Genomic DNA, 48,570 nt, shown 5'->3' on the forward strand with positions numbered 1-48,570 from the left:
TCCTCAGCAACCTGACGTGCCTCAATGTCATCTTCAACTTCGTCAGGGGTTGGCATTTCAGCTGCGTTTTCTGCGGCAGCTGGCGCCTCTTCCTCAATTACCGTTTCATCATCCGCCACCTCAGAATTTTCATCTGGTGTCACGGTTGGATCTTCCTGAGTGTCTCCACAGGCACTCAACAGTAGCGCCATAGCCGCTAGAGCAGGTATCCACACGCGATTTGCCATTTGAGTCGTCTCCTAAACTACATTAAAGATTGCGGTCAAAACTATTAAGGCTGGCGACTTGATGACAGCAAAGGACAGTCTTCTGGTATCAGTACGCGCAGCGCGAGAGGCACTACTTCAGCACAGTAGTGGTTGTAGCAGTGCGCTTCGCCATCTAACGTGAGCGGCCATGGCGGATCTTCCGCTTGCGTTGTCACCGTTAGCTGACTGGTAGTGAAGTAGCGAACAAATCGCCCATCGGCAGGAAAACTTTGCAGCTCACTGATTAGTTTAGTCAGTTCCATCACCGACTTAAAGTCTTTCACTAGCAGCACATCCAGGCGACCATCATCTAGCTTAGCGCGCGGTGCGAGCACTTGCCCACCACCGGACTGGCGACCATTACCGAGTGCCAATAATAGCAGCGACGACCGCTCCTCTTTGCCATCCCAGTGCAGCGTGCCGCGATAGCTGCAATGACGCCAAGCCTTAAGGGCCCCCATTAATGAATAAGCCCCCCCTCCTAACATTCGCTTTAAGGTTTTCGGCGTGGAGGAGGTAATTTCAGCACCAAACCCACCCGTGGTCATATTCATATAATAGCTGGTCGTTGACTCGCCACTGGCACCCGCGGTGATACGCACCACATCAATGGGATGTGAACTTAGCGACAGTGCCGCCGCCAAGGCAGGGCCAGGGTCCAGAGGCAAGCCTACTGATGTGGCAAAATCATTAGCGCTGCCCAGCGGGACAATACCTAACGCTGGACGCTGATCATGGGGTAACCGCATTAAGCCATTCATTACTTCGCTTACCGTGCCGTCCCCACCACAGGCGATCACATGGGTGATCCCCATTGAGGCAGACTGCTCAGCGATATCAGCGGCGTCTCCTCCTTCCCACGTAGCACGAACAGTAATCAGCATCCCTGCTTGGCGTTGTTCATTGACTGCTTCGCGCAATTCCAGATTTCCGGCGGATTTACCATTGATAATGAGTAAATAGTGCTGCTGTGAGTCTGTCACCGTTGTTATTCCTTTCCATGGTTATCCGCGGTTATTTACTGCTATACCAAATCCTGTCTCAAGTGCTGTTTCAAGTGCTGTTTCAAGTGCTGTTTCAAATGCTATGCCAATGCCTTTTCCACCACCTCGAATACATTTGAGGATAGCGGTTCCTGCTTAATACGCTCAAGTTGAGACCGCATTAATGCTTGGCGGGTTTCATCAAAGCGCTGCCAGCGGGTTAACGGTGTGACTAAACGAGCAGCAATTTCCGGATTGAGCCGGTTGAGCTTGATCACAACATCCGCCAGCAATTGATAGCCCTGCCCATCTAAGCGGTGGAAATTGATTCGGTTCTGGGCAAAGGCTCCGATCAGCGCGCGTACCTTATTGGGGTTTTTAAGGGAGAATGCTGGGTGCTGCATCAAGTAGTTTACCCGCTCAAGCACATCTGGTTGAGGACGCGACACTTGAATAGTAAACCACTGATCCATCACCAAAGGATCATGTGCCCATTTTTCACCGAATGCCTTCAATGCTGGTGATGCAAGATCATCGCGGTCACTGTGTACCAGCAATGTTAGCGCCTGCCGAACATCGGTCATATTGTGATCGGCAGCGAATTGCGCTTCGCAAAAAGCCAAACCTTGCTCATCTTCAATCGATAGCAAATAAGAGAGGGCGATATTTTTCAGGCTACGCTGGGCGATTTGCTCCGGGGTTGGCGCGTAGGACTCTTCTGTTACATTCGCTTGGTAAATAGCAATAAACTCATTGCGTAACGCCATCGCCAGCGATTGGCGAACAAATTCGCGTGCCGCGTGAATAGCATCGACATCGACAATCGGCTGCTGCTCGGCAATGTAAGCTTCTGAAGGCAGCGTCAGCATCTCTGCCAGTACCGCCTTGTCGTTCATTGGCCCGTTAAGCAGAACTTTAAAGGCATCAATAACGCGCGTATCCATGACTTTTTCAACGCCGTTGCGATGAGCAGCAATTAAGTCATCTAAGGCCAATAACGCCAGCCGCTGGCCTGCATCCCAGCGATTAAAGCCGTCGCTATCATGGGTCAATAAAAAGGCGAGATCTTCCCGCGAATAGGGAAAGTGCAATTTCACTGGTGCAGAGAACTCGCGCAGCAAAGAGGGTACCGGCGCTTCTGCCACATCGGTAAATACAAAGGTATGCTCGTCTTCACGCAGATGAATAACGGCGTCCTTACCTAGCTTTTCGCCCGCTAAGGTAAGAGTGAGATCTTGGCCTGACTTACTGCCTACTAGCCCCATGCGCACAGGAATATGTAGCGGCTGCTTATCCGGCTGCCCTGGAGTTGCTGGCGTGCGCTGACGCAGTGTCAGTCGATATTCGCCATGGACGTAGTCGTATTCACCGTGGGCATCAATGTCCGGCGTTCCCGCCTGGGAATACCAGCGCATAAATTGGCTAAAATCCTCACCAGATACTTCAGCCATGCAGCCCACGAAGTCTTCAATGGTCACCGCTTGCCCATCGAAACGCTCAAAGTAAAGATCTGAGCCGCGCCGGAAATCCTCCTCCCCTACTAAATTGCGCAGCATGCGTACGACTTCCGCCCCTTTCTCATAAATCGTCAGGGTGTAGAAGTTGGTAATTTCAATAAAGTGGTCGGGGCGAATCGGATGCGCGGTGGGGCCGGCATCTTCGGCAAACTGTGCGGTACGGAAAAAAGAGACGTCTTGAATACGTTTAACAGGCGCTGAGTTGGTATCTGCTGAAAAGCATTGATCACGGAAAACCGTAAAGCCCTCTTTGAGCGAGAGCTGGAACCAGTCGCGACAGGTAACCCGGTTGCCAGACCAGTTGTGGAAATATTCGTGGGCGACAATTCCTTCCACATTTTGAAAAGTAGCATCAGTGGCAGTTTTGGGGTGGGTTAATACCGCGGCCGAGTTAAAAATATTGAGGCCTTTATTTTCCATCGCCCCCATATTGAAGTCATTAACGGCCACGATCATAAACAGATCCAGGTCGTACTCACGACCATAGGCCTGCTCGTCCCACAGCATGGCACGTTTCAACGAGGCCATAGCATGCTCTGTCTTATCCAGGTTCTCTTTTTCAACCCAAATCTGTAGCGCCACCTCTCGCCCACTCATGGTAGTAAAGTGGTCTTCAACACTATGCAGATTACCCGCGACTAAAGCGAACAGGTAGCAAGGTTTCGGATGCGGATCTTCCCAAGTGACAAAATGACGGCCGCCCTCGAGTTCGCCGCGCTCTAGCGGGTTACCGTTAGCCAGTAAAATTGGCTCACGTTGCTGATCGCCGATCACGGTGACCTTGAAGGTTGCCATGACATCAGGACGGTCAGGGTAATAGGTAATCCGCCGAAAGCCTTCCGCCTCACATTGAGTGCAGTACATGCCGTTAGATTGGTACAGGCCTTCCAAGGCAGTATTGTCTTTGGGGGCGATTTCAACCTCGCTTTCCAACACAAACCGTTCGGGCACCTGGCTAATACGCAGGCCCTCTTCATCTACTTGATAAGTCGTTTCATCCAACGGCGCTTTATCAATGACCAGAGAGATCAGCTTCAGGTGCTCACCGTTTAATACCAGCGGCGCGTCAGCGTTAGCTTCGGCGTGACGCTCCATCATCAGTCGCGCTTTCACACGGGTCGCAGCGGGGTCAAGATCAAACGTCAGCTCGGCATGAGTTACCCGATAAGCGGGTGGCTGGTAATCGCTTAAGTAAACCGGCTGCGGATCAGACATAGTGCGTGACTCCTGTATAAAACGAATACTACATAATTAAAAATTCTCGACAGCTGAACACCGCTGTCTAGTCGCGGAAGTTATCAAACTGAAGCGGCAAATCCGGCCCCTCCTCGCCGCGCAGCAGTGCCATTACTGCCTGTAAGTCGTCACGCTTTTTACCCGTAACACGCACCTTCTCACCTTGAATTTGCGCCTGTACTTTTAGCTTGCTGGCTTTGATGAGTTTGACCACCTCTTTGGCTTCGGCCGCGTCGAGTCCTTGTTTTAAGGCGACCTCTTGCCGTGCTTTTACACCAGAGAGCATCGGGTCTTGAACATCCATGCAGCGAGCATCAATACCACGAGCGATTAACCGGGCACGCAGTACATCAAGCATTTGCTTGAGCTGAAAATCGACATCGGCCTCTAGCTGCACTTTGTCACCTTCAAGCGCGAAGCTGGCATTGACGCCTTTAAAGTCAAAACGCGCCTGTACTTCACGATTCGCCTGATCAACGGCGTTAGCACCTTCGTGCTTATCAAACTCTGACACAATATCAAATGAGGGCATGATTCTGTTCCTAACAAGACATGACCCACCATTCTAGAGCAGGCAGGCCCCTACCGGCCAATTCTGTTGTTTTTTCTATGGGTTTTTAGCACATATTACCGATACAGCCCTTAATCAAAAATCGAAATTATTTGTACAAAAATTATTTTCACGTGGCTACATAAAAAAGTACCAATAGCTTAGGCTAGCGCATAGTTAGGTTTTCCAGGCTTCTTAACTTGTCTACCAGGAGACTACCATGAGTGACCGCGACACCCGCCACAAGGCATCCATGCAAAAACTTAAAGCGCGCGTAGACGAAAAAGTTGCCAAAGCCAGTGAGCAGCGCGGCCTAATCATCGTCAATACAGGCAACGGTAAAGGCAAAACCACGGCGGCCTGGGGCACGGTCACCCGTGCGCTGGGCTACGGCTATAAAGTGGGCGTCGTACAATTTATCAAAGGTCTTTGGGAGTGCGGGGAACGCAACCGTTTGGAGGGGGATCCCCATTTAGAAGTCGCCATCATGGCCACCGGCTTTACCTGGGATACTCAGAATCGCCAAGCAGACACCGAGGCCTGCCAAGCCGTCTGGAAAGATGCTGAGCGCATGTTAGCGGATCCTGAGACTTATCTGGTGGTGCTGGATGAGATCACCTATATGCTTAAATTTGGCTATCTGGAGATTGAAACGGTTAAGCACGCGCTGGAAAACCGCCCCACCGAGCAGACGGTGATTATTACCGGGCGCAACGCTCACCGCGAATTAGTCGCCATGGCCGATACGGTCACCGAAATGCAGGAAGTGCGGCATGCCTTTAATAACGGCCTACAGGCGCGCAGGGGCATTGATTTTTAAACCAAAAAAGGGGCAAATCAAATTTGCCCCTTTTTAGTGCTCAGCGTAAAGCGTATTAACTATCGAACGGGTTACGCAGGATGATCGTTTCCATGCGGTCTGGGCCGGTGGAAATGATATCAATAGTGGTGCCCACTTTCGCTTCGAGATAGCTGATGTAAGCGCGAGCATTGGCGGGCAAATCTTCTACCCGTTTAGCGCCTAAGGTCGACTCTTTCCAGCCTGGCAAATCTTCATAAAGCGGTTCGATGGCTTCGAAGCCTTCCGAATCCACAGGATTTTCCAGCACCTCACCATCTTTACTACGATAGCCAACGCATACACGGATATTTTCCAGTCCGTCTAATACATCAAGCTTGGTCAAACAGATACCAGATACTGAATTGATTTGCACGGCGTGACGCAGCGCCACCGCATCAAACCAACCGCAGCGACGCGCACGTCCAGTGGTTGCGCCAAACTCATGGCCACGCTCGGCCAGGTGGCGGCCGTCAACGTCGAACAGCTCCGTAGGAAACGGACCTGAACCAACGCGGGTTGTGTATGCCTTGGTAATGCCTAGTACGTAATCCAAATAGAGCGGACCAACGCCAGAGCCGGTAGCGACACCGCCAGCGGTGGTATTCGAGCTGGTCACGTAGGGGTAGGTACCGTGGTCAATATCTAGCAGTGAGCCTTGCGCACCTTCAAACAGGATGTTCTCACCGGCTTTGCGCAGGTCGTGCACCATGCTGACGGTATCACATACCATCGGACGCAGCTCTTCAGCCATTTGCATCGCCGTGTCGAGTACTTCCTGGAAATCGACCGCTGGCTCACCGTGGTAATTGACCAACACAAAGTTGTGGTAGTCGAGGACTTCGCCCAGCTTAGAAGCGAAGCGCTCGCGATGTAGCATATCGCCTAAACGCAGGCCACGGCGTGCTACTTTATCTTCGTAGGCAGGACCAATACCCCGGCCAGTTGTGCCTATTTTAGCGACGCCACGCGCCTTCTCACGGGCCTGATCCAGACGCACATGGTAGGGCAAAATCAGCGGACAGGCCGGTGAAAGACGCAGACGCTCACGTACCGGCACACCTTTGGCTTCCAGCTCACGAATCTCTTTGATCAGCGCTTCCGGTGACAGCACCACGCCATTGCCAATCACACAGGTTGTGCCTGGGCGCAGGACACCTGAAGGAATCAGGTGGAGGACGGTTTTTTCACCGTCGATGACCAGCGTATGGCCCGCATTATGGCCTCCCTGGTAACGCACCACAGCGGATGCTGACTCAGTGAGCAGGTCAACGATCTTACCTTTGCCTTCGTCACCCCATTGGGTTCCCAGCACTACGACATTCTTACCCATTATGATGCACTCGTCTCTTGTGTCAGGGTCGTTGGCTGCCAACGACCATTGATAAACTCAAGACGGCGGTCACAGTCGTGCTCCGCCGGCCCAGTACGCTGCCCTGGCAGCGCTTGAATCACGCGTTCCCCCTGCTCACGCAGCGCGACAACAGCAGCGTTGAGCGACTCATCCTGCATGGCTGGCGACCAAATGGCACCGCGGCTAGGCGATGCCAGCGCCAACGACGCCAATTGCTTCAAGTCCATTGAGAAGCCGGTGGCCGGACGTGCACGACCAAAGGCACGCCCAGTGTCATCATAGCGTCCACCTTTGGCGAGCGCATGCCCATAACCCGGCACATAGGCAGCAAACATCATACCGGTGTGGTACTGATAGCCACGCAGCTCTGCCAGATCAAAGTATAGCGACACGTTAAAGCGTGCCAATACTCCTTGGTAAAGCGCATCCAATTGATCTAATGCCGCCATGACAGATGCTGGTGCCCCGGCAAATCGATCCCGCGCTTCAGCTAAAATATCTGCTCCGCCGTGAAGTTCACCAAGCGCTAACATCATTTCAGCTAACGCAGGATCACTAACACAGGCACCTACCTGCTCGGCTAGCTGGCTAGGGGATTTGAGCGCCAGCGCTTCAAACAGCGCACTCTCTTGCTCATCACTAAGCGCTGCCGCTTCTACAAGGCTGCGGTAAATCCCGATATGCCCAAGTGCCAAGTGAATCTCTTGAGCACCCGCGGCCTTCAAACTGGCCAGGGCTAGATGGATTATTTCACTATCAGCGTCTAAACCGGCATGACCAAATAGCTCAACGCCAACTTGGACAGGGCTGCGCCCGCCTTGATGCTGATCTGCCTTGGCACGCAGTACGTTAGTGCAGTAGCACAGCCGTACCGGCCCCTGGCGTTTTAGCGAATGAGCATCCATACGCGCCACTTGCGGCGTTACGTCCGCCGAAGCGCCCATCATACGACCGGTTAATTGGTCGGTCAGCTTAAACGTCTGGAGATCCAGGTCTGTACCGGTACCGGTTAGCAAGGAGTCAAGAAACTCCACCGGAGGCGGCATTACCTGGTCATAGCCCCAGCAATGGTAAAGATCGAGCAGCGCACGGCGCAGCTCTTCCATGCGGCTTGCCTGAGGCGGGAGCACCTCATCCATGCCGTCGGGCAATAGCCAGCGGTCAGCGATGGTCATGTAAACAATCCTGCAAGACGATGAAGGCCCAATAAATTCAAACAGTAACGACGCTAGGCCATTGACTGCATTAGCGTTAAACGAGGGCCACAAAAAAACCGGGCGACGCCCGGTTAACAAATTCTATCACGTTTATTGGCCGGATGAACCCCGCCTGGTCGTAGACCAACCATGGCGGGAGCAGCCGGCCAAAAGCGATTTACTCGCCGTCGTCTTCGCCACCTTCCGGCATCGCGCTACGCAAATAGCGGAAGAAATCGCTATCCGGCTCCAACACCATCAGGTTGTTATCGCCTGCGAAGCTCTCACGATAAGCATTCAGACTGCGCCAGAAAGCAAAGAACTCCTGATCTTGCCCGTATGCTTCAGAGAAGATCGAGGCAGCTTGAGCATCACCTTCACCACGAAGCGTTTCTGAGCGCTCGTTAGCCTGAGCGAGCAGAACCTGGCGGCGGCGATCCGCGTTAGCGCGAATACGCTCAGCCTCTTCCTGACCCTGAGCACGCCACTCGCGAGCTTCACGCTCACGCTCGGAACGCATACGTTCGAAAACAGCCGCAGAAACGTCCTCGGGAAGATCAATTCGCTTGATACGGATATCACGAATGGCGACACCCAGCTCTTCGCGCATTAGCTCGTCAAGTTCTGAGGTGGGGCCGGTCATTAAATCATCGCGACGTTCAGCAATAATTTCCTGAAGGTTTAAGCGACCAAATTCATTACGCAGGCTTTCATCCACCCGCGGTTGAATCAAACGCACAGCCATCAACTCATCACCCGCCGTTGCCTCATAGTAACGGGTGGGGTTCACCACCTGCCACTTAACGTAGGAGTCAACGATTACCGCTTTCTGCTCAAGCGTCAGGTAACGGCTGGTATCGGTATCCAGGGTCAGCAAACGAGTGTCAAACTTACGAATCGTTTGCGCAATCGGCACCTTGGCATGTAGACCAGGCTGGATATTTTCTTCAATGACTTCACCAAAGCGCAGCTTAACGGCACGTTCGGTTTCATCTACTACGTAGAGTGTGTTGCTTGCCAGCCACGCAACAGCGGCTAAACTACCAACAATCAGCAGGGATCGATTATTAATCATTTACCGGCCCTCCCTGCGGATGGAGCTACTATTGGTATTTCCTGAAGAGCCACTCTGCGTCGTGCGTAAACGGTCAATCACACTGGGGTCTAACTGCTCATCACTGCTATTAGCACTATCACTATTCGACGACGAACTGCTGCGACTGCCACTGCTACCGCCGCGCATTTGATCCAGCGGCAGATACATTAATGGAGCGTTTTCGCTGACATCTAGCAACACCTTCGGCGTATTACCAAACACCTCTTCGATGGCGTCTAGGTACATACGTTCGCGCATGATCTCGGGCGAATTACGGTACTCACCGAGTAGCGAATTGAAGCGGTTAGCCTGACCTTGCGCTTCCGCTACGACTGACTCGCGGTAACCTTGGCCTTGTTCAACCACACGTTGCGCCTGACCTTGGGCCGCCGGAATAATCGCATTGGCGTAGGCCATGCCTTCGTTGATGGTCCGCTGACGATCTTCACGAGCACGAATAACATCATCAAAAGCGTCAATCACTGGCGCGGGCGCAGACGTTGACTCAATGTTGATAGTTTGTAGACGGATACCGGCACCATAGGTGTCAAGGTAAGACTGCAGGCGGCTTGCGACCGAGCTACCTAGAATTTCCCGCCCTGAGGTAAGGATATCGATCATATCGGTACCACCCACCACGTGACGCAGTGCAGAATCCAATGCATTTTCAATTGAAATAGCAGGTTCACGCACGTTGAGTACGAAATCTCTTGGATTAGCGACTTGATACTGAGCAGAGATTTCTACTTCAACAATATTTTCATCGCGGGTCAGCATGGACTGCGTTTGGGTCAGTGAGCGCACTCGCGTCACGTTAACCATCCGCACCTCGTCAATCAACGGAGGATTCCACTGCAAACCTGGCTCAACGATGCCCTGGAATTCGCCAAAGCGTAATACAACGCCACGCTCCGACTGGTCGACCAGATAAAAGCCCATAGCAGCCCAGATAGCTAATGCAACGATCAGTATCAGGCCTGGTAACGCGAAAGGGTTGCGGCTCTTATCACTACCGCCGCCGCCACCGCTTTTCTTGCCACCGCCTTTTTTACCGCCGCCTAGCATACTGTTCAGCTTGTCTTGAAACTTTTTCAGCGCTTCATCTAGGTCTGGAGGGCCTTGATTATTGCCCCCTTTATTACCATTATTGCCGCCCCCATTGTTACCGCCGTCGTTGCCACCACGGTTTCCATCACCGTCGTTTCCACCGCGTCGGCCACCGCTACTCCAAGGGTCGTGCTGGTTGCCACCACCAGGCTCATTCCAGGCCATACTTCTTCTCCACTAAGGTATTCGCTCACGCTTTTAGCTTCGTTAAGCAAACGAAGCCACGGCGTTTTGATATTATTGCTATATAAATCTTGTACTGTATTTATACGAAACGGGGAGCTGACAGCGTACTAGACATCAAACAGAGAGGCTACCAATCTTCAGTTTCGCGTAACGCTTCAGGCAAATAGGTGTTAGCACGCTCACCTAACTGAGCCATCAATTGATTAAAATCACGTCGCGGCAATCGAACGTCTAGCACCGAATGCCCTTGCTCATCAAACGCTTCTTCACGAACGGCATTGAGTTCATGTAAGCCAGCACGCAGCTTACCTTGCTCGGGGCTAAGTGTCAGTGAAAAGCCAATAACGTCATTTGCTAGGCGCTCAGTCAGCGCTTCATGTAGCAGTTCAAGCCCCTGGCCCTGCTGAGCAGAGAGCCAAACCACATCTGGCACACCATGACCGTCGCGCTCGATGCGGGGCGCGCTATCCAGTTTATCAATTTTATTCATGACCTTGAGTACTGGCACGTCGTCTGCGCCGATCTCTTTTAGCACTAGCTCGACCTGCTCGACATTTAACTCGCGGTCAGGGTCTGCTGCATCAATCACATGAACCAGCAGCGATGCCTCCGAAGCTTCCTGAAGCGTCGCCTGAAATGCTTCCACCAGTTTATGAGGCAAGTGGCGGATAAAGCCAACGGTATCGGCCATCACTACGGGGCCAACATCCTCAATCTCCAGCCGACGTAGCGTTGGATCCAAGGTAGCGAACAACTGATCAGCGGCATACACATCTGCGTTGGTAAGCGCATTAAACAGCGTAGACTTACCGGCGTTAGTGTAGCCTACCAATGAAACGCTATGGATTTCAGCGCGCGCACGCGAACGACGATTCTGATCGCGCTGACTACGCACTTTATCTAATCGTTTGTGAATTGACTTAATCCGGCCACGCAGCAAACGACGGTCAGTTTCAAGCTGCGTTTCACCTGGCCCACGCAAACCAATCCCGCCTTTTTGGCGCTCAAGGTGCGTCCAACCGCGCACGAGGCGGGTCGACATATATTCAAGCTGGGCAAGCTCTACTTGAAGCTTACCTTCATGGGTTCTGGCCCGCTGCGCAAAAATGTCGAGGATAAGACCGGTACGGTCAAGCACCCGGCATTTGAGCTCTTGCTCAACATTGCGCTCTTGGGAAGGACTTAAACTGTGGTTGAAGATCACCAATTCAGCCGAGTGAGCCGCGAGCAAGGCCCGCAACTCCTCCAACTTACCTGACCCAATAAAGGTGCGCGAATCAGGACGGTGTCGGCTAGCGGTGAGTAGAGTCGCAGGCTCTGCACCAGCAGAGCGCACGAGCTCTAAAAACTCACCCGGGTCTTCACGTTTTTGTTCATCATGGAAATCAACGTGAACAAGAACTGCCGTTTCACCGGCGTCTGGGCGTTCAAAAAACAATCAATACCTCGTGGACTCTCATGCCTATCCAGCGGTGTTAAATCTCTGCATCCTGCTCTGCCGGGTCTTGCGCAGGCAATCGCACGTTACGAGATGGCACAACCGTGGAAATAGCGTGTTTATAAACCATCTGACTTACGGTATTACGCAACAAGATCACAAACTGGTCAAACGATTCGATCTGGCCCTGCAACTTAATGCCGTTGACCAAAAAGATGGAGACCGGAATGCGCTCCTTGCGCAAAATATTCAAGTACGGGTCTTGAAGGGACTGCCCTTTGGACATGTTGCTCTCCCTAAAACTGTCGTTGGGGTTAATTATCAAATGGCGTGCCCTACTGGTGCTACGCCGCACTATTATTTACTGCCCGAAAGGCCAACTAATGCCCAAAGAGCCTAGTGTTGCCCGAAAGGCTCAGTTATTCAGCCATTCGAAAACACACGTTTACCAAATAACTATCTTGAAGGACTATCTTACGCTAAGCACCGCTTTCACGCACGAATTTCAGCACCTTATCCAAAGCGTCAGAGCGCTGAGAATCTACCCATTCAAGTTCTGGCCAGCTTCTCAACCACGTTAGTTGACGCTTTGCGAGCTGACGCGTTGCAATTATCCCGCGCTCAACGAGCGTGGCGTAATCATACTCACCTTCAAGGTAGTCCCACACTTGGCGATATCCAACGCTCTTCATCGCCGGAAGACCTAAATGTAAGTCATTACGCTTTTTGAGGGCGGCTACTTCATTTATCAAGCCCTCGCCAAGCATTACTTCAAAACGCTTAGCAATACGCTGATGCAAAAAAGCACGATCACTTGGCACTAACGCTATCGACAACACCCGCCATGGAAAGGTTTCCGGCTGCTGTTCCGCCCATAACTCGCTCATCGGGCGGCCACTGGCGTAATACACTTCTAACGCGCGCATTAAGCGCTGAGGATCATTGGGGTGGATACGCTGTGCGGAAACTGGATCCACTTCTGACAGTCGCTTATGCAGTGAGGCCAGCCCTTCAGATTGCCACTGCGCCTCAAGCTGCTGACGTATAGCAGGATCCGCTGAAGGCAAATTCGCCACACCTTCCAACAACCGCTTGTAGTAAAGCATGGTCCCCCCAACTAATAGTGGCACCTTGCCAGCCGCGCTAATTTGTCGCATATGTGCCAGCGCATCTTCGCGAAAATCAGCCGCGGAGTATGGCTCAGAAGGGTCTCGGATATCAATTAAGCGATGCGGTGCACGGGCAAGCTCAGCAGCGCTAGGCTTTGCACTGCCAATATCCATGCTGCAATAGACCATAGCCGAATCAACGCTAATCAGCTCATGACCCAGGCGCTCATGGAGCGCTATCGCGGTATCCGTTTTACCGGCGGCGGTAGGACCCATTAAAAAAATCGCCCAAGGGCGCGTATCAGCCATGCGCAGTAAAACTCCCATCAGTAAGGGATTGTCGATTAGAGAGGTTTTATTGGCCGCGCAGGAACAACCGATCTAGCGCTTTGAGGCCCATTTGAGTCCATGTAGGGCGACCATGGTTGCACTGGTCGCTGCGCTCAGTGCGCTCCATATCGCGCAGTAAGGCGTTCATTTCATCAATGGTAAGGCGTCGATTAGCCCGCACGCTACCGTGACACGCCATGGTAGAGAGCAGCTCGTGAAGACGCGCCTCAACCTGATGAGTACGCCCGAAGCGTGCTAGCTCTTCCAGCATTTGACGCACCAAGGCTTCCGGGTCAGCCTGGGCCAGCAAAGCGGGCAACTGGCGCACGAGTAGTGTCTCTGGCCCCGCAATATCTAATTCAATGCCCAGCTTTGCGATAGCTTCTTGCTCACTTTCGGCTGTTGCTACCTCCGCCCGGCTAGCAGCAATAGAAACCGGCACTAGCAGCGGCTGGGCGTCGAGTCCTTTAGCGGCGGCCAGCTGAGTTTTCATCCGCTCGTAAACAATCCGCTCATGGGCAGCGTGCATGTCCACCAGTACTAAACCCTGGGCGTTCTGCGCGACAATATAGATACCGTGCAACTGACCCAACGCGAACCCCAACGGCGGCGGTGCAGTGGGGTCATCATCGGGCATCATCTGTGGCACTTCACGCACTTCGCTGGCGGTTTCTCTACCAGCCCATTCACTTGAGGTACTCGCCTGGGGCGCTAACAGCGTCTCTTCATGATTGGGGTGTAATGCCTGATAACCTTGCATAAAGCGTCGGACGCGCTCAGCACCGGGATGACGGTCTGGCGAATGGGTCAGTGCAATACCCTGCTGCTGCCAGCGGGGCTGCTCGGCGCCTTCTTCCAAGCCCTGTTCAGCGCTCTCTCTAGCATGCTCTTTCTGTACTGGCGAAAGAACATCTTCCTGGGACTGAGTAGCTAGCTCATCCGCGCCTTGTTCATCACTCTCAGCGGGTTTAGAGGACGCTAAGCAGTGGTGCAAACTTGAATAGAGGAAATCATGCACCATGCGCCCATCACGAAAGCGTACTTCATGCTTGGTCGGGTGAACATTCACGTCAACGACATCTGGGTCTAGTTCCAGATAAAGCACAAACACTGGATGACGACCGTTAAACAGCACATCGCGATAGGCTTGGCGCACCGCATGGGCAACCAAACGGTCGCGCACCACGCGGCCATTAACAAAAAAGTACTGTTGATCCGCCTGGGAACGCGAATGCGTCGGCAGCCCCACCCAGCCACTTAACCGCAATCCACCGGCTTCGCGTTCGATATAGCGCGCATGCTCGATGAAGTTTTTGCCTAGCAGTGATGCAATCCGACGCTCACGAGCTGCCACCGAGTGCCCAGGAGGAAGCTGATGAACTACTTTCTGATTGTGGCGTAATACCCAGGCGATGTCATAGCGCGATAGCGCTTGGCGGCGAAAAGCCTCTTCAACATGCGCAAATTCGGTCTTCTCGGTGCGCAGAAACTTTCGCCGCGCCGGGGTATTAAAAAACAGATCGCGCACGCCCACACTAGTACCCCGTGGGTGCGGCGCAGGGGTTACCCGGGCTTCCATTCCGCGCCCTTCCGCTACGACTCGCCAACCCTGGCGAGGGTCTTCGTCAGCATTGGAGATCAGCTCCAGTCGAGAAACCGAGCTAATGGATGCCAGCGCCTCGCCCCGAAAACCCAGTGAGCTGACACCCTCTAGATCCTCAAGACTGCCGATTTTGCTGGTCGCGTGGCGAGCCAGCGCCAGCGGCAAATCCTCTTCGCCAATACCAATGCCGTCGTCACGCACTTTGATTAGCCGTGTCCCACCCTGCTCGATTTCCACCTCGATTCGCTGACTGCCCGCATCGATGGCATTTTCGATCAGCTCTTTGGTCACCGATGCAGGACGCTCGACCACCTCCCCGGCGGCAATCTGGTTAGCCAGCCGAGGATCAAGCACATGGATACGCGGTGCATTAGAGGACATATCAGTCAACAAAACCTCACGAGCTGGGAATGCGTAATACTTGGCCAACGCGAATCACGTCACCGCTTAAATCGTTCGCCTGCCGAAGCTGGTTTACCGGAACACCATGACGAACCGCAATCGCTGACAGGGTATCGCCAGTCTGAATACGATATTCGTTCCCCGACGGACGACGATGATTGTCGCGCTGCCAAGCGAGCAAACTAGCAGGTGGCGGGTAGCGCTCGAAATGCTCACGCAAGCCACCGAAAATGGCTTGGGAAAGGCCAGCCTGATGCACCGGGTCACGCAAACGGCGCTCTTCATCAGGGTTGGAAATAAAGCCCACCTCAATCAACAGAGAAGGAATATCAGGGGATTTCAGCACCATGAATCCAGCCTGCTCCACCCGTGATTTATGCAAACGGTTAACCCGCCCCAACTGTTCTAAGACCTGTCCACCAACCGAGAGCGAGTCATTGAGCGTAGCGGTCATAGTCAAATCCAGCAGCACACCGCGTAGTACTTGATCTCTATCGCGCAGCGAGAGGCTGCCATCAACGCCACCAATCAAGTCAGAACGATTCTCGCTATCCGCTAACCACTGGGCCGTTTCTGATGTCGCACCGCGCTGGGAAAGTGCATATACCGAACTACCCTGAGGACGTGGACTGGTAAAGGCATCGGCGTGAATTGAAACAAAGAAGTCGGCTTTTTGCTCGCGAGCTAACGCTGTACGTTGACGCAAACCAAGGTAGTAATCGCCATCACGCACCAGCACGGCTTTGAAACCGTCGGTATTATTCACTTGAGACGCTAAGCGGCGGGAAATTTCCAGCACGACATCTTTTTCCCGCGTACCCGCTGGCCCGATGGCACCCGGATCCTCACCGCCATGACCGGCATCAATGGCGATAATGATATCTCTGCGCGGGTGAGGTCTGGCTTCCTGCACTTCAATGGGCTCTTGTTGCGCTTGAGTAGAAGGCGCTGCACTGCCAGGCACTTGCTCTTGGGCAACCGGACGCTGAGATTGAATTTCCTGCTCGCGAATCATCGCTTCAATAGGATCAATGGGGTTTTCAACGGCGCTTTCGCCTGGATATTCCAAATCAACCACCAAGCGATGACCATATTGATCATTGGGTGGCAGCGAAAAGTGGCGTGGCTCAATCTCGCGATTGAGTTCAAGCACCACCCGCAAGCCCCCTCCATCACGCAGCCCTGAGCGCACAGAGGTAATAGCACTGTCATGCAGCGGCAATGTGCTAGGATCGGTATCCATTTGCGTATCATCTAAATCAATCACCAACCGCGCCGGATTATCCAGTGAAAACACATTGGCGTTGGCAGCGCTCGACAAATCAAACACTAACCGCGCATGATCGGGCGCCGCCCAAAGGCGCATACTTTCAACGCTAGACGCTTGAGCAGAACTGGCCACCAGGGCAAAAAAACTAACGGCTAATAGGCGATATATATTCGCCACTGTGCCCTTCATTTCCATTGAATCACACCGTTCTCCAACTGATCGGAACTTATCTTGCTCTGCAGTCGCTCAAGCACATCCTCGCCTTTACTACTGCAAGCCATTAATGAAGCCAAACGCCCTTGCACAGCCACTTCTAAAACTAAGCGAAGATCCGGCGCTGGCAACCACCCCTCTCCCCGACTAGGCCATTCAACAAAGATGAGGGCATCGTCGTCCAACACATCACGACCGCCGATAAACTCAAGCTCTTCAGGGTCTGAGAGCCGGTATAAATCCAAATGATAAATACGCTGGGAACCCAGTTCATAGGGCTCAACCAATGTGTAAGTAGGGCTTTTAACGGCACCTTGATAGCCGTAGGCACGCAGCATGCCACGGGTCAAGGTGGTTTTACCGGCCCCCAGCTCACCCTCTAAATAAACTAACCCACGTCCCTGCAAAACTTGCCCTAGTGCTTCACCAAACGCGACCTGGGCCTTTTCATTGTCTAATTGCACCTGCATGTGGGCTGCCTTCAAGGATTAATCAATTTTCGCGCATAGGATGCCAGATCGCTGGCCAGCAGGCCACGCTCTCCCTCTATCTCGGCGGCGCGATCAGCGGCCAATGCATGCACCATGGTAGCCAGCCAGGCACTAAACTCCACATCACCGCGTTGAGCAACTAATGCGCCCAGCATACCGCTAAGCACATCGCCCATTCCGCCACTGGCCATTCCTGGATTGCCGTAGGGGCAAACGACTAATCCACTGGGGCCCGCAATGAGGCTTCCTGCACCCTTTAAAATCACTACGCCACCACGCGCACGCTGCAGCGCCTGAACAGCTGCAGGTCGATCTGCTTGGATATCCGCCACGGAACAACCCAGCAAACGTGCGGCTTCACCGGGGTGGGGCGTCAATATCCAGTTATCGCGCCGAGCATCTGGCCACTGACGCGCCAAAAGATTCAATCCATCGGCATCAACCACTAACGGAGCGCCTGACTGCAAAGCACTTTGCAGAACTGCCTGCCCCCAGGCAGCCTGCCCAAGACCCGGCCCTACTACCACTACATCGGCGTTTTGGGGTAGCTCACTCGCCTCAGCACCACCGCGTACCGCATGAGCCATCACCTCAGGGCAGCGTACCAAACTGGCAGTGATATGTTCAGGTGCCGTTGCCAAGCTTACTTTACCAGCGCCCAACCGGGCAGCCGCTTGGCACGCCAATAGGGCCGCACCGCCGAAACCAGGGGCGCCCCCCATCACCAATACATGCCCCATTGTGCCTTTATGGCTGGTACGTAGGCGTGGTGTAAATGCCTCTGCCAACAGTGAATCATCCAGCCGCCAGGCGGAAGCTGGAATATCGAAATAGGCTTGTGCTTTCACACCCAGCGGACGAAAATCGATCTCGCCGGTATAGGCGGGTGCATCACCGGTATGCAAACCAATTTTATCGCCGATAAAGGTCACCGTGCAGGCGGCCTGAACGGCAATATCGGGTACCGCTCCTGTGTCAGCAACGAGCCCGGAAGGAATATCAATCGACAGCACCGGCCGATGAGCGGCGTTAATCATTTCAATGGCGCGACGGAATCGCCCTGTCACCTCACCTGTTAAACCGGTGCCCAGCAGCGCATCGATGATGACTTCGCCACTAAATTCTGTGCCTGCATGCCACTCTTCACAGCCCACTCCCGCCGATGTTGCGAGCTGGGCGGCCCGTTCTGCATCACCGCTTAACGCTGTTAAAGGCTTCAAGGTAATCCGCTGTACTTTGAGACCGGACTGCATCGCCAGCGCAGCGAGCACGTGCCCATCGCCACCGTTATTACCACTACCACATATTACCGTTACGCTACGGACTTGCGGCCAGCGTGAGCGGAAACTATGCCAAGCACTTGAAGCGGCACGCTGCATTAACGCAAAACCATCAATACCACCGGCAATTGTACGCCGATCTAGTTCGCGCACCTGGGCGGCTTTGTATAGCGGACGTAGCATGGAAGTATTCGGGACCGTCACGATCGCTCCTTTCACATGTTTTGATGGCTGCCAATGCGTTAGCATAGCGCGCTTAACGTCTTGCTGTTGATTGACTACCTATTTGACTGACTTGTTTGAATAACCATGCCGAATTCCACTGCCTTTACACATTCTAACCAAGCATTAACGGATGAAGCGCTTGTTCGTCTTGCTGACCTAATTAAAATCTGGGGCCGCGAGCTAGGCTTTCAGCAGGTGGGCATCACCGATACTGAACTGTCGGTTCATGAGGCCCACCTCGACGCATGGCTGGAAAAAGGCTACCACGGCGAAATGGGCTTTATGGCGAAACATGGCACCAAGCGCACCCGCCCAGCGGAACTGGAGCCCGGCACTCAACGCATTATCGGTGTGCGCATGGATTACCTGCCAGCAGAGGTGGCGAGTGCTAAGGTACTTGGCCAGCCCTCGCGCGCCTATGTATCCCGCTACGCCCTGGGACGCGATTATCACAAGCTAATTCGCAAACGGTTAGCCCTATTAGCAAAAAAAATTGAGCAGGAGGTCGGCGGCTTTGGTTACCGCGCCTTTGTTGACTCCGCGCCGGTGATGGAGCGTGCTCTTGCGCAAAAGGCAGGGCTTGGTTGGTTTGGCAAAAACGCCATGCTACTCAATCCCAAAGCGGGTTCGCTGTTTTTCCTTGGCGAACTCTACACCGACCTGCCGCTACCCATTGACGCACCCTTTGAGCATGAACATTGCGGCAGTTGTAGTGCGTGCAAAACCGCCTGCCCGACGGGTGCCATTGTTGATGACAAGGTAGTCGACTCGCGAAAGTGCATTTCCTATCTCACCATTGAGCTACATGGCGCCATTCCTGTGGAGTTTCGCCGTGCGATGGGTAACCGGATCTATGGCTGCGATGACTGCCAGCTCGTGTGCCCTTTTACTCGCTTTAGCCGCACTACCCAAGAAGATGACTTTGCGCCGCGCCATGATCTAGATCGCGCATCGCTTCTAAGCCTATTTTCTTGGGGCGAGGAGGAATTTCTGGATAAAACCGCCGGCAGCCCCATCCGGCGCATTGGCTACGAGCGATGGCTGCGCAATATCGCCATTGGCCTCGGTAACGCGCCCTGGAGCAAGGCCGTAGAAGCTGCATTATTCGCACGTAGAGCCTACCCAAGCGCGCTGGTGCGTGAACACGTGGCCTGGGCGCTTGAGGAGCAGCGCCTCAAGCGCGGTGAGCGTATCGCCACTGACGCGTCTTAAATATCTACTCCTCTTCGTCGCTGCTCTGATCAACGCGCAAAAACGTATTGCGGTAGTGAGCCAGTTCAGCAATCGACTCTTTAATATCGTCCATCGCCAGATGCATATTCTGCTTGCTAAACCCCGCTAGTGCACCGGGGTTCCAGCGTTTAGCCACCTCTTTTAAAGTCGATACGTCGAGGTTACGGTAGTGGAAAAAGTTAAGCAGCGCAGGCATCTCACGCTCTAGAAATCGACGATCCTGGTGGATACTGTTTCCGCACATGGGCGACGAGCCCGCCACCGCGTAATGCTGCAAAAAGGCCAGGGTCTGCTGCTCGGCTTCCGCCGTTTCCACCTGGCTGGCTTTCACTCGGGCAACCAAGCCCGACTCGCCGTGGGTCTTCTGATTCCAGTCATCCATCTGCGCCAGCAGACTATCAGGCTGCTTCACCGCAATCGCAGGCCCCTCAGCGATGACGTTCAAATCTGCATCGGTAATCAGTGTGGCGACTTCAATAATGCGCTCTTTATTGGGATCTAATCCGGTCATTTCCAAATCAATCCAGACCAACAGATCATCCCGTGGTGCCGTTTTACTTTTCGCTGCATCCGCCGTTTCGTTATTCATTAACGTCATCCCTTTGCCGAATATGGCTATTACATCGTGCCACGGTGCCCTAAAAACAGACAGAGTAGCACCTTAAAAACAGACTGAGTCGTGCCTTCAAAAAGAATAATGCCTTAAATAGCCCTGCTAAGCAGTGCCATGCAGGACAGCTCGCCTACTAGGTAGGTACAATGGTTTCTATTGTACCTAGCATCGGGTAGACATGAGCAAACGTAAATTAAGTCGCCAGCAGCAGTGGCGAGTCGAGAAAGTCCAGGTGGAACGTGCTCAGCGCGCTGAAAAGCGCGATGTCCAAGACGCTGAAAAACTCGCCGCTGGCGAATACGGCGCCGAACAGCCAGGGCGCGTTGTTGCTCACTTTGGACGTACCCTAGAGGTACGCAATAGCGATAATGAACCTGTGCGCTGCCATTTACGTGCCAATCTGGACGGTCTGGTCACCGGCGATCGGGTAATATGGCGTGCAGGTCAGGAAGGCTCCGGTGTGGTAGTGGCCCGTGAAGAGCGTGATAGCGTACTCAAGCGCCCTGACGCTCGAGGCCTACTCAAACCAGTGGCCGCCAATATTGATCAGTTGTTGATCGTATTTGCGGTTGAACCCGCACCTCACGCCAATCTTATTGACCGTTATCTGGTCGCCGCTGAAGCTACCGGGATTGCGCCGGTGTTGGTGCTCAATAAAACCGACCTACTGCCGGAAGATGGCGGCGAGTTAGGTAAACTACTGGAGCGCTACCGCGACTTAGGCTACCCCGTGGTGCGTACCACCACCGCCACGGAAACGGGGCTAGATGAGCTGCGCAGCCAACTTGAAGGTCGCACGTCTGTGTTTGTCGGCCAAAGCGGCGTGGGTAAATCATCGCTAATCGACCTACTGTTACCCGATGAGACCCTGCGTATTGGCGCGCTCTCGGAAGATTCACGCAAAGGCACTCACACCACGACCACAGCACGCCTCTATACCATGAGTCGTGAAGAAGTAGCCGATGGAGATCTCATCGACTCACCGGGTATCCGCGAGTTTGGCTTGGTGCACCTCAATGAGCAGGAAGTCACCGACGGCTTTATTGAATTTCACGACTATATTGGCCACTGCCGTTTTCGCGACTGCCGCCACCGTAATGAGCCCGGCTGCGCTTTACTCGCTGCGGTCGATGCAGGCAAGATTCATCCAGCACGCTTTGCCAGCTATCGCCGTATTCTTGATAGTTTGGATGGCTAACGTTGACAGGAGTTACCCATGAGTATTGAGCGCCAATCGTCGGAATCTAACCTGCTGCCGCTGATCGTTGAACCTGAACAGCTGCAAGAGCACCTGGATAACCCACAGCTGCTGATTATTGATGTGCCGGTTAACGGCGACAGCTATCGCCAAGGCCATGTACCGGGCGCTATTTTTCTCGATTTTCGCTATTTGATGCGCGGTGAAGGGCCAGTACCTAGCGATGTTCCCAGTGTAGAAGCGCTTTCGCGCTTGTTTAGCGCATTAGGGCTGACTCGCGATACCCATGTGGTCGCTTACGATGATGAAGGCGGCGGCTGGGCAGCTCGGCTGCTATGGACGCTAGATCTCATCGGCCACACCCGCTACTCCTACTTAAACGGCGGTATTCACGCATGGCGTGATGTAGGCCTTAAAGAGAGCACCGAGTCTTCCGCCCCTACAGCAAGCGACTACCACGCTGAGATTCTTAATCCTCAAACGCTGATCACCTGCGATGAGATCAAAGAGAAGCTCGACGATAGGCAATTCGCGGTATGGGATGCCCGCTCCAAAGATGAGTACGATGGCGTACGCGGTAACAATAAGCACATGGGCCATATCCCTGGCGCAGTTAATATGGATTGGCTGCACGCCATGGATCGCAGCCGTGCGCTGCGGATTCGCGATTACGCCGAACTCATTACTGAGCTAGGTGCCTTGGGCCTAACACCGGATATGGAAATTGCCACCCATTGTCAAAGCCACCACCGCAGCAGCTTTACCTGGCTGGTCGGCAAAGCGCTGGGCTTTAATATGCGTGGCTACGCGGGATCCTGGGGTGAATGGGGCAACCGCGACGACACACCGATTGAGAAGTAATTCTCGACAGTTTGCGCCCAAGCGCCAGGAATACGTATAAGCAGACCGTCTTTTTCAGGGATGAAAAAGCCGAGCGCCCAGGGATGGGTTTACAGCGTGTCTGCGTTACGTATTGCTGGGTTAGCCAGGGCTGCTATGTCAGCTCATTCAGGCTTTTAGCCACTGCTACGAAGATATTATTGTGACCCTTTCCCAAAAAGCCTTTTCGCTTCTCCAGTATCCATTGCCGCACCACGCGCTTTCGCGCCTGACAGGCAAGTTCGCCCAGTGCGATAACCCCTGGGTGAAAAACACCCTCATTAAAGCATTTATCAAACAGTTTAATGTGGATATGAGTGAAGCGCTGGAGCCCGATCCCACCGCTTACGCAACGTTTAACGACTTCTTTACCCGTGCGCTTAAAGCCGATGCGCGCCCCTTTGGCGCAGGCATACTAAGCCCCGCCGATGGCACATTATCCCAATATGGGCGCTTGCAGGCAGGGCAACTGGTGCAGGCCAAAGGCCACACCTACTCCGCCCAAACCCTACTCGGTGGCGATAGTATCCTGGCTGAAGAGTTTTTAAAGGGCAGCTTTGCCACAGTCTACCTCTCCCCCAGCGATTACCACCGCGTCCATATGCCAGTAACCGGCACCCTGCGCGAAATGATCTACGTACCAGGTCGGCTGTTCTCAGTGAATCAGGCTACTGCTGCTTATGTGCCAGGTCTTTTTGCCCGCAATGAACGCTTGGTATGTATTTTTGATACAGAGCACGGGCCAATGGCAATGGTATTGGTGGGAGCCATGATTGTCGCCGCCATCGAAACCGTCTGGTCTGGTCAGGTAACACCGCTTTCGGGCCACCCCCAGCGCATGCAGTTTGGGCAACCCATTGTATTGGAAAAAGGCGCGGAGATGGGTCGCTTCAAGCTCGGCTCTACCGTGGTAATGTGCTTCGCTAAGCCGGTGGATTTTGCTGATTTTAAACCTGAAATCAAAGTGCAAATGGGACAATCACTTGGTCACATTGATACCCCTATCCTCCTATAGTGGACGCCTGCTAAAGCGACGTTGGGCTAGCAACGAGGCGTAGCAAACGAGAGCACGTCTTCCAGGCGTGCTTTGCCTAGCGCCAACTGAATGAGACGGTCAATCCCCAACGCCACTCCGGCCCCCTCGGGCATGCCGTGCTCAAGGGCGGCCAGTAGACGCTCATCCATATCCACTTCTGGTAAACCTAAACGGCGTCGCTCAGCGTTATCTGCCGTAAAACGGGCGCGCTGCTCTTCGGCATCAGTTAATTCGTGATAACCATTCGCCAGCTCAATACCGTTTAGGTATAGCTCAAAGCGTGAAGCAACCCACTCGCCGTCTGCATCCTGGTGGCGACGAGCCAGTGCCGCCTGACTGGTTGGATAATCGGTCACCACACTTAGCTCAGATTGCCCGAGCTGCGGCTCAATCACCACGCTCATCAGTAGGTCAAGACAAGTGTCCCGGCCTTCCTCGGCCAATGTTTTGGCAGCCATCTGCGCCCGCTCGGCGGCCAGCATCCGCAGTTTTTCCAGTGAGGTGGTAAAAGGGTCTACTTCCAGGTGGGTATGAAACAGCTCGCGGTAACGGTAGTACGCCACAGGACCAGGAAAAGATGGCAACAATGACATCACCAATGTTGCGGTCTCATCAATCAGTTTAGCTAGGGTAAACTGCGGTCGATACCACTCAAGCATCGTGAACTCAATATTGTGACGGCTACCCACTTCACCGTCACGAAAGCTTTTGGCGAGTTGAAAAATAGGCCCGCTACCGGCTGCTAACAGCCGCTTCATATGAAATTCGGGAGAGGTTTGTAGCCATAGCCTGCGCTGGCCTCTACCGGTACGCGCCAAGGTATGTAGCGACACCAAATGCACATCCGTACTGCCCCTCTGGCCCAGTACAGGCGTTTCCACTTCCAACACGTCACGCTTAGCAAAAAAGGCGCGTACGTTAGCAATAAGTCGCGCACGCTCACGCAGCGTCTCGATAGACGCGGAAGGCTGCCAATCAATGGCCATCACTACTCCTTAGACATACTAGGGCTTGGACATACTAGGGCTTGGACAAACTAGAGCTTGGAAAATCTAATACTTGGTAAAACTGGCACTTGGCAAAACTGGCACTTGGCAAAAAATGACCACGCTATATGCGTGGTCATAATGACTATCAACGTAAAAGCTATTAAGCGCGTGAGACGTAGTCCCCACTGCGCGTATCGACTTTCAGCACTTCACCCTGATTAATGAACAGCGGCACACGTACCACAGCGCCAGAAGACAACGTCGCAGGCTTAGAACCACCCTGTGCGGTATCTCCTTTCAAGCCGGGGTCTGTTTCCACGACTTCCAACTCGATAAAGTTAGGCGGCGTCACGGAAATGGCCTTATCATTCCAAAGCGTAATGATATAGGGCACCTGCTCTTTCAGCCACTTGACGGTATCGCCTAGCGCTTTTTTCTCTACTGCATACTGCTCAAACGAGCCATCGGTCTTCATGAAGTGCCACATATCACCATCAGTGTAGAGGTACTCCATCTCCAAATCCATGACGTCAGCGCCTTCCAGCGAATCACCAGATTTGAAAGTCTTCTCGCCCACACGGCCGGTCATCAGGTTGCGTAGCTTAACGCGGTTAAACGCCTGGCCCTTGCCCGGCTTGACCAACTCATTCTCAACGATCGAACAGGGGTCGCCGTCGAGCATTACTTTCAAACCTGCTTTGAATTCATTGGTAGAATAGTTCGCCATAATGCCTCTCAATTATCCATTTCAGTTATTTGTTTCAGCAAATACAACACGAAGCCATACTTCGCCTTTGCTAGCGTCGTTGTAAAATAACGCCGCTGTAAAATAGCGCCACCGCAATTAGCGCCGTTATATAAGTGGGCGCATGATAACCCGAAGGAGGGCTTTTTTGCAGGAGAACATCATTATCGCCGCTAAGCAGGCATCTGCCCAGGTATCTCTCTCATGGCAGCAGCAGCTTTCCCAGGCGATCCGTGACCCTATTACCCTCTGTCAGCGACTCGGTTTAAGCGATCGCTGGGTGCCGGGTGCTCGCACCGGGCATCAACTGTTTGAGGTCTGCGTGCCCGAGGCATATCTGGCACGTATTGCACCTAACACCCCTGATGACCCGCTGCTACGACAAGTGTTGCCACTCGACAAGGAAGCTTTAACGCCCTTGGGGTACGTATTAGACCCCTTGGAAGAAGCGGAACATCGGCCAGCCAAAGGACTCATTCATAAGTACGCGGGACGAGTACTGCTGATCGCCAGCCCCAACTGCGCAATTAACTGCCGCTACTGCTTTAGGCGCCACTTTCCCTATAGTGACAATTCTCCGTCCAGAACACAGTGGCAGGAAGCGCTGGATTACCTGCGCGCCGACCCCACTATTCATGAGGCTATTTTGTCTGGCGGTGACCCACTGGCCGCAAACGACCGCCAACTGGCATGGCTGGTGAAACAGCTAGAAAGCATCTCTCATCTTAAGCGGCTACGCATTCATACCCGGCTGCCAGTGGTGATTCCCGACCGGGTTGATGACGCCCTACTTGGCTGGCTAGCATCAACTCGTTTACAAAAAGTTGTGGTGCTGCACATCAACCACGCCAACGAAATTGATCAATCAGTCGTCGACGCCTGTGTACGCCTCAAACAAGCTGGGGCAACGCTACTTAATCAAAGCGTATTACTGCGCGGCGTAAACGACGAGGTAGCAACATTAACGTCACTGTCAGAAAGGCTATTTGAAGCCGGCATACTGCCCTACTACCTGCATGTGCTAGATCCCGTGCAGGGGGCAGCACACTTTGATGTTTTGGATAATGAAGCCCGCGAGCTGGTGGCTCAATTGCGCAATCATTTACCAGGATTCTTAATGCCTCGCTTGGTGAGAGAAATTCCAGGTAAAGAGAGTAAAACGCCGCTATAGAAAAGCAACTATCGAAAGCCACGTGAAGCCCTCTAAAGGCTGGCGCTGATAGTCATAAAAAGCCCCACAACAGTGCATCATAATAATTATCCGCACTATCACGATGCACTTAATACTTAACAAGCATGCTACTTGCGAGGGTTTAGATTCAGCAAACAGCTATCAATAAACGTATTTTCTAATTCGGGCCACTATTTTGCTCTATGGATAAGTGTTACACACGGGGTATCGGCGGCTTACGCTGCCAAACAATTTAGTTTCCAATAGATCGCTAGGGTTCCGACACCATCAACGTATAACCCCTGATGGCTGTGGCTGGTCCGAGAGCAATCGACCTGACGCTTAGGCAGCAGGTTACACGGCGGGATAAAAGCCCGGGAGGATAAGGTGCAGTGATGCGCCGATGCCCCCGAGTTTACTCTTAGCCGCTGGAGGCTGCCATGACCCGTTGCAACCGTATCTCCCTTAAACGTTTCTCCCTCGCCCCCCTCTCTGCCGCGCTACTTGCATCCACACTTGCTATCACACCCGCCCAGGCCCAAGAACGCGATGAGTTTAGCGTCTGCTGGTCGATTTATGCTGGCTGGATGCCCTGGGCCTATGCCGATGTTGAAGGTATCGTCGACAAATGGGCCGACGAATACGGCATCAGCATCGATGTGGTGCAGGTAAACGACTACGTCGAGTCGATCAACCAGTTCACCTCAGGCAACGTTGACGGCTGCGCCATGACCAATATGGACGCCCTTACGATTCCCGCTGCCAGTGGCGTCGACTCCACCGCTCTGATTATCAACGACTACTCAGACGGCAATGACGGCATCGTACTCAAAGGCAGTGATGATCTTGCCGATATTGCTGGCCGCCAGATCAATCTAGTCCAGTTTAGCGTCTCCCACTACTTTCTCGCTCGTGCACTTGAAAGCGTTGGCTTAACCGAACGCGACATCGAAACGGTGAACACCTCCGATGCGGATATCGTCGGCCTGTTTTCCAGCAGCACAACCGAAGCCGTGGCGGCTTGGAACCCCCAGCTAAGCGCTATTGCTGACATGCCGGATGCCAACGTGGTGTATACCTCTGCGGAAATCCCCGGCGAAATCCTCGACATGATGGTGGTCAACACCCAAACCCTGGCCGACAACCCTGCCCTTGGCCACGCCTTGGTCGGCGCCTGGTACGAAGTGATGGGTTTAGTCGAAGCAGATGATGACAATGCCCTGACCATTATGGCGGATGCCGCAGGCACCAACCTGGAAGGCTACCGCGCCCAGCTAGAGGCCACTTACCTCTACACCGACCCTGCTGAAGCCGTAGCGTTAATGGAAAGTCCCGAGCTGCTCGAAACCATGGAACGAGTTGCCGAGTTCAGCTTTGAGCACGGACTGCTCGGTGATATGGCGCCCAATGCAGGTGTGGTGGGCATTGAAACGCCAAGCGGCGTATTTGGCGATGAGAGCAACGTACAGCTGCGCTTCGACCCAAGCTTTACCCAAGCTTACCTCGACGCCCAGTAACACGTTGAATGGGAGCGGCGACTGGCCGCTCCCCCACTCTTATCTGTGGACACCGCCATGAAGCGATTAATCAACCTCACGCCCTCGCGGGGCGGCCGCTGGCTCTTAGGACTGCTGCCCTTCTTGCTACTGGCGATGCTCTATATGAGCCTCTCCAACGCAAGGCTGGCGGAAAACCCCAACGACCGCCTGCTGCCCCCCCCCTTCTACCATGGCAAGCTCCTTTTACCATTTGGCCACCGCCGAAAACGTGCGCACCGGGCAAATTGTGCTGTGGACAGACACCTTTGCAAGCCTAGAGCGTATCGTTATCGGTGTGAGCATTAGTGCCTTGATTGGCTTGGTGGTGGGCATTTTAACCGGCGGGTTACCCATCCTGCGCGCTAAACTATCGCCCTTGGTCACCGTCGCCTCATTAATACCCCCCATGGCGATACTGCCGATTCTGTTTATTGCTTTCGGCACCGGTGAAGCCGCCAAAATTGCCCTGATCGTTATCGGGGTAACGCCCTTTCTTATTCGCGACCTGCAAAGCCACGCTCTGCGCTTACCCGACGAGCAGTTGATCAAAGCGCAAACCCTGGGTGCCAGCTCCTGGCAGGTACTGCTTAGGGTTCTGCTACCACAGCTTACTCCTCGATTACTAAATGCGACCCGCTTGGCCTTGGGCACTGCTTGGCTATTTTTGATCGCCGCCGAAGCCATTGCCGCCCAGGAAGGGCTTGGCTATCGCATTTTTTTGGTGCGCCGCTACCTCTCCATGGACGTGATACTGCCCTATGTGGCCTGGATCACTCTGCTGGCTTTTCTGCTTGACCAGCTGTTGGCTTGGGTATCACGGCTGGCATTCCCTTGGTATCACGCTGGCGAAGGAGATAACTCATGAGCCTGCTAGCGGCCAAACGGTTAGAGAAGCGCTACGGCAATCACGTGGTGCTCGAAAACCTTAATTTTAGCGTTGAGCCTGGGGAGTTTGTCACCTTAGTGGGCGCCTCAGGCTGCGGTAAAACCACCTTCCTCAAAATGCTGCTGGGCACCGAACCCACCTCGCGGGGCAGCCTCACGCTGGATGATCATCCCATTCCCAGTGAGCCGGGGCCTGATCGCGGCGTGGTGTTCCAGAAGTACTCCGTATTCCCCCACCTGACGGTGCTGGGCAACGTGATGATTGCCGATGAGCTGCACAGCGCCAAGTTGCTGGGCAAATGTTTCGGAGCCGCCAAGCGCCGTGTGATAGAAAAGGCCCGCGTCCGCATTGACGAAGTGGGACTGAGCCATGCGCTCAACAAGTACCCCCACGAGCTCTCCGGCGGCATGCAGCAGCGCTTAGCCATCGCTCAGGCGCTGATGATGCGACCGCGTATTTTGCTCCTCGATGAGCCTTTTGGCGCGCTAGACCCAGGCATTCGCCAGGACATGCATGTGCTGATTAATCGTCTGTGGCAAGAGCAGCAGCTGACGATCTTTATGATCACCCACGATCTGAAAGAAGCCTTTGAGCTGGGCACGCGGCTATGGGTATTCGATAAAACCCGCCACGACCCACAGGCACCGGAAGCTTTCGGCGCAACGATCACCTACGACCTACCTATATCAAGAGACCGTCCCTCTGCCGAATTAAAAGAGGCGCTTAACCAGGGCGGCCTGAAAACACAACCCCAGGAGACGCTGCTATGAACAGCGAGCCAAGCTACACCACCCATTTACCCGGCGGGCATCACTGGTCACTGCGCCTGCGCAGAGGCACCACGCTCACGTTGACCGCCAAAGAAGCGGATAGCAACGTGGGGATGCTCTTCTACAACCCGGAAAATCTGCTGGAGCGCTTGAACCTGCCGGACACCTTAAAGTGCCAGCACACCTTTAAGCTCACCCAGGGCCACTGTCTCTACTCGGATATGGGGCGTATTTTTGCCTCTATCACCCACGATGACATGGGTTGGCACGATAGCGTCGGCGGCAACTTGATGCCCCACCATCTATTGAAGAAAGGTTGGCAGCCGGTCAGCTATCAGCAGGCCCATAACGACTGGACCCGCACCGGCTTCGACGCCTTTTTAGTGGAGCTTGCCAAGTACGGCCTGGGCCGTAGGGATATGGCCGCCAATCTCAATCTTTTCTCCCGGGTAGAGAGCGACGATGAGGGCAAGCTGCGCTATGTCAGTGGCCACTGCAAACCGGGCAATAGCGTGACGCTGCGCTTTGAGATGGACACACTGGTGCTGCTTCACACCTGCCCCCACCCCCTCGACCCAAGCGCAGAGTACCCTCGCCGAGGTGTAGACATCGCCCTCGGGACCGCCGAGCCAATGGCGGAAGACGACCCCTGCTACCTTTCGCGGCCAGAAAACGCTCGTGGCTTCGCCAACAATCGCCTTTACCACCTCGGCCTATAAGGGGGAACGAACACCATGATTATTGAAAGCACTTTACGCCCCGAAAACGCTTTGAGCCGCACCACGGTCAACGCGGGCGATCATTACATTGGCACCGTCAAACGCGGCCAAACCCTGCGTATTCTCGATTTAGAGGGTAATCAAGCCGCCGATACGCTGTTCTTCAGCGCCGACGATACCGCCGAGCGCTATAGCGCTATGGACACGGTACGCGAGCAAGGCGCGGTTTATCTCACCGCAGGCACCACGCTGATGTCTAGCGAAGGCCGCGCCATGCTAACGATTACCGCCGACACCTGCGGCCGCCACGACACCCTGGGCGGCGCGTGCGCAAGCGAGAGCAACACCGTGCGCTACGACCTTGAAAAGCGTCATATGCACTCCTGTCGGGATAACTGGATGCAAGCGATTGCCAACTTTCCAGAGTTCGGTCTGACCAAGCGCGATATCACCCACAACATCAACTTCTTTATGAACGTGCCGGTCACTGCTGATGGCGGGCTGACCTTTGAGGATGGCATCTCAGCGCCAGGCAAGTATGTGGAGATGGTCGCCGAGATGGATGTGATCGTGCTGGTCTCTAACTGCCCTCAGCTCAACAACCCCTGCAACGGCTACAACCCAACGCCTATCGAGCTGTTGGTTTGGGACTGATATGAGAATAGGCGCTGATCAAGTCAGGAGAGTAAGCGAAACGTCTTTTTCAGGGCCGGAAAGAGCTCCATGCAATTCCGGCATTCCCGCCATCCATGGCGGTCAGATGAAAAAGCCGAGCGCCCATGGATGGGTTCACAGCGTTTTCGCGTCTCTTCTGACTTGGCCACAGCACTAAAGCCCTGGAGACGACTCCGGAAGGCCTATTATTCTGCGGGACGACCCGCCTTTGTTTGCAGGCAGTGCCATGTCCATCAATAAAACGTTTAGCAAAGTACTGATTGCCAATCGCGGTGCTATTGCCGCCCGCATCTTACGCACGCTTAAAGCGCTGGGTGTAGGCAGTGTGGTGATTTATGCCGATGCGGATCGCGATGCGCCTTATGTTCACCAAGCCGATGAGGCCTATCCGCTAGGTGAAGGCGGTGCCAGCGATACTTATCTCAATATCGATAAGCTCATCACCATTGCCAAACAAAGCGGCGCCCAGGCGGTCCATCCCGGCTACGGCTTCTTGTCTGAAAATACCCGCTTTATCGCTGCCTGCGATGCAGCCGGATTAACCTTTTTAGGCCCCGCCGTCGAACAGATTCAGCAGTTTGGTCTGAAGCATGAAGCACGCACGCTCGCCAAGCAAGCCGGGGTACCACTAGTGCCCGGCTCCGAGCTTCTTGCCAGCGTTGATGAAGCCCACAAAAGCGCCGAGCAGATCGGCTACCCGGTCATGCTCAAATCCACCGCAGGCGGCGGCGGTATCGGCATGCAGGTATGTCAAACGCCCGCTGAGCTTGAGCGTGCCTTTGACTCGGTAAAAGGCCTGGGTGAGCGCAACTTCGGCGATGGCGGCGTGTTTCTGGAAGCCTATATCGCCCGCGCCCGCCACTTGGAAGTGCAACTGTTTGGCGACGGCCAGGGCAACGTGGTGGCGCTCGGCGAGCGTGACTGCTCCACCCAACGCCGCCACCAAAAAGTGCTCGAAGAGTGCCCTGCCCCTAACCTTCCAGAACACGTTCGCCAGGCACTCCACGCCACCGCTGTTCAGTTGGGAAAAGCGGTCAACTATCGCAGCGCCGGTACCGTCGAGTTTATTTATGATAACGAACGTGAGGCGTTCTATTTTCTCGAAGTGAATACACGCCTTCAGGTCGAGCACGGCGTCACTGAGATGGTGTATGGGATTGATATCGTTGAATGGATGGTAAAGCTGGGTGCGGGTGAACTGCCCAGTCTTGAGTCACTCACCAAAGATCTCGCCCCCAGCGGCTATGCGGTTCAGGCGCGTTTATATGCTGAAGATCCCGCCCACGATTTTCGCCCCAGCGCAGGCCTACTGACGGAGGTCGATTTCCCCCAAGCTGACGGCCTACGTATCGACCACGCCATTGAAGCCGGGCTTGAAATCTCAGCCCTCTTCGACCCCATGCTGGCCAAAGTGATTGTTCATGCCGACAGCCGAGGCGCAGCGATAGAACAGTTAGCAGATACCCTGGATAACGCCAGCGTTTACGGCATTACCACCAACCGCACTTGGCTTGCCCATGTGCTGCGTGCAGAACGATTTCGCGACGCTGATTTAGACATTCACTGGCTAACTACGTTGGTGTGGGCACCGCCTGCCATTGAGGTGATCGCCCCCGGCACGATGACAACGATCCAAGATGTTCCCGGCCGCCAGGGCCACTGGGATGTGGGTGTGCCGCCCTCGGGGCCGTTTGATGACTGGTCGTTTCGCCTAGGTAATCGTCTGCTCAATAACACCGCCGATGCCGCTGGACTTGAGATCACCCTGACAGGCCCTACGCTGCGCTTTCACCGCGCCACGCAAATTGTACTGGCGGGAGCCGAACTGCCCGCCACGCTGGATGGCAAAGCGGTGCCCTTCTGGCGGGTGCTGGATATACCGGCGGGCGCAACCTTGACCCTAGGCAAAGCCACAGCGGGTGCTCGCGCTTATCTATTGATCCGTGGTGGTATCGAATGCCCGCGCTATCTGGGTTCCCGCAGCACCTTCACCCTGGGCCAGTTTGGCGGCCACGGCGGACGTGCACTTAGAAGCGGTGACATGCTCGATTTACCCGCGCTTGCTGCCACCTCCCAAGCGCAGTTGGAGGAAGCTTTAATACCCACCTTCGGCCATCAAGACAGAGGCAAGAACTGGCACGTGGCCGTGCTTTACGGCCCTCACGGCGCGCCAGACTTTTTCACCGATGACGATATTGAGCGCTTTTTTGATCACGAATGGGAAGTCCACTACAACTCCAGCCGCACCGGCGTAAGGCTGATCGGCCCCCGCCCCGAGTGGGCGCGTGCCGACGGTGGCGAAGCGGGTCTGCACCCCTCCAATATTCATGACAACGCCTACGCCTTCGGCACTATCGACTTTACCGGCGATATGCCGGTGATCCTCGGCCCCGATGGGCCTTCACTGGGCGGCTTTGTCTGCCCAGCCACCGTGGTGCGCGCCGAACGCTGGAAGCTGGGGCAACTTGCTGCGGGCGATAAAGTGCGTTTTGTGCCAGTCAGCCTTACCACCGCTCGCACACTTGAAGAGCGTCAGTTAGATCAACTGGCATCTCTCACAGCACTGCCCGTCGAAGAGATTACGCCAGAGCGCGATACGCCTATCGTTCGTGATGTGCCCGCCGAACAAGCCGGCGAGCGCATCGTTTACCGCCGCGCCGGAGATGATTTCCTGCTGATTGAGTTCGGCGCCATGGAGTTGGATATTGCGCTGCGCTTTCGGGTTCACGCTTGGATGCTGTGGCTACAAGAACACTCGTTGCCCGGCCTGCGGGAATTAACCCCCGGTATTCGCTCGCTGCAAATTCACTACGAGCCAATGGAACTGCCCCTGGATGAGCTGTTCGCCCATCTGGAAAAAGCCGAGCAGGCGCTGGTCGATGTGGAATCCCTAGAAGTGGAGTCGCGTGTGGTGTATCTACCGCTCTCCTGGGACGACCGCGCCTGCCAGGAAGCCATCGATAAGTACCAGCGCAGCGTGCGCCCAGATGCGCCTTGGTGCCCCAGCAACCTGGATTTTATTCGCCGTATTAATGCGCTTGAAAGCGAACAGCAAGTGCGCGATATCGTCTTCGATGCCCACTATTTAGTAATGGGTCTGGGCGATGTGTATCTTGGCGCGCCCGTTGCCACACCGCTTGACCCGCGCCAGCGCCTGGTGACCACCAAGTACAACCCCGCCCGCACCTGGACGGCAGAAAACTCCGTGGGCATTGGCGGCGCCTATTTGTGCGTTTACGGCATGGAAGGCCCCGGTGGCTACCAATTTGTCGGCCGCACGCTGCAAATGTGGAACCGTTACCGTACCACAGCGCACTTTGAGAACCCTTGGCTGCTGCGCTTTTTTGATCAGCTGCGCTTTCATGAAGTCAGCCATGACGAGCTTGAGCAGATACGCCGCGACTTCCCCCACGGGCGATATGACTTATCCATTGAAACCACTCGCTTTCGCTTGGCGGACTATCAGGCCGAGATTGATAAGAACGCTGCCACCATTGACGCTTTCCGCACCAAGCGCGAAGCCGCCTTCCAGGCCGAAATGACCGCTTGGCGGGAGAATGGTCAGTTCACCTTTGAAGATCAGGCCCCGGAAACCACCGAAGTGGCAGCGCTGGATGACAACGAAATAGGCATCGAAAGCCCCGTCACCGGCAGCCTATGGAAGTTACTGGTGGAAGAAGGTGACCAGGTAATGGCTGGCCAGCCAGTGGCGCTAGTGGAGTCGATGAAAATGGAAGTTGAGATCACCGCCCACTGCGTGGGCCGCGTTGTTCGGTTACCCCTTTCTGAGGGCGCTTCCATCGCGCCAGGACAACCGCTTGTGGTGCTCACCAGTGAACAGGAGGTAAACGCATGAGCCAGATCAACGCCGATCAGCGCTTAGCTGACTTTCAAGAGATACCCGTTATCAACATTCGCGGTTTACTCCATGGTGATGCAGCAGCCCGCCAAGCGGTTGCTGAGACCCTGGGGCGCGCCGCGCGGGAAGTGGGTTTCTTTCAAATGGTAGGCCACGGTATTGATCACACGCTTCGCAAGGGATTAATTACCCAAGCCAAGCGCTTCTTTGCTCAACCTGAAGCAACCAAAATGGAGCGCTACATCGGCCTATACCATCATCACCGCGGCTATGTTCCTCCCGGTGAAGAGTCACCAGACCCTAAAAAGCCGGACATGAAAGAGGCGTTTGATCTTGCCTTTGAACTGCCCAGTGACGACCTTGAGGTGTTAGCGGGTACGCCACTCCTCGGGCCCAATCCCTGGCCCGATCTTGACGGTTTCCGAGAACCGGTCGCCGCTTACTATAATGCCGCTTACCAAGTGGGCCGCGCACTCATGGGCGGCTTTGCACTAGCGTTAGGTCTTGAAGAGCAGCAGCTACTGCGCCACGTCAACAAACCGCCCAGCCAGCTGCGATTGATTCACTACCCGTATAACCCCAAGGCTAAAGACGCCCAAGGCATCGGTGCCCATACCGACTACGAGTGCTTTACCCTGCTGCTACCCACCGCGCCAGGGCTTGAGGTAATGAACGGTGCGGGCGAATGGATTGATGTGCCATTCCATGAGGACGCGTTAGTCGTCAATATTGGCGATATGCTGGAGATATGGAGTAACGGCGAGTTTGTAGCGACCTCCCACCGGGTGCGCAAAGTGAAAGAGGAGCGCTACTCTTTTCCGCTATTTTTCGCCTGCGATTACCATACCGAAGTCGCGCCGCTGCCTGAATTAGTCGAGCGACACGGTAAAATCCATTACGCACCGCTCAAAGCGGGCGATCACCTTTACGCCCAAACCATTCAAACCTTCCGCTACCTGCGCGAGCGTTTAGCAAAGGGTGAGATTGCGCTCCCCGAAGGTGCCCGAGAAGTAGGTAGCCTGGGCCAGCACGGCAAACATAAGGGAAACCCCTTATGAACGTCGACTTGCCTGTCATACCTCAAACATTTCGCGGCGTATGGCATCGCACGCTCTACGCCGAACCCGCTAATGAGCCTTATCAGCAGGCCGACACCACTACTCAGGTTTATTGGCTACAGGGCAAGCATTGGCATGCCGACCTGCGACTGCCTGCAAATTCGCCTGACTTTGCAGGTATCACCTGTTTAGACGACTGCAACCGATCTCAGCTGGAGTGGCTGGCAGGGTTCACGGCTTTTGCGGGTATTACCCAGATCGAAGACGAGCTATATAAAGGACTATGCAAAGGACTATGCAAAGGACTATGCATCTGGCACCGCTATCAGGATCTATGCCCTAGTCTGGAAAAGGACATAGGGCTACTGCAATGGATTAACGACACCACCCTGGAAGAGCGACACCCGCATGGTCAGTACGTTGAGCACTGGCAACAGATTTCTACTGAGGCTGCTGAAGAAGAGATTCGCTGCGACGAACAGGGTCACCTTCGCTGGCTGCAAATAGGCGACTACGCCATGGCGATTACTCCACGAGCTGTAACTGCCAATTCAGCAGTCTTATTTGAACCATTAAGCGACTCAACTAACGACGCCCTGCGCTGGCGGGCCAGCCTGTGCTTCGACTACTTGCAGCGCGACCAAGACGGTTGGCAGATAGTGCTATCCACCCAGCCCTGGCGGGCTGGGGAGCGACTTTCAGCATTAACGCTTAATTAAGGTCACCGTTAATACAAATAGGAGTTTAATCATGTTACCCATCGCATCGCTGGATATCACTACCCTACACACCGCCTACCAACAGGGTGAACTTACCCCCACAGCATTGATTGATGAACTTCTTGCGCAAGCCCAAAGCCACGGCCAAGAACCTGCATGGATTACTTGCCTTACGCGTGAACAGCTGGAGCCCTATTTGAAGCGCCTGAAAGGTGAATCGCCTGAAACGCTGCCGCTTTACGGCATTCCCTTTGCCTTAAAAGATAATATCGACTTAGCAGGCGTACCCACCACAGCAGGCAGTCCTGCGTATGCCTACACGCCGACAGAAAACGCCTTTGTAGTACAGCAGCTGATCGCGGCAGGCGCCATTCCTCTGGGTAAAACCAATCTTGACCAGTTCGCCACCGGCTTGGTGGGTGAGCGCGCCTTGAGTGATTATGGTGTACCGGCCAACGCCTTTAACCCCGACTATATTCCCGGTGGTTCCAGCAGCGGCTCGGCGGTGGTCACCGCGGCGGGGATGGTGAGCTTTGCGCTTGGCACCGATACAGCGGGGTCTGGGCGTGTGCCTGCCTGTTTCCATAATCTGTACGGCGTTAAGCCCAGCCTTGGCCTACTTAGCACTCGCGGTGTGGTGCCTGCCTGCGCCACGCTCGACACCATCAGCCTGTTTGCCCTCACCGCCGACGACGCGGCGAAAGTGTTCGATATTACCGCTACCTATGATGATCAGTGCGCCTGGTCTCGGGAGCATCACTTCGCCGTGCAAGGTAAGCGCTATGGCAAAGCACCTGCGGCGTTCCGCTTTGGGGTTCCGCTAGAATCTCAGTGGCAAACCGATACGGCTTATACCAAGGGAATGCACCTAGCGATTGCCGAGCTAGAAGCGATTGGTGGTGAGAAAGTCGAGCTGAACTGCTCGCCGTTACTGGCTGCCGCGCGTCTGCTCTATGAAGGTCCTTGGGTGGCTGAGCGCTACCATGTGATTCGCGATTTGATGAAGAGACACCCGGAGACGGTGCATCCAGTCACGTTTGAAATTACCCAGGAAGGCGCCACGCCGCTGGCCGTGGATGCCTTCGATGCGCGCTATAAACTTGCCGAATTTAAGCGTCAGGCCGATGCGCTTATCAGCCAGGTGGATGTGATGCTCTCGCCCACCACGGTCACCCACCCCACCAAGGCAGAGGTGGCAGCGGACCCTATTGGGGTGAATTCGCGCTTGGGCACCTGGACCAACTTTATGAACCTGCTCGACTACAGCGCCCTGGCCGTGCCCATTGGCTTTACCGAGCAAGGTCTGCCGGTGGGCGTCACGCTGTTTGGGCCGCTCTTTGCTGACTTAACGCTACTCTCCTTAGGCCGTGCACTTGAAGCGCGATTAATGCTGCCATTGGGTGCTACTGGCGTTGCTCACCCGGCATTACCAGAACCCTTAACCACTGCCCAAAACGGCACTATGGAGCTGGTAGTGTGCGGTGCACACCTGCAAGGCCTGCCGCTTAACCACCAGTTGACTGAACGCGGCGGCGTATTGGTTAGCAGCACCCAAAGCGCGCCTCGCTACAAGCTCTTTGCCCTGGCAGGCGGGCCGCCCAAACGCCCGGCAATGCTGCGTGATGAAAACGGCCAAGCGATTGAGGTGGAAGTATGGCGCCTGCCCATCGAAACCGTGGGTAGTTTTCTAGCAGGCATTCCGGCCCCGCTTGGATTAGGTCAGGTGGAGCTTGCCGACGGTAGCTGGAAGTGTGGTTTTATCTGCACCGCAGGGGCGCTCAATGAAGGCGGTGAAGCAGAAGATGTCACCGAATTTGGCGGCTGGCGGGGGTGGTTGGCGAGGCGATCCTAAAGCTGATGTACAAGGCCTGTGCGCATATGAAACACTGCGGATGGGCCTTTTAAAAAAAACAGATGGTTAGGCTGCGTTTGACGACGGAAATTTGATGCTTATATTTTTCTAATCGGGCCTGCATATTGAGCCACCAACTCATCCGCAGTAAGCAGCAAAAATCCCTCAGCTTCTGCCTGGGCCACCAAAATTCGATCAAAGGGATCTTTGTGAATGCTGGGTAAATGAGCAACATTGAGTGTATGCAGTGAACTGATAGGAAGTTCTAAATACCCATTATCCATCAATCCTCTTCGCAAAAGATGTGGGTCAACGTGAAAATCAGTGCGTTGTAGGCTGTTTTTAATCACCACTTCCCAGATGCTGGCAGCGCTAAAATAGAGCCTATTATTATCATCTTTGATCAGCGATAGCGCATCATCAGAGAGTTTCTCCGGCTCTGCCGACGCCCAGAGCAAAACATGCGTGTCAAGAAGCAGATTCATATCAGCCTCCAAACATCTCGGCTATTTCATCTTGCCCCATCCGGTCAAAGTCATTAGGTACTTTAAATTGCCCTGTCAGAAAACCCAGGCGCTTCTGCTGACCAGAAACAGGGCTGTCAATCGCCGTTACGCGTGCCATCGGCTTACCTGCTTTGGCAATGATAAATCCTTCACCTTCAGCAGCGCGCGCTACCAGCTGTGACAACCGTGTCTTAGCTTCATGTATATTGATAGCTTCCATTTTTATCTCCTAGAAACAAGACTTAGTCTATCTAGTTTAGTTTAAAAAAGTGTTTTATCAACTAAGTTCTTCAGCCTGCCTTTGAGAGCACTTGGCCAGTGAGCGGTTAGCGGCCTTAAAACACACTCGGATCAATGGCATCAGTAGCCACAGCAGTGGTATGAGCAGCCAACGATAGAAAAAACGCGCAATGATCAGTACCGGCAATAATACGATCAGCCAGATTAGAAACTGGCCCAGCCATACCGGCCAGCCGAGCCATTTTGATAGATTGGCACCTAGCGCACTTACTAAGCTTGGGTGTCGAACTACCACATAGGCAGTGGTCGCCACCGCTGCCACTTTGGCAATCCGCGGCAGCGTGGCGAAGCGTCCGCCCGAGGCAACAATACCTTGGCGCACACCAGCACGAGCGCCCTGTGCTTCGATGCTGCCTACCCGAGCGGTTCTAGCCGCTCTTCCTGCGCGCAGCACCTTAACAGTACTGGCCATCACCAGCAGATCGACACCAGCCCAGCCTAGATCGGCGGCGCCAATGTCGTCACCCCGCCGCCACTGGCTTTCCAAATCGCGTAGCCCACTGGTGAAGAAATCGCCGACACCCGCCACAAGGCGCTCACCCTGTAGCCACGCCACGTCGCCCTTGTCACTAATCACAAATTGATTGAGCAGCCCGTGGCCATGGGCATCAAGCAGTGCAATACCCATCTGGCCACGTCGATAAGGCGTTAATTCTGCAGCCACATCTCCTTCTGCATCGCTCCACCAGTGGCTAACCTGCTGATAGCGCGCGCCCACCCAGTGCTGGGCTCGCAGAGTAGCGATATCGTGATCACGGAAGTAGCTAATGGGCAGTACCGCATCCGCACCAAAGCGCACTAGTACATCCTGAAACTGAGGGGAAAGCCCGTAGTCGATTAAGGCGCTTCGCGCTATATCGCCGTGGCGTATCAGCGCCAAAGAAGCGCTCATCCACAGTGCCTGATCATCAGCATAGCTGAGAAACAACGCATTGATCTCCGGTGTGTCCTGCTCAAGCGACGCCTCTAGCGATGGCAACGCCCGCTGAGCTTCCAACCGAACCAGTTTGGACTCAAATGGCTCTTGGGAAGCCATGGAGGTTAAGACCCCCGCCACTAGAATGGCTGTCGCGACTATCAACCATCCAGTCCGTATCGACCACCCAGTACGCATATCCCTCTCCTGTCGTGGCGCTACTATCAGTTTTATAACCGTATCCTGTTTATAGCCGTTGTTTACTACCACTAATAGATCAAATTGACAGCTCTCGCTCCCCTGAATCACTCAACATTTTACTCGCTTTTGCTTCTTAGCAATTTGCGCCAATATAGTAGGCAAATTGCCGGGGCAAAGAAAACCTTCTATATTTTGACAACAAATTAGCCAAAAAAGGAGCTATCCAATGGACGCTATCGATGCGGTGGAAAGCGATGTTATTGCCTTAATGGGCGGCGCTGCTGGTGCTCGCTCGGATGAACTGATCCGCAACGGCGTGCCACTTGATGCCCTTGAGCGACTACGTAAAGAGTACGGTATCGATGCCTACGGTGTTGGGATTATCAATCGCCGCACCCATGATCACCGGCGCTCAAAAGGAAAACCCTTAACCCCCGACGAGGGTGATCGACTCTACCGAACGAGTAGAATCGTTATCCTCGCCGAAGAGATTTTCGGCAATCGCGAGAAAGCCATTCATTGGTTAGAGAAGCCGCGCCGTGCGCTGGGGGGAATCAGTGCTTTGACGGCAGTTACCACGACGCCAGGCTATGAAGCAGTAGAGGAGCTACTTCAGCAACTTCACTATGGGTTGTCGGCATGACCAAGGTAGCATGGCGTATATCCAACTACACCGATCTCTCTGGCATAGGCGGCACGATCACGGCTGGCCGGTGGCACCATAAAGGCCAACCGGTCGTTTATCTGGCCGACTCACCGGCTACAGCGCTGCTTGAGGTACTGGTTCACTTTGAAATGAGCATTGATGAGCTACCTGATCAATTTACACTACTACGTGTCGAGCTACCTTCATCAGCCAGCGAGATGCCGATTGAAGCAAGTCTGCCAGAAACTTGGCCTCAACAGCAGCAGCTCACCCGCTCGCTAGGTTCACAGTGGCTAAATGAAGGTAGCGCTTTACTGCTCAAAGTACCCACGGTGATTGTGCCACATAACTGCAACTATCTGTTTAACCCAAGCCACCCGGAAGCCAGCTTGGCGAAACTTTCAGTTGAGCAGTTTCCCCTCGACCCCAGGCTAGCGTACTAGCTGGCAGCCTTTAACAGCGACCTAACCACCCCAGCAGCTCAGACTGGACATCTTGCGCAGGCAGATACTCCTGCTCCAGACGCCCTTGTGGCTGTGCTTTTAGAAAGTGGAAAAAAGCCACTTCGCGCTCGTTCAGGCCGCTGGTCGGCAGCTCGGCATGCACCGGCTCTGGCACGGCGCAGTCACGGCAAAAAGCCTTGAAGTGCGCCTCGCTCATTATCAGCGGGGTAATCGTAGGCAGCGCCTGCCTGGCTCTGGCCAGCATCAGTAGTCCCCAGGTGTCCATATCGCCCCAATAGGCGACCGCTTTTGTTTTTAGCGCCTCACCTGATAGCCAGTGTACATCTAGCCCTGCGCCAAGAATCGCCACTGTACCCGGCATGCCGGGTAGCAAGTGCTCACACTGCTCATTCTCGACCACCACCACCCGCGAGCCCGGCAGGCAAGTATCCGCCAGTTCTCTGGCGGTGATGCGCTGACGCTTAAAAGGCAGCAACCCCTTCTCCAAGGGCACCACCAGCAGCCAGTGATCTTTATCGTCGGGGGCATCCAGAAAACCGTTTAAGCCTTGTTGGCTAGCCATGCCGTCGTAGCGTTCATCCAGCAGGCGTGTCAGTAACACCGTGTTGCGCTCGATAAACTTGGTGTCCACCCTCAGTCCGTTGAGCAATCTTAATGGTCGACCTTCTGCCATCCCCGGAGAAAGCGAGTCCGCCAGCGCTGCAGCGGCAGTGATTTCGCTAACATGCTTATTGCGCCAGAGGGCGCGTTCGCGAACCAGCACCTCCCAGTAACGCTGGTTGACGCTGCCTACCAGAGTTTCCAGCAGCGCAAACTCCTGCTGCACGTCGCCATCCGCCGTAGCGGCGGCCCATTCAGACGGCGTGTGCAACACCCACTGCACGGGGAGTGACACCGGCTCAGCAGCAGCGCGGAAGTTGATATCTTGAAACACCACCTCACCAACGGTTATCTGCCGCCAGCGCTGCACATGGGCCTGCACCAGACCGGTTTGATCGGCAAACTGGCGGCCGCTGGGTTTGCCAATGGGGATCACCAGCGGCCAACTCTCCGAGGATAACAATCGCTCTACCCGCCAGAACGCTTGCTGCCACTGCTTAGCCAGGCGAGCAGCGATCTCACTCGGGGACTTCATTGCGCGCCTCACGCCGCTTTTCACGCACGGCATCCAGCGCCTGCCAACTGATCGGCGTCAGGCTGGAGGCATTACCACGGCGATGCACCACCACCGCCGAGCGGGTGTGCTTGCGCAGCAAACGCATCTCCTTATTGGGGGTAATAAACAGCGCGTGAAGGTGGAATTCGTTGAGCGCGGCAATAATTCGCCCAGCCACCGCATTCGAACTGCGCGAAAAGGCTTCATCCAGCACGATGGTGCCAAATAGTGGCCGAGGACTGCCATCGGGACACAGCGCGTAACTCAGCGATGCGGTCAACACATAGGAGGCAATAATCTCTTTTTCGCCACCGCTACCGCCTTGGGAACCCGAGCGGGTTTCAATCACACGCCCATCGGCGCGGTCGATCATCGCGACTTTAAACTCAAGCCTAAAACGCGGATCCAATAACGCTCGCGCACCGAGGGTACGCTGGCGTTCGCAGGCATCACGCAGCAGAGCAATAATATGTTGCAGTGCCTTATACTGGCTTTCACCACCATCCTCTACGAATCGCGATGAGGCGAGCGCCGTATTGGCCCGGGTAAAGGTGCGCAGGCTTTCATGCACCACCTTGTTGGCCACCAACTGCAGGTAACGGCCGCGCTGGAAGTCCACCCGCCGCAGGGTGTTATTGAGGTCTTCCAACCGCTCTTCGATCCGCTCTACTTCCCCCTCGATGGTGGCCAGCAGCTGTGATACGCCCTGATCGGAAGAGTCGGTGAGGTATTGCTGAAAACGCTGCTGCTTGTCGGGCAGTGCTTCTTCGGTGAGCACCTTGAGTCGGGCCAGGTAGTCGGGCACATCGTCGAGCTCCCGCCCAACCTCAGAAAGCGCCCCGCGGTCTTCCCGCTGGGCATCCGACATGGCTTTGACCAACTCTTTTTCCACTCGGCTTTGGGTCGTCCGCAAGGTGGTCAGTTGCTGTTGCAACTGGGTAGTAGCTTGGCGCTCCAGCTCATCAACATTGGCAAGCTGCCGTTGATCAAGGGGAGAGAAATGGCCATCAGCAAGGGTGCGCTCCGCCTCCTTCAGCCCTGCTTCGCTTTTGCGAAACGCCTGCTGCTGCTCTTTTTGGGCGGTTTCCAGCCGGTTGTTTAACTGGGCACACTGCCTGATGCACTGCGTTTTTTGCTGCTCCAGCGTGGCCAACTCATCGCGGGCTTGCTCCAGTTGGCGTTTGGCTGTCGCCGCATCGGAATCGGGTGCGGTCAAGGCGGCCAGTTTGTCCCGCTGCTGTTGCCATTCACGCTCGGCCTGGGGCGCATTGATCTCCTCATAGTCCAACGCTGCCAGCCTGGTTAACAGCACTACCTGCTGTTCAAGCGCAGCCAGTGAGGCCTTCGCCTTCGCCTGCTCCTCTTCCGCCCTGGCGCTCTGTAAGCGCGCTTCTGCTTCGCTGATTTGCGCGCTTAACGCCGCCAGCCGGTCACGGTTATCAAAGCCAGTTTGCCAATCGTCGCTTAGCCGCTTCTGATCCTGCTTGTCAAAAAAGCGTGCCTTGCCCGACATCAACCCTTCCGCCGTCATGGCATGGGGAGTCTCTCGCAACCTCTCCGGCGAGCCAACGCAGTGCCTGTCCAGCCCGGCTAAAAGCTCCTTAACCGCTTCCCGGTAGGGGTGATCCTTGTAGTCGAGCTTGCGGGTAAAGCCATCCTCAAAAAAGCGCGGCTGGCTGGCGGGCGGTTTCACTTCCAGGAGTCGTACATGCAGCGCATTGTGGCGGCTATTGATCCAGTCTAGCGCTTGGCGGCTGGCCTCCGGCGGCACCAAAATACGCAACCGGTGGCTACCCATCGCCCGTTCAATCGCGCCGCGCCAGGCTTGCTCGTCCGCTTTTACCTGTACCAGCTCGGCGACAAAGGGCAGGTCGTCTTCGCCGAGTGCCAACGCTTCGGCCAGCAGGGAGCGAAATTGTTGAAAGCGCCCCGGGATATTAGACCCTGGGCGCGCTTTCGCCTCGGCCAGCTCTTTGTGCAACTCCGTGCACTCATGCTCCATCCGATAGCATTGGCTGCCCTGCTCAAAGGCGGCCTGCTTGGCGGCGTCAAGCGCCTGCTGAACCTCGCGCAACTGCTCGGCAGCCAGCATCTGATTGGTGGCGACCGCTTCACGGTTGAGGGCATCGTCAAAGGAGAGCGAGCGTGCCAACCGCTGGTACTCTGCCGCATGGCGCTGGCAGCGCTCCAGGTTGGCTTGCTTTGCCTTGACCAGCGCTTCCAGGGTCTCAATATCCGAGCCGCCCAGACGCAGATAAGCTTCATTTAAACGCTCACAGGTACGCTGCTGGTGAGTGCAGCTCTCCTCAGCGGCTGCCAACTCGGCCTCGGCCTGCTGGGTTTGTTGCTGAAGACGCTCGGCTTCGGCCTTCCACAGCCGGTGAGCCTGTTCACCAAACCACACCGGCAGTACCCGGCTGAGGGTTTCCTGGTCATCAAGTAGCGTTTGGTTGTGCAGGTACTTATCCCAACCGGTTTTAATCGGTTCCAGAGAGCGCTGCTGGCGGCGGGCGATTTCAAGCTCTTCATGAATGGCGGTGAGGTCATCGAAGCTATCGGCGACTTCCCGGGCGCGCTGAAACTGGGCGTTATCGTCTAGCACTAACTCGCGAAAAATTTCGTCAATGCTGTTTAGCTGCTTCAACCCTGCCGCTCGGTTGAGCAAGTTGAAGGCGTTATCACGCACTTCGAAAAAGTCCCGCAGCCTCGCTAAAAAGCCCTTTTTGCTGGGGTACGTCCAGATACCGGTGTCTGTCTTATCCTGTTGGCGCAAGGCGCGCATACCGCCTTCCTGCTGCAGTGTCAGCCAGCGATGCAGAGTATGTTCGTGGGCAGTACTGAACAACCAGAGCTTTTTCATATCCGAGGGCGACATGCTGGTGCTGTCGAACCACAGCAGGGCACCGATACGCACCAGGCTTTCACCATTACTGAGCGTCGCCACCAGCCCCGTCACGGTCTTACCGGGCCGGGCAATATGCGACTGCCCCTCACTGCCATCGCCGGGGCCACTCACCCCGCGCACGTAAGAGACCAGATCCCGGTCACTCTCATGGCCACCGGTAGAGGCAAGGTTGTACTTGGGATTGGCCGTGAGCAGGGTCATCAATGCATCCACCAGCGTGGTCTTGCCACTGCCAGTGGGACCAATGATGGCGCTACCCTGAGCGTCGATATCAGCCTTGTGCATACCACCAAAGCCACCCCAGTTGAACAGCTCCAGGGTTTGCAGGATATAGGTGGGAGCCAACTGCCAGGCGGTCGCCTGTTCCTCATCCAGCAGCGAAGGCTGGCTAGGCGTTGCCGTGATCATGGCGTCCCCTCTTTGTCACTGTCCTGGCGGTCACTACTCTCCGCGGCGACTCTTGCCTTTAACTCATACAGCAAGGCAGTGAGGTTCTCCGGGTTGGCCAGGTGAGCGATCATTGGCCGGATGACTACCCGCTCGTGACTGTCCGGCGCCGAGACCAGGCCATGCCCCTTGAGCTGATCCAATAATTGCAACATGCGCGTGCGCTCCCGGGCCTCGCTGCCACTCTCCCCCAAATACACCTGCATATGCGGAATCAGCTCGTCAACCGCCACCATGGCGTCCCCAGCGCCGGTACCCGCGTCTTGCTCGTGGGCAATGAAATACTGGCGCAAGATGGCCACCAGCAGGGTCTGTTCCAGGTTTAGCCGCTGCTTGCGAACCAAGGGGTGCGACCAGTCATCCTGGGGCTCGTCAGTATCCCCAGGTCGCACCGCCAGAAACACCAGCCCCCGGATCTCATCGGCGCGGGCACATAAATCCAAGGGCTCAAGCGTGGCATTGAGCCGCTCCATGGCGACGAGCGCTGCACGGTAAAGATGTGGCCTTTGAGTCTCTTCCAGCAAGCCCATGCGGAGCAGTTCCTGAGCCACTTCACGTAATTTGATGTCTGTGCGAGCAGTGGCTTCGGTGTTTATCTCCTCGCCAGCAGCGTCTACTGCTTCACTTTCCTGCGCATGAGGGGTCTGCTCCTGAAACTGATTAGGCGATTCCTCTTCGCTGGTCTCATCCACGCCCTGCTGCTTAACAATCCGATCAAATACACCCGCCATGCTTAAAACTCCCACTCAATGCCGCGCAAGGCCTGCTCACTTAAAGAGACGACGGGCACCTGGAATACCCAATCGCACTGCTCATCATCGGTGATGACCACGTCTTGAACGTCCTGCCCGGTGATCTCAATCCCGGCTTCCCGTGCCATACCCAGCCATAGCGCCAAGGTTTCCAGGTCATGGGTGGGCGGCAGGTGTTCGGCCAACTCCGCCAGTGTCAGCTCACGCCCTTCTTGGGCCAGCAGCGCCAGCGTCTCCTGCACCAGGGCGTCACGGTCAAGCCCATCCAGGGAGTCCCAGAATTCGGCTTCGATACCGCTCAAGTCACTCGCCTGCTGGGCAAGATCCAGCTCCTCTTCCAGCTCGTTTTCCAACAATTTGAACCGCAGGCGCTCGACCACCGATAAGTTGCCCAAGGCAAAGCCCAGCGGCGGCAGCGATGACACCTCTGAACGGCGCACCTTCTGGCGCTGCCAGTCTATATCCTGGGCCGTATTGAGAATATCGTTAAGCAACTGACCAACGCGGTGATGCTCGGCAGCCAGGCCGGTCTTGATAAATCCTTTGACGTCCTTTTCACTGCGGGCGCGTGCCTGTAATACTGCCTGGCTCTCGACTATCAGCCGCATACGCAACAGTTTAAGATCCTGCCGCTGCAATCGATTTAGCGCTTTTTCTGCAGCGGGGTGGACGAGGATGGTGCGTAACTGCTGGCGCATCATATCCAGCGCAGCAGTTTGGCGTAGTTGCTGAAGGAAACTGTCGAATACGCGCCCTTCCGGGGTATCCAGCAGCGCCTCCTGACCATCCAGCAAGCGATCCACGATATCGCCCCGGTGGTACTTTTCGGACATGATCGACTGGCGCAGCTGGCGATCAGCCTCCCGCCAGGAGTCTTCCACACGACGAAAGTCAGCACGCAGCCCAGTGGCAAGGGTAAACACTTCGCGGATACGCTCAACGGCTTCGGGCTCGGAAAGCACCGGCACATGGCCGGCTTCCGCGTCGGCCAATTCGCTCTCTAACTGTTGGATTTTTCGCCTGATCGACGCCTTGCGGCTCTCGGGATTGGGGTTGAGGCCGACTTCCAGGTTTTCGATTTCTCGCTGCACCACCGACAGCCGCGATGCGGTGGAGGTCATCATGCGGTTATCCAGCGAGTCGATAAACTGTATCGCCGATGACAAGGCATCGGTGGCATACAAGCGCTGACCTCGCTCGGTGACCAAACCACGCCGAATCCACTCGCGCAGCTCTCGCCCGGCCTGCAGGCGGGTATTGTCGGGGTCGATGGCGTATTCATCCTGCTCGGCATAGCGCCCTAGCATCTGCGACAACGCTTCCAGGGCATCCGCTTCGACAATACCGTCTTCGCTGAATTCAAATAGCGAGGTCAGGCACCCCAGCACCAACGGCGCACGGGGTGATGCCAGCAACAGCCAAGCAGGGTGCTGCTTGCGGGCAGCGATGTAGTGGCGTGTGCGTTGCTGGGGGCTACTATCCATTGTTACTCATAGTGATATCCAAGCTCTTCTTCACACAGTATGGAATTATTTCTGCCAGCCAGGTAGTTGCTCTGAGATAGCTGCGATGTGGGAAATGGGATGGACCCGTCCCTCTGTGCCAAGATGAAGAAGCACTTCATCTAACGTGCGCAGGGCACTGACGGCATCTTGAAAGAGGATC

41 protein-coding genes, 1 pseudogene and 1 riboswitch (1 of these 43 cut by a window edge) are annotated in these 48,570 nt (G+C 55.0%); of the genes and pseudogenes, 17 read left to right on the forward strand and 25 right to left on the reverse strand.

Translation table 11 applies throughout. The annotated features are described in order from the left end of the window. The 4 genes from ACQKE4_RS05390 to ACQKE4_RS05405 form a co-directional block, all read right to left on the reverse strand. On the reverse strand, nucleotides 1-227 hold the start of the coding sequence (locus ACQKE4_RS05390) for a hypothetical protein (RefSeq protein WP_427387246.1). Its footprint begins 481 nt before the window's first position; only the first 227 of its 708 coding nucleotides appear in the window; its start codon is at nucleotides 225-227; its stop codon lies beyond the left edge, outside the window. 44 nt (nucleotides 228-271) lie between these two features. Beyond that, a complete protein-coding gene (gene yegS, locus ACQKE4_RS05395; protein ID WP_427387247.1) occupies nucleotides 272-1,231 on the reverse strand; it encodes a lipid kinase YegS in 960 nt (319 codons plus the stop codon). 101 nt (nucleotides 1,232-1,332) lie between these two features. Next, nucleotides 1,333-3,963: an aminopeptidase N gene (gene pepN, locus ACQKE4_RS05400; protein ID WP_427387248.1), complete on the reverse strand. Its 2,631-nt coding sequence runs from the start codon at nucleotides 3,961-3,963 to the stop codon at nucleotides 1,333-1,335. Nucleotides 3,964-4,030: 67 nt separating this feature from the next. Next, nucleotides 4,031-4,516 carry a YajQ family cyclic di-GMP-binding protein gene (locus ACQKE4_RS05405; protein WP_427387249.1) on the reverse strand — a complete coding sequence of 162 codons (486 nt, stop codon included), beginning with the start codon at nucleotides 4,514-4,516 and terminating at the stop codon, nucleotides 4,031-4,033. A 238-nt stretch (nucleotides 4,517-4,754) separates the two neighbouring features. Between ACQKE4_RS05405 and cobO the strand changes: the two genes are divergently transcribed. Then, entirely contained in the window at nucleotides 4,755-5,354 is a 600-nt protein-coding gene (gene cobO / locus ACQKE4_RS05410) for a cob(I)yrinic acid a,c-diamide adenosyltransferase (protein ID WP_427387250.1), read from the forward strand. 55 nt (nucleotides 5,355-5,409) lie between these two features. Here the strand turns inward: cobO and ACQKE4_RS05415 are convergent, their stop codons facing one another. The 11 genes from ACQKE4_RS05415 to ACQKE4_RS05465 form a co-directional block, all read right to left on the reverse strand. Further along, entirely contained in the window at nucleotides 5,410-6,705 is a 1,296-nt protein-coding gene (locus ACQKE4_RS05415) for an adenylosuccinate synthase (RefSeq protein WP_427387251.1), read from the reverse strand. After that, entirely contained in the window at nucleotides 6,705-7,901 is a 1,197-nt protein-coding gene (locus tag ACQKE4_RS05420; RefSeq protein WP_427387252.1) for an ATP phosphoribosyltransferase regulatory subunit, read from the reverse strand. The genes ACQKE4_RS05415 and ACQKE4_RS05420 overlap by 1 nt, the downstream gene beginning before the upstream one ends. Nucleotides 7,902-8,100: 199 nt before the next feature. Then, nucleotides 8,101-8,997, reverse strand: a complete 897-nt coding sequence (hflC, locus tag ACQKE4_RS05425) for a protease modulator HflC (RefSeq protein ID WP_427387253.1) — start codon at nucleotides 8,995-8,997, stop codon at nucleotides 8,101-8,103. Continuing rightward, nucleotides 8,998-10,290, reverse strand: coding sequence for an FtsH protease activity modulator HflK (gene hflK, locus ACQKE4_RS05430; RefSeq protein WP_427387254.1), 1,293 nt, complete (start codon nucleotides 10,288-10,290; stop codon nucleotides 8,998-9,000). Between the two features lie 148 nt (nucleotides 10,291-10,438). Beyond that, complete coding sequence (gene hflX, locus ACQKE4_RS05435; RefSeq protein WP_427387255.1) at nucleotides 10,439-11,749, reverse strand: ribosome rescue GTPase HflX; 1,311 nt, start codon at nucleotides 11,747-11,749, stop codon at nucleotides 10,439-10,441. Between the two features lie 37 nt (nucleotides 11,750-11,786). Then, the gene (gene hfq, locus ACQKE4_RS05440; RefSeq protein WP_007114649.1) at nucleotides 11,787-12,035 is read right to left on the reverse strand and encodes an RNA chaperone Hfq; all 249 of its coding nucleotides are present in this window, start codon (nucleotides 12,033-12,035) and stop codon (nucleotides 11,787-11,789) included. A 193-nt stretch (nucleotides 12,036-12,228) separates the two neighbouring features. Beyond that, nucleotides 12,229-13,167 (reverse strand): tRNA (adenosine(37)-N6)-dimethylallyltransferase MiaA, encoded by a 939-nt coding sequence (gene miaA / locus ACQKE4_RS05445; RefSeq protein ID WP_427387256.1) that lies wholly within the window; start codon nucleotides 13,165-13,167, stop codon nucleotides 12,229-12,231. A gap of 46 nt (nucleotides 13,168-13,213) precedes the next feature. Further along, nucleotides 13,214-15,172 (reverse strand): DNA mismatch repair endonuclease MutL, encoded by a 1,959-nt coding sequence (mutL, locus tag ACQKE4_RS05450; RefSeq protein WP_427387291.1) that lies wholly within the window; start codon nucleotides 15,170-15,172, stop codon nucleotides 13,214-13,216. A 16-nt stretch (nucleotides 15,173-15,188) separates the two neighbouring features. Continuing rightward, on the reverse strand, nucleotides 15,189-16,658 hold the full coding sequence (locus ACQKE4_RS05455; protein ID WP_427387257.1) for an N-acetylmuramoyl-L-alanine amidase: 1,470 nt from the start codon (nucleotides 16,656-16,658) through the stop codon (nucleotides 15,189-15,191). Continuing rightward, the gene (tsaE, locus tag ACQKE4_RS05460; protein ID WP_427387258.1) at nucleotides 16,649-17,146 is read right to left on the reverse strand and encodes a tRNA (adenosine(37)-N6)-threonylcarbamoyltransferase complex ATPase subunit type 1 TsaE; all 498 of its coding nucleotides are present in this window, start codon (nucleotides 17,144-17,146) and stop codon (nucleotides 16,649-16,651) included. Before tsaE ends, ACQKE4_RS05455 begins: the two co-directional genes overlap by 10 nt. Before the next feature lie 11 nt (nucleotides 17,147-17,157). Further along, nucleotides 17,158-18,630, reverse strand: coding sequence for an NAD(P)H-hydrate dehydratase (locus ACQKE4_RS05465; protein WP_427387292.1), 1,473 nt, complete (start codon nucleotides 18,628-18,630; stop codon nucleotides 17,158-17,160). A gap of 126 nt (nucleotides 18,631-18,756) precedes the next feature. On the opposite strand from ACQKE4_RS05465, the gene queG reads away from it, so the two are divergent. After that, nucleotides 18,757-19,884, forward strand: coding sequence for a tRNA epoxyqueuosine(34) reductase QueG (queG, locus tag ACQKE4_RS05470; protein ID WP_427387259.1), 1,128 nt, complete (start codon nucleotides 18,757-18,759; stop codon nucleotides 19,882-19,884). Nucleotides 19,885-19,888: 4 nt separating this feature from the next. Here queG and orn read toward each other — a convergent pair whose 3' ends face one another. After that, nucleotides 19,889-20,494, reverse strand: a complete 606-nt coding sequence (gene orn, locus ACQKE4_RS05475; protein WP_427387260.1) for an oligoribonuclease — start codon at nucleotides 20,492-20,494, stop codon at nucleotides 19,889-19,891. A 202-nt stretch (nucleotides 20,495-20,696) separates the two neighbouring features. On the opposite strand from orn, the gene rsgA reads away from it, so the two are divergent. The 3 genes from rsgA to asd all read left to right on the forward strand — a co-directional run bounded on the left by rsgA (nucleotide 20,697) and on the right by asd (nucleotide 23,610). Then, nucleotides 20,697-21,716 (forward strand): small ribosomal subunit biogenesis GTPase RsgA, encoded by a 1,020-nt coding sequence (rsgA, locus tag ACQKE4_RS05480; protein ID WP_427387261.1) that lies wholly within the window; start codon nucleotides 20,697-20,699, stop codon nucleotides 21,714-21,716. 18 nt (nucleotides 21,717-21,734) lie between these two features. Beyond that, nucleotides 21,735-22,577, forward strand: coding sequence for a sulfurtransferase (locus ACQKE4_RS05485; protein WP_427387262.1), 843 nt, complete (start codon nucleotides 21,735-21,737; stop codon nucleotides 22,575-22,577). A gap of 181 nt (nucleotides 22,578-22,758) precedes the next feature. After that, nucleotides 22,759-23,610 (forward strand): archaetidylserine decarboxylase, encoded by an 852-nt coding sequence (gene asd / locus ACQKE4_RS05490; protein WP_427387263.1) that lies wholly within the window; start codon nucleotides 22,759-22,761, stop codon nucleotides 23,608-23,610. 26 nt (nucleotides 23,611-23,636) lie between these two features. On the opposite strand, the gene epmA is transcribed toward asd, so the two are convergent. Together epmA and efp are read right to left on the reverse strand one after the other, a co-directional pair. Beyond that, nucleotides 23,637-24,617 carry an EF-P lysine aminoacylase EpmA gene (epmA, locus tag ACQKE4_RS05495; RefSeq protein WP_427387264.1) on the reverse strand — a complete coding sequence of 327 codons (981 nt, stop codon included), beginning with the start codon at nucleotides 24,615-24,617 and terminating at the stop codon, nucleotides 23,637-23,639. A gap of 163 nt (nucleotides 24,618-24,780) precedes the next feature. After that, nucleotides 24,781-25,347 (reverse strand): elongation factor P, encoded by a 567-nt coding sequence (gene efp, locus ACQKE4_RS05500; protein WP_290832497.1) that lies wholly within the window; start codon nucleotides 25,345-25,347, stop codon nucleotides 24,781-24,783. Between the two features lie 166 nt (nucleotides 25,348-25,513). Between efp and epmB the strand changes: the two genes are divergently transcribed. The 10 genes and pseudogenes from epmB (at nucleotide 25,514) to atzF (ending at nucleotide 38,612) form a co-directional block, all read left to right on the forward strand. Further along, nucleotides 25,514-26,536: an EF-P beta-lysylation protein EpmB gene (epmB, locus tag ACQKE4_RS05505; protein WP_427387265.1), complete on the forward strand. Its 1,023-nt coding sequence runs from the start codon at nucleotides 25,514-25,516 to the stop codon at nucleotides 26,534-26,536. Nucleotides 26,537-26,796: 260 nt separating this feature from the next. Further along, nucleotides 26,797-26,919, forward strand: a riboswitch (guanidine-I (ykkC/yxkD leader). 57 nt (nucleotides 26,920-26,976) lie between these two features. Continuing rightward, on the forward strand, nucleotides 26,977-28,053 hold the full coding sequence (locus ACQKE4_RS05510; protein ID WP_427387266.1) for a putative urea ABC transporter substrate-binding protein: 1,077 nt from the start codon (nucleotides 26,977-26,979) through the stop codon (nucleotides 28,051-28,053). 57 nt (nucleotides 28,054-28,110) lie between these two features. Next, nucleotides 28,111-28,939 (forward strand): annotated as a pseudogene (locus tag ACQKE4_RS05515) (ABC transporter permease). Further along, the gene (locus ACQKE4_RS05520) at nucleotides 28,936-29,730 is read left to right on the forward strand and encodes an ABC transporter ATP-binding protein (RefSeq protein ID WP_427387267.1); all 795 of its coding nucleotides are present in this window, start codon (nucleotides 28,936-28,938) and stop codon (nucleotides 29,728-29,730) included. The pseudogene ACQKE4_RS05515 and the gene ACQKE4_RS05520 overlap by 4 nt, the downstream one beginning before the upstream one ends. After that, nucleotides 29,727-30,449, forward strand: a complete 723-nt coding sequence (locus tag ACQKE4_RS05525; protein WP_427387268.1) for an urea amidolyase associated protein UAAP1 — start codon at nucleotides 29,727-29,729, stop codon at nucleotides 30,447-30,449. The genes ACQKE4_RS05520 and ACQKE4_RS05525 overlap by 4 nt, the downstream gene beginning before the upstream one ends. 15 nt (nucleotides 30,450-30,464) lie before the next feature. Continuing rightward, a complete protein-coding gene (locus ACQKE4_RS05530) occupies nucleotides 30,465-31,103 on the forward strand; it encodes an urea amidolyase associated protein UAAP2 (protein WP_427387269.1) in 639 nt (212 codons plus the stop codon). Nucleotides 31,104-31,350: 247 nt separating this feature from the next. After that, complete coding sequence (gene uca / locus ACQKE4_RS05535; RefSeq protein WP_427387270.1) at nucleotides 31,351-34,980, forward strand: urea carboxylase; 3,630 nt, start codon at nucleotides 31,351-31,353, stop codon at nucleotides 34,978-34,980. Then, a complete protein-coding gene (locus tag ACQKE4_RS05540; protein WP_427387271.1) occupies nucleotides 34,977-36,041 on the forward strand; it encodes an isopenicillin N synthase family dioxygenase in 1,065 nt (354 codons plus the stop codon). The genes uca and ACQKE4_RS05540 overlap by 4 nt, the downstream gene beginning before the upstream one ends. Beyond that, nucleotides 36,038-36,760 carry a hypothetical protein gene (locus tag ACQKE4_RS05545; protein ID WP_427387272.1) on the forward strand — a complete coding sequence of 241 codons (723 nt, stop codon included), beginning with the start codon at nucleotides 36,038-36,040 and terminating at the stop codon, nucleotides 36,758-36,760. The genes ACQKE4_RS05540 and ACQKE4_RS05545 overlap by 4 nt, the downstream gene beginning before the upstream one ends. Before the next feature lie 31 nt (nucleotides 36,761-36,791). Continuing rightward, entirely contained in the window at nucleotides 36,792-38,612 is a 1,821-nt protein-coding gene (atzF, locus tag ACQKE4_RS05550) for an allophanate hydrolase (protein ID WP_427387273.1), read from the forward strand. 98 nt (nucleotides 38,613-38,710) lie between these two features. On the opposite strand, the gene ACQKE4_RS05555 is transcribed toward atzF, so the two are convergent. Genes ACQKE4_RS05555 through ACQKE4_RS05565 form a run of 3 tightly spaced genes read right to left on the reverse strand, consistent with a single transcriptional unit; the run spans nucleotide 38,711 to nucleotide 40,532 of the window. Continuing rightward, nucleotides 38,711-39,097 (reverse strand): type II toxin-antitoxin system VapC family toxin, encoded by a 387-nt coding sequence (locus ACQKE4_RS05555; RefSeq protein ID WP_427387274.1) that lies wholly within the window; start codon nucleotides 39,095-39,097, stop codon nucleotides 38,711-38,713. Nucleotide 39,098: 1 nt separating this feature from the next. Beyond that, nucleotides 39,099-39,338 (reverse strand): type II toxin-antitoxin system Phd/YefM family antitoxin, encoded by a 240-nt coding sequence (locus ACQKE4_RS05560; protein ID WP_427387275.1) that lies wholly within the window; start codon nucleotides 39,336-39,338, stop codon nucleotides 39,099-39,101. Between the two features lie 57 nt (nucleotides 39,339-39,395). Continuing rightward, nucleotides 39,396-40,532 carry a hypothetical protein gene (locus ACQKE4_RS05565; RefSeq protein ID WP_427387276.1) on the reverse strand — a complete coding sequence of 379 codons (1,137 nt, stop codon included), beginning with the start codon at nucleotides 40,530-40,532 and terminating at the stop codon, nucleotides 39,396-39,398. 229 nt (nucleotides 40,533-40,761) lie between these two features. Here ACQKE4_RS05565 and ACQKE4_RS05570 point away from each other — a divergent pair, with 229 nt between their 5' ends. Then, nucleotides 40,762-41,178 (forward strand): antitoxin Xre/MbcA/ParS toxin-binding domain-containing protein, encoded by a 417-nt coding sequence (locus tag ACQKE4_RS05570; protein WP_427387277.1) that lies wholly within the window; start codon nucleotides 40,762-40,764, stop codon nucleotides 41,176-41,178. Continuing rightward, nucleotides 41,175-41,624 (forward strand): RES family NAD+ phosphorylase, encoded by a 450-nt coding sequence (locus ACQKE4_RS05575; protein ID WP_427387278.1) that lies wholly within the window; start codon nucleotides 41,175-41,177, stop codon nucleotides 41,622-41,624. The genes ACQKE4_RS05570 and ACQKE4_RS05575 overlap by 4 nt, the downstream gene beginning before the upstream one ends. Before the next feature lie 10 nt (nucleotides 41,625-41,634). On the opposite strand, the gene ACQKE4_RS05580 is transcribed toward ACQKE4_RS05575, so the two are convergent. The 4 genes from ACQKE4_RS05580 to ACQKE4_RS05595 are packed head-to-tail and all read right to left on the reverse strand — an operon-like array spanning nucleotide 41,635 to nucleotide 48,389. Next, the gene (locus ACQKE4_RS05580; RefSeq protein WP_427387279.1) at nucleotides 41,635-42,780 is read right to left on the reverse strand and encodes a Wadjet anti-phage system protein JetD domain-containing protein; all 1,146 of its coding nucleotides are present in this window, start codon (nucleotides 42,778-42,780) and stop codon (nucleotides 41,635-41,637) included. Beyond that, a complete protein-coding gene (locus tag ACQKE4_RS05585; RefSeq protein ID WP_427387280.1) occupies nucleotides 42,764-46,114 on the reverse strand; it encodes an ATP-binding protein in 3,351 nt (1,116 codons plus the stop codon). The genes ACQKE4_RS05580 and ACQKE4_RS05585 overlap by 17 nt, the downstream gene beginning before the upstream one ends. Next, on the reverse strand, nucleotides 46,111-46,884 hold the full coding sequence (locus tag ACQKE4_RS05590) for a DUF4194 domain-containing protein (RefSeq protein WP_427387281.1): 774 nt from the start codon (nucleotides 46,882-46,884) through the stop codon (nucleotides 46,111-46,113). The genes ACQKE4_RS05585 and ACQKE4_RS05590 overlap by 4 nt, the downstream gene beginning before the upstream one ends. Before the next feature lie 2 nt (nucleotides 46,885-46,886). After that, entirely contained in the window at nucleotides 46,887-48,389 is a 1,503-nt protein-coding gene (locus ACQKE4_RS05595) for a DUF3375 domain-containing protein (protein ID WP_427387282.1), read from the reverse strand. Nucleotides 48,390-48,570: the final 181 nt, after the last annotated feature.

The organism is Halomonas sp. NPDC076908 (assembly GCF_050269715.1).
In the GTDB taxonomy this organism is placed as follows: domain Bacteria; phylum Pseudomonadota; class Gammaproteobacteria; order Pseudomonadales; family Halomonadaceae; genus Vreelandella.

Excerpts from the sequence above, each read along its gene's own strand:
- pepN (WP_427387248.1), bottom strand. The coding sequence starts at position 3,963 with ATGTCTGATCCGCAGCCGGTTTACTTAAGCGATTACCAGCCACCCGCT.
- ACQKE4_RS05405 (WP_427387249.1), bottom strand. The coding sequence starts at position 4,516 with ATGCCCTCATTTGATATTGTGTCAGAGTTTGATAAGCACGAAGGTGCT.
- cobO (WP_427387250.1), top strand. The coding sequence starts at position 4,755 with ATGAGTGACCGCGACACCCGCCACAAGGCATCCATGCAAAAACTTAAA.
- ACQKE4_RS05415 (WP_427387251.1), bottom strand. The coding sequence starts at position 6,705 with ATGGGTAAGAATGTCGTAGTGCTGGGAACCCAATGGGGTGACGAAGGC.
- ACQKE4_RS05420 (WP_427387252.1), bottom strand. The coding sequence starts at position 7,901 with ATGACCATCGCTGACCGCTGGCTATTGCCCGACGGCATGGATGAGGTG.
- hflC (WP_427387253.1), bottom strand. The coding sequence starts at position 8,997 with ATGATTAATAATCGATCCCTGCTGATTGTTGGTAGTTTAGCCGCTGTT.
- hflK (WP_427387254.1), bottom strand. The coding sequence starts at position 10,290 with ATGGCCTGGAATGAGCCTGGTGGTGGCAACCAGCACGACCCTTGGAGT.
- hfq (WP_007114649.1), bottom strand. The coding sequence starts at position 12,035 with ATGTCCAAAGGGCAGTCCCTTCAAGACCCGTACTTGAATATTTTGCGC.
- miaA (WP_427387256.1), bottom strand. The coding sequence starts at position 13,167 with ATGGCTGATACGCGCCCTTGGGCGATTTTTTTAATGGGTCCTACCGCC.
- mutL (WP_427387291.1), bottom strand. The coding sequence starts at position 15,172 with ATGTCCTCTAATGCACCGCGTATCCATGTGCTTGATCCTCGGCTGGCT.
- ACQKE4_RS05455 (WP_427387257.1), bottom strand. The coding sequence starts at position 16,658 with ATGGAAATGAAGGGCACAGTGGCGAATATATATCGCCTATTAGCCGTT.
- tsaE (WP_427387258.1), bottom strand. The coding sequence starts at position 17,146 with ATGCAGGTGCAATTAGACAATGAAAAGGCCCAGGTCGCGTTTGGTGAA.
- ACQKE4_RS05465 (WP_427387292.1), bottom strand. The coding sequence starts at position 18,630 with ATGCTACGTCCGCTATACAAAGCCGCCCAGGTGCGCGAACTAGATCGG.
- queG (WP_427387259.1), top strand. The coding sequence starts at position 18,757 with ATGCCGAATTCCACTGCCTTTACACATTCTAACCAAGCATTAACGGAT.
- orn (WP_427387260.1), bottom strand. The coding sequence starts at position 20,494 with ATGAATAACGAAACGGCGGATGCAGCGAAAAGTAAAACGGCACCACGG.
- rsgA (WP_427387261.1), top strand. The coding sequence starts at position 20,697 with ATGAGCAAACGTAAATTAAGTCGCCAGCAGCAGTGGCGAGTCGAGAAA.
- ACQKE4_RS05485 (WP_427387262.1), top strand. The coding sequence starts at position 21,735 with ATGAGTATTGAGCGCCAATCGTCGGAATCTAACCTGCTGCCGCTGATC.
- epmA (WP_427387264.1), bottom strand. The coding sequence starts at position 24,617 with ATGGCCATTGATTGGCAGCCTTCCGCGTCTATCGAGACGCTGCGTGAG.
- efp (WP_290832497.1), bottom strand. The coding sequence starts at position 25,347 with ATGGCGAACTATTCTACCAATGAATTCAAAGCAGGTTTGAAAGTAATG.
- ACQKE4_RS05510 (WP_427387266.1), top strand. The coding sequence starts at position 26,977 with ATGACCCGTTGCAACCGTATCTCCCTTAAACGTTTCTCCCTCGCCCCC.
- ACQKE4_RS05520 (WP_427387267.1), top strand. The coding sequence starts at position 28,936 with ATGAGCCTGCTAGCGGCCAAACGGTTAGAGAAGCGCTACGGCAATCAC.
- ACQKE4_RS05525 (WP_427387268.1), top strand. The coding sequence starts at position 29,727 with ATGAACAGCGAGCCAAGCTACACCACCCATTTACCCGGCGGGCATCAC.
- ACQKE4_RS05530 (WP_427387269.1), top strand. The coding sequence starts at position 30,465 with ATGATTATTGAAAGCACTTTACGCCCCGAAAACGCTTTGAGCCGCACC.
- uca (WP_427387270.1), top strand. The coding sequence starts at position 31,351 with ATGTCCATCAATAAAACGTTTAGCAAAGTACTGATTGCCAATCGCGGT.
- ACQKE4_RS05540 (WP_427387271.1), top strand. The coding sequence starts at position 34,977 with ATGAGCCAGATCAACGCCGATCAGCGCTTAGCTGACTTTCAAGAGATA.
- ACQKE4_RS05545 (WP_427387272.1), top strand. The coding sequence starts at position 36,038 with ATGAACGTCGACTTGCCTGTCATACCTCAAACATTTCGCGGCGTATGG.
- atzF (WP_427387273.1), top strand. The coding sequence starts at position 36,792 with ATGTTACCCATCGCATCGCTGGATATCACTACCCTACACACCGCCTAC.
- ACQKE4_RS05555 (WP_427387274.1), bottom strand. The coding sequence starts at position 39,097 with ATGAATCTGCTTCTTGACACGCATGTTTTGCTCTGGGCGTCGGCAGAG.
- ACQKE4_RS05560 (WP_427387275.1), bottom strand. The coding sequence starts at position 39,338 with ATGGAAGCTATCAATATACATGAAGCTAAGACACGGTTGTCACAGCTG.
- ACQKE4_RS05565 (WP_427387276.1), bottom strand. The coding sequence starts at position 40,532 with ATGCGTACTGGGTGGTCGATACGGACTGGATGGTTGATAGTCGCGACA.
- ACQKE4_RS05570 (WP_427387277.1), top strand. The coding sequence starts at position 40,762 with ATGGACGCTATCGATGCGGTGGAAAGCGATGTTATTGCCTTAATGGGC.
- ACQKE4_RS05575 (WP_427387278.1), top strand. The coding sequence starts at position 41,175 with ATGACCAAGGTAGCATGGCGTATATCCAACTACACCGATCTCTCTGGC.
- ACQKE4_RS05580 (WP_427387279.1), bottom strand. The coding sequence starts at position 42,780 with ATGAAGTCCCCGAGTGAGATCGCTGCTCGCCTGGCTAAGCAGTGGCAG.
- ACQKE4_RS05585 (WP_427387280.1), bottom strand. The coding sequence starts at position 46,114 with ATGATCACGGCAACGCCTAGCCAGCCTTCGCTGCTGGATGAGGAACAG.
- ACQKE4_RS05590 (WP_427387281.1), bottom strand. The coding sequence starts at position 46,884 with ATGGCGGGTGTATTTGATCGGATTGTTAAGCAGCAGGGCGTGGATGAG.
- ACQKE4_RS05595 (WP_427387282.1), bottom strand. The coding sequence starts at position 48,389 with ATGGATAGTAGCCCCCAGCAACGCACACGCCACTACATCGCTGCCCGC.